Here is a 57,671-nt window from a genome sequence, read left to right as displayed (position 1 = left end):
CGCGACATCGAAGCCGGCCTGCGGATCGGCGCTTGCGCCGGCCGCGTCGACGCTGCCCCAGCGCAATTGCGCGAGCGGCTTTTTCAGGCGCCGTGCCAGCTGCTCGTCGAGCGACGCGGGACCGGCGCGCTTGGCCACCAGCCACGCGGCGAACGCCGGATGCGCATGTGCGACCGGCTCGACCTGCTCGCGCCAGAAATCGGCGGCGAGTTCGAAACGCAGCGCCGCGTCGTCGGCTTCCATCTCGAACGCGAATGGCATCGCGGCCGCGAACGGCGCTTCCTGCAAGGCGCGCTGACAGAACGCGTGGATCGTGTGGATCGCGGCCTGATCGAACGTGCGCAGCGCGCGGCGCACGACCTTCAACGCGGCCTCGCGCTCGATACCGCGCTCCGGCGCGAGCGTCGTTTCGAACAGCCGGCGGATGAACGGATCGTCGCCGTCGTCGTCCATCTCGATCGCGCGATGCAGTTCCGCGAGACGGCCGCGTATGCGCTCGTGCAGCTCCGCGGTCGCGGCCTTCGTGAACGTGACGACGAGAATCTGATCCGCGTTCAGGTTCTTTTCGAGCAGCAGCCGCACGTACAGCGCGCAGATGTTCCACGTCTTGCCGGTGCCCGCCGACGCTTCGATCTGGTTCACGCCGTCGAGCGGACATGCGAACACGTCGAGTTCGTCGGCGGCGAGGCTTTGATGGCGCAGCGCGTCGCTCATGAGGCGCTCCGCAAATGCTGGATCAGTGGCTTGAAGACGATCGCGGCGAGGCTGCCGAACGGTTCGTCGAGCGTGAGCGGTGTGCCGCGCAGCGCGATGCGCAACGCGGGGTCGTCGGATTCGCCGCGCACGCGGTCGTTGACCCATACGCCTTGCGCCGCCGATTCGCTTTCGCTGAGCCGCGCCCATGCGCTTTTCGGGAAGAAGCGCAGCGGCAGCCGGCGGCCGGCATTGAAGAGCGCAGCCAACGGCGCGAGTTCGTCGAGCGGAGCCGCGACGGGCGCGAGCTCGAAGCTCTCGCCGCTGCCGTGCCATACGGTGCGGCGCGGCCCGTCCGGCTGCGCCGCGCAATAGACCAGATGCGCGAGCCACGCGGACAGATAGTCGCGCGCGCTGGCTTTGGCATAACGAAAGATCACTTGTCCCGTTCCGGTCAGCAGGTTCAACGTGCCGCGCAAATGCAGCGGCGTTTCGGCGGACTCGAGCAACAGCGCGTCGTAGTCGCCAAACAGGGAGACGGCGCTGTCGGTGCCAGCGCCGCCTTGCGGCCAACGCGGCGAGACGTCGAGCACGAACGGCAAGCGCTCGACGCCCTCGGCCACTTCGCGCCGCACGCTTTGCGCCAACTGCCGCAGCGCGGACAGCTCGCGCGCGCGCCAGACCGCGCCGGTCGCGCCGCCGGGCAACTCGGGGCTCGCCTCGGCGACGCGCTGCACGCGGCTATAGATCACCTCGTCGTCGGTGCCGGCGTCTAGCAGGACCGGCAGCAGGCGCTCGGCGAGTGCGTCGCGGCCCGCATAGTCGAGATCGAACGGCTCGGTGTCGAGCAACTCGCCCTGCGCATCCGACAACGCGATACCGAGCCGGTCGCGCAGCAGTGCGCGCGCCGGATGACGCCAGAAGCGCACGAAGTCGTCGAACTCCACCTCGTGCATGTCTTCCGGCGGCAGCGGTTGATCGAAGAACGGCGTGGCGGCGGCATGCCGCGGTTCGGCAAGCAGCGTGGCCAGCTCGGCGCGATTGGCGTCGTAGGTGAACAGGTCGGGCTTCGCCGCGAAGTAGTCCGACGCGAACGCCTGCAACGGATGCTCGACGATGAACTCGCGCCGCGCGCTGTCGACCTCGGCCGGACTCGCGTCCTCGCCCGCCGACACCTGCGCGAGATGATCGAGCAGTTCATCGACGAGCGCGGCCGGCGGCAGCGGCGCGTTATCGCGAATGCTGCGGCCCGTGTAGGCGATGAAGAGCCGCTCGCGCGCGGCGAGCAGCAGATCGAGGAACAGATTGCGCTCGTCGTCGCGGCGCTGACGGTCGCCGGCCTTGCCGAACGCGGCCATCAGATCGAACTCGTCGGCACGCGCGAGCGACGGCAGCACGCCGTCGTCCATGCCGAGCAGGCAGACCACGCGGAACGGCAAACCGCGCAAGCTCGTCAGCGAAGAAAACGTCACGCTGCCCCACGGCACGCCGCCCCGTGCGGGGTCATCGAGCGCTTCGGTGAGCGCGGTGCGCACCACCGAGGCCGGCAGCAACACATCATGCGCGCCGGCCTGCATCGCGGCGCTCATCGCATCGAGCGCGTCGCGCACGGCCGCGAGCGAATCGGCGAACTCGACGCCGCCGTCGAAGCACTGCCCGAGCGTTTCGAGCAGCAGTTGCGACCAGTCGGACGGCGTGCGCTCGATCGCGCAGCTCGCCGCGAAGCTGTCGATGTCGTCGACGAAACGCGACAGACGGCCGAGCAGTTCAGCATCCGAACCGCCCGCGCCTTCGACCGGCAGCCACGCATCGACCGGCTCGCCGCCTGCCGGCATCGCGTAGCCGAGGTACAGGCGCGTCAGCGCATCGGCGAACGTATGACGCGCGACCGGCACGTGTTCACCCAACGGTTCGAGCGGCGCGAGCCCGCGCCGCGCGCCGGCGGCCGCGAGCCATTCCTGCGCGGCTTCGAGCGAATTCGCATCGATGCCGTAGCGCACCGCGACCGCGTCGACGCGCAGCCATTCGATCAGATCCGGCGCGCCGACGCTGCGCTCGGGCAGCGCGAGCCAGTCGAGCAACAGACGCGCGACCGGATTGGCCTGCGACGGCGGCAGGCCGGTAATGCGGTACGGAATGCGGCGCGTGTCGCCGGCGGGCGTGGTGCCGAACACCGCATCGATCAGCGGACCGGCTGCCGCGAGATCTGACACCGCGACCAGCACGTCGGACGGCTGCAGATCGTCGAATTCGTCGAACCAGCCGAGCAGGCGATCGTGCAGCACTTCGAGCTGCCGGGACAGGCTATGACAGACGTGCACCTCGATACCGCGCTCGATAGGCAACTCGTCGGCATCGGCCTCATTGCGCAAAGCGAGGATGCCGTTCTGCACGGCGGCGAGCCAGCTCGGCTCCGGGTTTTCGGTGAAGTCGCCGGTCTCGGCCGATGCGGCGCTTTCGGTCAGCTCGTGCAGCATATGCAGCTGCGCCTGAGTCTGGCGGCCCCATTCGGCGAGCAGCGGATGACCGACTTCCTGATAGTCGAGCTGCCCCGCCGCGTCGAGTGCCTGCACGCGCCCTTCGCTGACCACGTCGAACCAGAACTCGCGGCACGGGTTCATCACGTACAGACGCACGTCGATCCAGCGCGACAGCGCACGCAGCAACGCGATATGCAGCGGCGGCATGGTCGGCAGCGCGAACACGCTGACCGCCTCGGGCCATTGCGCGTTCGAGATCGCCTCGAGATCGAGCGCCGCGATTTCATCGAGGAACCGATACGCGGGCGGCAGCGCGGCCGCGGATGTTTGCGCATGACCGCCGGCTTGCGCGAGCTCGGCGAGCACCGCGCGCCACAGCGCCGCCTGCCAGCGCTCGTCCTCGCGCGCCGCGTCGCTCGCGCCGGTCAGACGCGGACCGGTGTCGTCAGCCGCGCCGCTCGCGAAGATCGAGCCGCCCTTGTGCCATTGCAGCAGCCATTCGGGACGATAGGTCAGATAGTGATCGAGCACGGTCGCGACGCGCCGCGCGAGTTCGTAGCGCATCGACGCGTCGGCCGCATCGAGATAGGCGCGCAGACGCGGCGACGCGTTCCACGGCAGCGCTTCGTCTGAGTCGTCGAGCAGCCGGTAGCAGCGCCACACGAGCCGGTCCGGCGCGAACGGCGAATGCTTCGGCACCTCGATCACGCCGCCGATCTGCGCCCACAGCCATTGCGCGAGATAACCAAAGTTAACGTTCGCGCAGATGCCCTGGCGCGCGGCGATATCGAGCTCGAGCCGCCGGCGCACGGCCGCGCTCGGCACGATCACGGGCCGCGCGGTCCACGGATCGGACGGCGCTTGCGCGAGGTCGCCGAGCAGCGCGCCCACCAGCGTTTCGTAGCGGTTCGAGTAGAAGAGCTGAAGCATGGATTCCAGATCACATTTGGCACGCTGATGGCCCGCGAGCGATGCGCGCGAGCCACGGCGGACATTGAAGCGACAGCATAACAAACCCATCCCCAGGGCATAACCTGGCCGAATGGACGAGGTCAGAACGCGCGCAAAATCAGTTAGACTCGACGGCAGTTTCGCGCTGTCTTTCCAACTGCGGTTTTCTCGGTGAATGGATTCAGGTAGTCGATGCGCTATTCGGTCGAAATAAGAAAATTCCTTTATAGCCAGTACTTTTATGGCGGCCTGCGCATCGCGGTCGGGGTGTCGTTACCGGCCATCCTGTGCCTGATCGTGTTTCACAATCGTGACCTCGGCTTCACGATCGCGACCGGCGCGCTCGGCGCCTGCGTCGTCGACATGCCGGGCCCGCTCAAGTACAAGCACAACGAGATGCTGGCCTGCTCGGTGATCGGCTTTCTGTCCGCGCTCGCCACCGGCCTCGCCACCGTCAATCCGCTCGCGCTGTGGTGCACGGTCGTGCCGCTCACGTTCGTGCTGTCGCTAATCGTCGTGTACGGCAATCGCTGGCCGCAGATCAGCTTCGCGACGCTGTTCATGATGATCATGACGCTGGAGGAGCACTTCACGCCCTTGCAGGCGCTCGTCAACGCGTCGTGGATCCTGCTCGGCGGTCTCTGGTACACGTACTGGTCGACCTTCGTGAGCCGCTGGATGATGCATCGGATCGAGCAGCAGGCGCTCGCCGAAAGCGTGTTCGCGTGCGCGGGACTATCTGCTCGCGCGCGCCGCCTTCTACGATCTCGACAACGATCTCGACGAGTGCTATCGCAACCTCGTCGACAAGCAGATCGCCGCGGTCGATCGCCAGGACGCCGCGCGCGACATGGTGCTGCGCAATCTGCCCAGGTTGAAGCGCGGCAAGCTCGAACCACGCCGCGCGATGCTCTACAACCTGTTCATCAATAGCGTCGATCTGCATGAGCTGTTCGTCGGCGCGCAAACCGATTACACGCTCGTGCGCAGCACGTTCGGCGGCTCCGATCTGCTGGTGTTCTATCGCGATCTGATCCGCAAGGCGGCCGAAGATCTCGAGGAGATCGGCCTCGCGGTGCTGCAGAACCAGGCGCCGCGCATGCGCGTGAACGTGAAGGCGGAATTGCGCGCGATCGAGTATGAAATCGAACTGATGCGCAAGCAGGAGCTGCCGACGCAGAACCCGGAGGCGTATTCGGCCGTGTCGTCGAATTTCCGCCGCATCTGGAGCGCCACGCGGCTGATCGACAAGATGCGCCGAAGCCTTGCCAGCGAGCCGAGCCCGACCGAAACCGAACTGCGCATCGATTAGGCGCTGAGCCGTTTCGTGTCGAGCCGGCGCGTGCCGTTCGGGCAGATCCTGTCGAATCTGACGATGGCCTCGCCGAGCTTTCGACACGCGTTGCGCGTGACGATCGCGGTCGCCGTGGGCTTCTGGCTCGGCCGCCTGCTGCCGCTCACGAACGCGTACTGGATCGTGATGACCACCGTGATCATTCTGAAGCCCGGCTACTCGCTGACCAAGCAGCGCAACGGGCAGCGGATCATCGGCACGCTGATCGGCTGCGCGGCGAGCATTGCGCTGACCATCTTCGTGAAGGAGCCGCACATCCTGATGGTCGTGATGTTCGCGTCGATGGTGATGAGCTACAGCCTGCTGCTGTTCAACTACACGGCGAGCGTCGTGTTCACTTCATCGTATGTGCTGCTGCTGTTCCATCTGCTCGCGCCGGGCAGCATGCGCATCATCGGCGAGCGCGCGATCGACACCGTAGTCGGCTGCGCGATCGCGATCGCGGCGAGCCACCTGTTCCCGTACTGGGAGTACCGCTTGATGGGCAAGCTCGTCAACAACATGATCAGCGCGACGCGGCAGTATCTCGAAGCGAGCTGGTGGTGGAGCGGTAAACCGGCCGCGGCGGTGGTCGCGGCCGTGACCGAAGCGGGCGCGCGCGCGCCGGCGGCGGCGATGGCGGATCCGGCGATCGGCTTTGGCGGCCCGGCGCTCGCCGTCGCCGGCTCCGGCGCCGGAGCCGGAGCCGGTGCCGGTGCCGGAGCCGAAGTGGCGGGTGGCGTCGGTGCGCGCGGCGCTGGGCGCGCCGGCGTGGCACAGCCGGTCGCCGACGCCAATGCCGAGGCGAACGCGGGCGAGGCCAGCCATGACACCGCCACGATCCGCAACGCGACCGCGCGCCCGGCAAGCGGTGCATCGGTCGCCGCTGCCGCCGCGGCGACCGCGCTCGACCGCGATTACCGTTATCGGCTCGCGCGCAAGAACGTTCACGTTGCGTTCGCGAATCTCGGTCAGGCGTTCCAGCGGATGATGCTCGAACCGAAGTCCGCGCAGAAGTTCGTGCCGGAGTTGAACGGTCTGCTGGTGCGCAGCCATGTGCTCGCGTCGCAGATCACGGCCGCCGCGCCACTGTTGCGCACTTCCGCGCAACAGCAGCACCAGGTCGAGGATATCTCGCTACAGCCGCTGCAGCGCGCTTTGAGCCTCGTGCGCGACAACCTGAGCGCCGCCGAAGCCGGCACCGCGTTGCCCGCCGAGCAGGGCGAGCAGATCAAACTGATGAGTCGCGAGCTCGATGCAATGGTCGTCGAAACGGAGAAATCGCCGGACTATACGGCCGATGCCGTGCATGACACGAAGCTGCTCGCGCATCAATGCAAGCAGATGCTCGCGGCGTCCGCGCAGATTCGCAAAGACGCGAGCATGATCCGGCTACCGGAGGAGTGAAGCAGGAAGCGCGCGGGCGTTATTGCGCGGCGCCGCTCGCCGGTTTCATCGCGGTGGCCGCCGCGGCTGCCTGCGAAGCCACTGGCGGCACCTGCGTGGGCTGGCTGTCGAACTCGTGCTTTTCGCGGATCGCGTTATAGAACAGCGTGGCAATCACCAGCAGGATCGCCACCACGATAAAGACGGAGATGCCAAAGGTCGGATTCTTCTTGCGCGGCGGTCTGGTCATGAAGCGGGCTCGATTCGCGAAGCAGTCGCGGATGGGTCGGAGAAGGCGGCATTCTACGCCCAGTGGGCTTGCACGCGGCTTGCAGCCGGGGGAGCAGTATGGATGCGCTGTGGCGCGTTTACTGTCGAGGCAGCAAGCGGCGCTCCTGACCTTAAATGCATCGACCACGTCGCCATCGTAGCGAACCCGTGTTCCGTTCGTTCGTCACCGCCCCATCGCATGTCGCGCGTTAGCCGTTATTTGTGACAGTCACAACCGGCCGCACTGGCAACGCCGTCGAATACTTGATCTGCTCCATCGCAAAGCTCGAACTCACGTCGTACAGCGGCACGGCCGTGATCAACTGTTTGTAGATCCGGTCGTAGTCGTCGATATCGGAGACCACCACGCGCAGCAGATAGTCGGTCTCGCCGCTCATCCGGTAGACCTCGACCACTTCGGGAATATCGCGCACCGCCTGCGTAAATGCGGCGGCCCATGTCTCCGTGTGCTGATTCGTCCGCACCGCCACGAACACCGTGGTTCCGACCCCGAGCTTGCGCGCGTCGCACAGCGCCACCTGCGCGCGAATCACGCCCGCCTCCTTCAGGCGCTGCAGCCGCTTCCAGCAAGGCGTCTGTGACAGGTTCACGCGCTGCGCGAGTTCGGCGATCGGCATCGTCGCGTCTGCCTGCAGCAATTCGAGCAGCTTCCGATCGATGATATCCATACTCATACCACCACCCCTCATAGGAAATTATTCTACTTTTCTGACGGTCGAGGGAATTATATGGAAACTCTTTCTCCGGGCAAACCGGTATAAATATCGATACCGAAAATTGCCGAACTGCAGCGCCCGCGCTGCAATAAAACCATGAGCGACGACCTTCGCGCCACCGCTTTCGAGCACCTTCCCGACTACCTGAAGTCGCTGCCGGACCCGGCCCGACTTGAAGCGGCCGCGTTACCGACACAAACGCTGGGCGAGATCGGGCGCACACCGCTCGAGCGCCTGTGCGACACGCTCGACGCGATGTTCGGAGCCTGCGCGAAATTTCCGGAACCGTCGCATTCGACGTTCTTCGCGCGCACCATGCGGCTCGCGCTCGCCGAGGCGGCCGCCGACCCGGCGCTGCTCGCACCGATGCAACGCGAAGGTTCCGCCGACACCTATCGGCGCCATCTGCTCATCGCCGATCCGCAAGGCCGCTATGCGATCGCCGCGCTGGTCTGGCAGCCCGGCCAGGCGAGCCCCGTGCACGCGCATCACACCTGGTGCGGTTACGCGGTGGTCGAGGGCAAGCTGAGCGAAACGGTCTTCGAATGGGACGACGCGCATCAATGCGCGAGCGCGCTGCGCGCTCAGACGCGCAAACACGGCGCAGTGTCGTTCGTGCGCGGCGGCCGTGCTGCGATTCATCGGCTTGGCAACAGCAGTGATGCGCCGGCGGTGTCGCTGCATATCTATGGCGTCGAAGGCGCGCGGATCGGCTCGCACGTGAACGACATCGTGCGCATGGCCGACGCGGCGGAGATGGTTTGACGGTTGCACGGCCCCCAAACACACCCCCGCCTCAATTCTTCCCACCCACATCACCCGCCGTCGGAATCTGCGGCGGAATCGGCGCGGTCTGTCCGGTCGTCGGCGGCGCCGGACGCGGTTCGTGCGACACGTCACGGGCGGGCGCAAGCGGCACCTGTGTCGACGCGCGCGCCGACGGGCCAACGACGCCCACCTCATACTCAGCTTCGCGCGGATACTCGTGCGGCCCTTCGCGGTCTCTTTCGCGAGTGGGTTCATGCGCCCTTTGATGGGTTTTGCCGCGCGCGCCGTCCCGCGCCCGCTGCTGCGCCTCGCCATGCGCATGCCGGCTGTCATCGGCACCGGCATTCACAGGCGCGACGAACCCGGTCATCTCATCGTCGCGCAGCGGCTCGCCCTCGCTATCTTTCGACGATGTGTACAGCCGCATCTGCGCGACCGGAATCTCGATGCCGGCCTCGTCCATCTTGCGCTTGAGCCGCAAATTGAACGCGCGCGCGACGCTCCATTGCTGCAGCGGCCGCGTCTTGATCTGCCCTTTGACGACCATCCAGTTCGGATCGAAGCGATCGAGGCCCCACACCTCGATCGGCCCGAGCATCTCGCGCCGGTAGCGGAAGTCGGCCATCAGCTCCGCGCCGACTTCGCGAATCAGCTGCGTGATCTCGTCGACATCGGTCGAGAACGACATGCGCACCTCGAACACCGCGTACGCGAAATCGCGCGACAGGTTCTTCACGATCTTGATCTGCGAGAACGGAATCGCGTGGATCGCGCCCTGCCCGTCGCGCAGCCGCACGGTGCGGATCGACAGATGCTCGACCGTGCCCGCATGCCCGCCATCGACGTCGATCCAGTCGCCGACCGAGATCGTGTCCTCGATGATGATGAAGAGCCCGGTGATCAGGTCGGTCACCAGCGACTGCGCGCCGAAACCGATCGCCAGACCGATCACGCCCGCGCCCGCGAGCAGCGGCGTCACGTTGATGCCGAGGTTCGCGGCGGTGACGATCCCACCGATCGTCATGATCGTGACGAGCAACACGTTGCGCACCAGCGGCAACATCGTGCGGGCGCGCATGCTCGGGCTGCGCGCCTTGTTGCGCGGGCTGCCCGGATTGAGCGTCTCGGTGATCGCGGTGTCGACCAGAATCCACAGCAGCCACGCGATGAACACGGTGGCGACGATCGCCGTCATCGCATGCGCGACGCCGCGCGCCGCCACGTTCCTCTCGATCACCGCGGCCAGCGACACGCCCCACAGACGCGCCGCGGATTCGAAGAAAAACAGCCAGATGAACAATGTCAGCAAGGTGCCGCAAAAGCGCAGCAGCCGCGTCAGATACGGCGAGCGGCGCCGCGCGCGGGCACTGCGCGGCTGCGTCATGCGCAGCACGATCGCCGACAGGAAGAACGCCAGCACCAGCAGCAGCGCGGTGACGATCGAGATCTGCAGCACGTTTTCGCTGGAGCCGGAGCCGCCGAGCGTCGCGACCACCGACGCGGTCGCGAGCACCAGCACCGGCACGTGCCACAGCGCGGCGAGCACCTCGAACGCTTCGGTCGCGGCCTTGTGGTCGTTGCGCTGTTCGTACGGCCGGTTGCGGATCAGATGCGCGACCGGCCGGCGAAACGCGAGCGCGAAATAGCCGGTCAGCACGGCGGCCGTCATGTTGGCCGCGGTCGAAATCAGCGCGGCGAGGTTGGTGCCGAGCTGATGCTCGACGTCGTAATTGACGGCTGCGTCGCCGAGCGCGCCGCACACGCCGATCACGAACAGCACGCGGCGCGCGTGATCGATCAGCAGACGCACCGCGACGCGGCGGTGGCCCGAGCCGAACAGCGAAAACATGATCAGACAGATCGCGGAAAACACCGCGCCCGCGACGATCGCATACGCGACCACCATGCCCAGCGTGCGGCCGAGCGAATCGGGCATCGCGCGCATGAACAGCAGCGCCGCGATGAACGCGATGATCCACGGACCGACGCGGCGCAACGCGAAGATCAGCAGCTCGCGCGTGGTGGGATTGGGCCGCAGCACCAGCTCGACACCGAAGCGCCGGTGCAGCCGTTGCTGCAGATAGATCAGCGCGCCGGCACAGGCGCCCCAGCCGGCCAGCATCCCCAGCATCGCCAACAGGATCGTGCCGACACCCTCGTGTCCCTGGCCCGAGACGATCGTGTACAGCTCGTTGCCGGCCGCGGTCACGCGCCCGCTCCAGTAGCGCACCGGCGTGCGGCCCTGATGCACGTCGGATTCGAACGACGCGATACCCGAGGCGATCGCGCCGAGCAGGCCCGGGCTAGGTTGCGCGGACGCGGGCGCAGGTGGCCCGACGGTTTGCGCGGCGCTTTGCGATACGTCGCGCAGCTTTTTCAGCTGGGCAACGAGCGCGCTGCGCTGGCGGTCGTTGTCGAGCGTGGCGATCACGCTGTCGAGCGAGCGCGCCAGCTCCGCCTGGCTCGCGGGCGACGGCGCCGACGCCGCCTCGGGCGCCGACGCCCCCGATGCCGCGGACGCCGGCGTCGCGTTCACCGTCGCGCTGTTGATCAGGCTCTGCAATGCCGGGATCACCGGCGTGCCGCCGCCGACCGCGGGGCCCGCGGCTTGCGCCATGCGCGGCAGCGCGCCGAGGCACAGAATCAGCGCGGCGCACAGCAGCGCGGCAAACCAACCGACGGCATCTGTGCGCGCGCGCGGGCGGGCGTCGCCGCTGGCAGTGTCGCAAGCGGTGTGAGCGGAGGAGAGATGGGGGGCGCTGAGAATCGCCGGCTGCTGGCCGCCGCCAGACGGCGCAGCCTCGGACTCACGCTGCGACGGGCATGACTGCATGGCAATCCGTGAGAAAACGGCAGACGCCAGTGTAGCCGCAGTTTCGCCCGGCGCGGCCGAACATGCGTAACCGAATGTTAGTACGCTTGCGCGGCCGGCGAATTCGAACCGCCGCTCGTCAGTACGCGACCGTCGCGATCTGGCGGATGAAGCGGCCCTGCTCCAGTTCGTCGACGAACGCGATCGCGTAGTCTTCGGCCGAAATGCGGCTGTTGCCGTCCGCGTCCGCAATCAGCGTGTTCGCGCCCGTGCGGAACTTGCCGGTGCGCTCGCCCGGCGCGATCAGCGCGGCTGGCGCGAAGAACGTCCAGTCGAGATCGGTCACGCCGCGGTAGTACTCGAAGGCGTCGCGGTGCGCGAGTGCAATACCCTTGTACGCGTCCGGAAAGCCGTCGGTATCGACCAGTTGTTTGCCCGCTGCGACTTCGAGCGAGCCCGCGCCGCCTACCACGACGACGCGCTTCAGCCCCGCCGCGCGCACCCCCTCGACCAGCGCGCGTGTCGCTTGCGTCAGGGTGGCGAGATCGCCCTGCGGCGGCGCATACGCGCTTGCGACCACGTCCTGACCGCGCACCGCCGCGCCGACGCTCGCGGCGTCGAGCAGATCGGCCTGCGCCGCATGCAGATTCGCGACGCCGGCCGGCACGCGCGCCGGATCGCGCACCAGCGCCGTCACCTGATGCCCGCGACGCGCGGCTTCCGCGGCAATCCGCGAACCGATCATGCCAGTCGCGCCAAACAGGGCGATCTTCAGTTGCTTGCTCATATCAGCGTACTCCTCAGGTTGTCTTATATGTAACTTTTATAGTTACATATAACGAGAAAAAAAGCGGGGCGCTCACCCCGTTCCTTTGTTTGGGCACGCGTGCCGGAATAGTTCGAGCCGCGCCCTACGACACTGCGCTTCTATCGTTCACCGCCGACGCGTCTTGTGCGCGAAGACACGCTCAAGCACGGCGCTTGCGCTCGCGCTCGCGCTGCTTCTCCGAGCGGACCACGTCGGCGGTCGCGTCGGCGAGCGTGCGCGCGGCCAGCGTCGCTTCCATTGCCTGCTGCGCTTCGTCGATGATCCCGCTCAACACGCTCTGGATATTGCGCCCCACCATGCACGCTGGATTTGGCTCCTCGCGATGCAACGCGAACAACTGCGCGTCTTCCACCGCGCGATAGACCTCGAGCAACGTGATCCGTTCCGGCCGCCGCGCAAGCAACGCGCCGCCACCGGCGCCCATCTGCGAGGTGGTGAGGCCGGCGTCGGAGAGCATGCTCAGAAGCCGGCGAATGAGCGCGGGATTGGTGTTCACGCTGCCCGCGATCATCTCCGACGACAACGGCACGCCGCCCTGTAGCGACAACAGCGCGAGCACATGCACGGCAAAGGCAAACCGGCTACTCGTGTTCACGGCAGATCCGTCCCGAAACGACAATGTGTAACCATCGTAATTACATATAACGCTAATGTCAAACGGCGAAACCGGATCGAACGGCGCGAGTCATTTATCCATCTGCTTCTGCGCGTCGGCGGAATCGGTCGATGCAGTCGACGAAGCCGACGCGCCCGCATTCTGCGCCGACCACGCCTGCAGCTTGCGCCCCGCCGTTTCGAGGCCCTGGCCCGTGATCGACGCGGCCTTGCCGAGCTGCGCGTTGGCCGCGCTCGCCGCGTTCTGCAGGTTGGCCTGCGCGCTCGACGCGAGCGCGGCGGGGTCGATCTTGAGCGACGGCGCGGAGGCCGAGTCGAGGTTCTGTTGCGCGGCATCCTTGGTCGCGTCCACCTGTTGGCCGACGTAGCTCGCGGCCTGATCGAGCTTCTGACCGGCAAGCTGCGCGGCGTCGTTCAGCTTGCCCGCGACCTGGCCGGCCGACGCGTCGTTCTTCTGGCACGCGGCCAGCGCGCCGAACACGAGGACCACGACCGCCGCGCGGTGCAATAACGATGAGGAAAGAGATGAAATCATGATCTGGAAGGAGCCGCGTCGGGCGGCTCGCACATGCGAAGACGTGCCCATGATACCGCCGTTGCGCGGCGCGCCCGCTTCGGATCGCCCCGGCGAGTTGGTCGCGGTTCTGTCGAACCTGATGGAGCTGACGTCCGCGCGATTCAAGAGGCGCCCCTTCCCTCAACGATCGTCTTCGGCGCGCGCCTGTTGCCGCGGCAGTATTGCGAAGCCGACGCGCGCTGTATTGCCGACCATGCGCGCGAACCGCTCGGGCCACGTGATCAATGTTTCATCGATTGGCGGCTATCGTGCCGCGGCGGGCTTTGGCGTGTATTCGTCGACGAAGTTCGCCGTCGAAGGCATCACGGAAGCGTTGCATGCCGAGTTGAGACCGCTGGGCATTCACGCGACAGTCGGCAAGCGGATCGCCCACCGGGTCCCGAGACCACGTGCAGCAACGAGCGTCGACTTGCAGCGGCGCTCGCCTCGACATCGCTCAACAGCGCCCCACAATTCAGAATCTTCCGACAGTTGCAGGCGAAACACCTCCGTATAGTGTCGCGGCTGCTTTTGGGGAGTGCTGTTTCGATGAAACTGATCGACTGGATCGTCACCCTCGTCATCATGCTGATGGCGATCGTTTTTTTCTGCGCGCGCCGGCTGCCCACCTGGTCGCACGACACCCGCGCTCGGCATATGAAAGGGACCCGTTTGCTGATGCAGGCCGCGTGTGCACTGTGGGCAGCGCTGCTCGGTGTCACGCACGGCCTGTTTGCCGTCGAGGGTCTTGCCGGCATTCGGCCAACACCGGCCGAAACGTTCGCCGGCATCGCCGTGCTGCTGGCATGCGGTTGCTACTGGTCGGTGCGCGGCAGAAGACTGCTGAAGCCGCGGCGGATTTTCGCCGGTTGACGCGCGGGCGAGCGCCATCCGCGCCGCACGATCGAGCGCCCCCTACCGCGTGCTGATTCCTCGCACCGCGTGGACCGAACGTGCGGACGACCCGCTGCCTGCACCCAAGCCTGGTCCCGCAGCGCCCGGCACACTCTGACGCGCATCGCGCGCCGCCGGAGCCGGACCCGCCGCGGCGAGCGCAGCCGCGCCAGCCGCGGCCGGTTTCGCGCTCGCAGCACCCGCCTCTGGCAGCGACAGATAGAACGTCGTGCCCACCCCCTCCTTCGATTCCGCCCACACGCGGCCGCCATGTCGCTCGACCATCCGCCGCACGAGCGCGAGGCCGATGCCCTCGCCGGCCGCGGCATTGCCGTGCAGGCGCTGGAACGCGGTAAACAGGCGCGGCAGCGCGATCGCCGGGATACCGAGGCCGTTGTCGCGCACGTAGAAGATCCGCAGCGAATGCACGCCCGGCGGCGCAGGCGTCGTGCCGATTTCGACGCTGCCCTCGCGCGCCGGGTCCAGATAGTTGATCGCGTTGCCAATCAGGTTTGCGAAGATCTGTTCGAGCGCGGTCGGATCGCCCCATACCGCGGGCAGTTCGCCGACCGTCACGCGCGCGCGCCGCGCACGGATCGAGCCCTGCATCGCATCGACGACACGTTGCACGATGTCGCGTACATCGACATTCTGGCGCCGGTACTCGACCCGCCCGACCCGCGACAGCCGCAGCAGCGCGTCGATGATGTGCGACGCGCGCAGCACCGCGGTCTGCAGATAGTGCAGCGCCTCGCCGATGTCCTCGTCGACGAGGCGCTCGATCCGCTCGCGCGTGCTGATCGCGAGCGACGAACCGCGCACCGCGTCGCGCAACTCGTCGCTTGCGCGAATCAGCTCCCGGGAAAATCCCTGCAGGTTCACGAGCGGCGCGCGCAGGTCGTGCGACACGCTGTAGATGAACATTTCGTTTTCCTGGGTCTGCTGGCGCAGCGTCTCGTTGCTGCGCGCGAGCTCGGCGGCGCGCCGCTCGAGGTCCGCGTGAAAGCGAGCTTCGATGCGCTCGGCTTCGAGCAGTCGGCGGCTCGTCTCGTGCAAGGTCAGATCGAGCCGCGCGATTTCATCGCTACCGGCGCCGAGCGGCGCGAGCGGCTCGTTGCCGGCGAGCCGGCCCGCGTTGTCGGACAGTAGCGCGAGCCGGCCGCGCACGCCGCGCGTGAACATCCAGACGGCGAGCGCGACGAACAGCAGCGAGCCCAACGCGGCCGCGACGATCAGCGTCTGTTCCCGTTCGCGCACGGCGGCGACGGCATTCGAGCGCGAGCTGTCGAGACGGCGCTCCTCGGCCTGGAACGCGCTCACCTCCACACGGAAATGATCGAGCACGTCGGCCTGGGCGAGATCGTGGAAGCGCGCGAGAATCTCGCCGGTCCGCCCGGCGTGCAGCATGTCCTGGATCCGGTCGGACCACTGGCGGTACGCCTGCACCGCCTGGCGCACCTCGGCCACGCGCTCGACCTGCGCCGGATCGTCCGCGACGAGTTCGGCGAGCTCGTCGATGCGCCGGTCGACGTCCATCCATACCGCGATCGGGGTGGTGAAATGCGCGTCGTTGGCGAGCACCGCGCCCCGCAGCGCGACCGATTCGGCCAGCACCGGATCGAGAATCTCCGTGCTCTGGCGCAACACCTCCTCGCTATGCATCGTCCAGCGCTCGGCCATCGTCGCATCGGTCTGGGCCTTCACGACACCGGTGAGCAGCGCGAGTTCGAAAACGGCCGGGATCGCGATCAGAAGCAGGCCTTTAGTGGTCAGTCTCATGCGTGCCCATGGGAGGGGTTGGCCGGCGGATCGTGCACGGAGTCGGCACATTATGTCGGCGTTTGCGCGGGAAAAGAAAGAGGGGCACGAACGAGTCGACGGTAGCTTCTGCCGTTCGCGCACAGTGCGCCAGAAATGGGCATCGACGCGCCCGACCAGCATCTTGCTGCGTCAGGATTTCGAATCAAAATGTAATTTACATCGAATATTTCGCCCTCCTCTGGGTCAATCTGCGCAAGGGCGTCGATTTATGCACTTTTCTTGTGCCATTCCTCTCTGTTCAGGTGCATGACGCGCTCGGGCGGCGCATGGCTCAAAACCCACCGGATGCCCATCCCGGTGCCCGATTGCACCGTGTCGACGCGACCAGCACAGCTTTGGCCCGCTTCTTGCTGACATAGCGCACTTTTTTGGCATAAGCGGGACATATCGATGGAAAGTCTGAAATACGGCGCCGATACCGAGTTTCTTTTGATGGGCGCTGCCATGGTGCTGGCGATGCACGCGGGATTCGCCTTCCTGGAGCTTGGCACCGTGCGCAAGAAGAATCAGGTGAATGCGCTGGTCAAAATTCTGGTGGACTTCGCGGTCTCGACGATCGCGTACTTCTTCATCGGCTACACGATCGCATACGGCGTGCAGTTTTTCGACAGCGCGGCGACGCTCGCCCAGCACAACGGCTATGCGCTCGTGCGCTTTTTCTTCCTGCTGACGTTCGCCGCCGCGATCCCCGCGATCGTGTCGGGTGGCATCGCCGAGCGCTCCAAGTTCAATCCGCAGCTGTTCGCGACGTTCGTGCTGGTCGGTTTCATCTATCCGTTCTTCGAAGGCATCGCGTGGAATGGCCGCTTCGGCATCCAGGACTGGCTCACGCAGGCTTTCGGCGCGCCGTTCCATGACTTCGCGGGCTCGGTGGTGGTGCACGCGTTCGGCGGCTGGGTCGCGCTGCCGGCCGTGCTGCTGCTCGGCGCGCGCCACGGTCGCTATCACCGCGACGGCGGCATCGCCGCGCATCCGCCGTCGAACATTCCGTTTCTCGCGCTCGGCGCATGGGTGCTGACGGTCGGCTGGTTCGGCTTCAACGTGATGAGCTCGCAGACGCTCGACAAGATCAGCGGCCTCGTCGCGGTCAATTCGCTGATGGCGATGGTCGGCGGCACGCTGAGCGCGTGGTTCGCGGGCCGCAACGACCCGGGCTTCACGTACAACGGCCCGCTCGCCGGGCTCGTCGCGGTGTGCGCGGGCTCGGACATCATGCATCCGCTCGGCGCGCTGGTCACGGGCGGTATCGCTGGCGTGCTGTTCGTCTACATGTTCACCTGCGTGCAGAACCGCTGGCGCATCGACGACGTGCTCGGCGTGTGGCCGCTGCACGGGCTGTGCGGCGCATGGGGCGGCATCGCGGCCGGGATCTTCGGCATCCATTCGCTCGGCGGGCTGGGTGGTGTGTCGTTCGCCTCGCAGGTCATCGGCACGCTCGGCGGAATCGTCGTGTCGGGGCTCGGCGGCACGGTCGTGTACGGCGTGATCCGCATGACGGTCGGTCTGCGCCTCGACCAGGAAGAGGAATACAACGGCGCCGATCTGTCGATTCACAAGATTTCGGCAACGCCGGAGTGAACGAAGGCGGCGCTCGCGGGAAACGGGAGAGGCGCGAATCACGCGCCTGTCCCCAAATGCGCGCGCCGATGTTAGACTTCGCGGCTGGAGATGGCATTCTCCATTAACCGCCCTTGGGGCTGATGATGCCTGCTACGCCCGGTTATGCGGACGCGGCATCGACTCGCCCGCATCGACCGGTCTGTCGACATTCCGGTTTCGATCCTCTTCCATGTATTGGTCTTTTCTCGCTGTCGCGATTGGCGGCGCACTCGGCTCGCTGTTTCGCTGGTTCCTCGGCTTTCGACTTAACCCGGTCTTTAGCGATCTGCCGCTCGGCACGCTCGCCGCCAACGTGATCGCCGGCTACCTCATCGGCGTGGCGGTCGCGGGCTTCGCGCGTGTGCCCCAGCTCACGCCGGAATGGCGGCTGTTCGTCATCACCGGTCTGATGGGCGGGCTGTCGACGTTCTCGACGTTCTCCGCGGAGGTCGTGCAGCGTCTGCAGGACGGCCGGTTCGGCTGGGCGGCGGGCGAAGTGGCGATTCACCTGAGCACTTCGCTGATCATGACGATTCTCGGCATCGCGACGGTTTCGTTGCTGGCGCGCTGAGGCGAACACGTTGACGAGGATCACGGACGCGGGCCCGAGCCGTCGGCAATTGGGCTAGCGCCCGTTTGCATCTGAGCTCGGTGCGAGCCAGCTCGACGATCTCGTCGCCGCGTCCGTTCAATATCGCACGCAGCATATAAAGGCTGAATCCCTTCGCATGGGCACGTTCCACCTTCGGAGGCATGGCAAGCTCATGCTTCGATGTGATCACATCGACGAGTGCGGGACCGGGATGCGCAAACGCCTGCACCTGGCCGGCAGCGCGTCTCACTGTGTCTTCGGCACCGACGTCGCTGGCAGCGGCGCGGGCCACGCTGCGTCCCAGCGACTCTTCAGCACGCGACGCAGCCTGGTCCTGAGCGGCACCACGACCCGCTCCTGAAACAGCACCGACGCCACCAGCACCAGGACCAGATAGACCGGATAGGCGGAAAAATGCACGGGCACCTGGCTTGCCGCCTCCCGGCAAACATGCGGTCGATGCACGCATGACAACAGCGAATACGGAATGCCAAGCAGCTTCTGCACTTTGAGAAAGCCGATAAATAGCGGGTATTGCAGCGCGAAGATCGACAACGAAGCGTTGCCGAGCCGTCTCGTCCAGGCGGCCACGCGCGGCGACGCGTTTTGCAGTGCGCTCGCGCAAACAAAAATCACTGCGACTTGCGCGGGCAAGAGTGCGCCGTTGTGAAGAAGTACTTCCCACGAACGCATTCCCGCCGTAAACAGAAAAGTGGCGCCGATGAAAAGTGCCCCTGTAGCAGCGAATATGATCCACCGGCAACTCGCGATCATGCCGGTAATGCTTTCGACGTTCGCCTCGAATATCCCGTAAGCGAGAATGCCCGCCAGAAACTCCGGAAGCCGCACCAGCGGATTGGTATGCAACACACCGATCGGCCACACCTGATACCAGCCGCCTGCAACGACGATCACGGCCGGCAACAGGCTGGCGCCCCACATCGCCATCAGCATCGTGGACTTCCAGCGCATCGACAGCAGGCGTGGCGCGAGCGCCGGAAACGATAAATAGAAAAAAAACAGCGTCGACAACGACCACGACGGAATGTTGAATGACAGATAAAAGGGATTCCAGGCCTGCAATAACAGGATCTGTAAAACCGCATTGACCGCCACTTCCACACCGCTCATGGTGTGCACAATCGGCGTTGCTGAATCGAGGTTGCTCAGTTCGGTGTCGAAGGGATGGGAATTCACAGCCATTAATGCAATGCTCAGCGCTAACGTAACGATGTGAATGGGATAAATATTGCTAAAACGGTTGATAAAAAACTTCGATGCCGAAACCTTCATCGCTTCGCCAGTTTTCTTTTCCACCGAAACGTGCGATAGAATGAATCCTGACAGAATAAAGAAGATACTCGTCGCGCAGCCGCCGAATTTGAAGAAGTCGGCCATTGGCATCGCCCTCGCCTCGGGGTAAATGACGAGCGTGTGGAAGACGACCAGATAGCAGGCCAGCAGGAACCGCAGGATGTCCAGCCCCGGGAGCATCGCCTTCATTTTGTTTTCCTTTTTCTTACGTGGAAATATCGCTTCATTGCGTTTCCTTTCATTTTTATCTTCTTTAATTTTTAAATTGAAAGCATTTACGCGACTCGATATGCGGAGCATGATTCATGGAGGCGCGGCAACCGGTATGTGCGCTTCCGCACCAATTGCAGCTGCAAAAAAACCACTGTGTGCGAAGATCGCCGGAAACCAGCGTGCGCGTCTCTCCGCCCGCCATCCCGTTAATGAGAAAACAGTGACAAAATAAATGCGCAGAGCTGCGATGTAAAAAAACGCCACCAATAGGCGTGTCTCAGAACACGGTGGACGGAGCTTGGGCAATGCCGGTGAAGAGACGCCACGCTTCAAATCGCGCGGCGAGCTGTTTGCGATAGAGCGAGGCGCTCAGCAGATGACTGCGTGCGTTCGGGCAAGCGAAACCCTCGCATCCGGCGCTCGCGTTCACGCGTGGGTTGATGGCTGTTTTCAGCGCGGTTGTTCGCGCGCGCAGGCCTTGACGAACACGTGCTTCACATTCGCCAGCTCAGGGATCTCTGTTTTCGCGGGCCATGTGCTGCCCGGCTTGCGACGGGCAGTCCTGACCTGATGCGCAAAACTGGCGCCGAACTTGTCCGTCCACCGCCGGATCGATTCATGGCTGACAACCACGCCGCGCTCGAACAGTAGCTCCTCGATGTCGCGAAGGCTGAGTTGAAAGCGGAAATACCTCCGAACCGCGTGGCTGATGACTGACTAGCTGACCAGCGCGCGAACGTGACAACGCCCGGCGAACCAATCCTCACGCCCCGTTCGGAATCCCATCAATCGGACACTCCGGCGTCCCTGGCGTCGGGCGCGTGAGTGCTTCGACGCGGCGGCGCGTGCCGTCGGGGTCTTCGATCCAGTCGCGATAGAACCCAAACGGACAGGCCGCCACGCCGTTCGCGCCGTCGCCCGAATTGATCGTGCCCGTGTACCCGCGGTGCAGAAGTTTGTATAGATGGTTCTGCGACTGCATCGTGCGCCGCGCGTCGCGGATCATGCTCAGCGAGAGCTCCGCGTACTGCACGCCCATCTCCTCCTCGCCGCACTCGCCGAGCGTGCGCCCGTCGAAACCCACGATCGCCGAGTGACCAAAGTACGAATACACGCCGTCCCAGCCCGTGGCATTCGCCACGGCGACGTAAGTGTTATTCATCCACGCCATTGCCTTAGCCACCATCACCTGCTGCTCCTTGGCCGGATACATGTAGCCCTGGCAGCGCACGATCAATTCCGCGCCGTTCATCGCGCAGTCGCGCCAGATCTCGGGATAGTTGCCGTCATCGCAGATGATCAGGCTGATCTTTAAACCCTTCGGCCCATCCGTCACGTAGGTACGATCGCCCGGATACCAGCCTTCGATCGGCGTCCAAGGCATGATCTTGCGATACTTCTGCACGATCTCGCCGCGATTGTCGATCAGCACAAGCGTGTTGTACGGCACCTTACGCGGATGTTCTTCGTGACGCTCTCCCGTGATCGAGAACACCCCCCAGACGTTGGCCTGGCGGCACGCCACCGCAAATATTTCCGTCTCCTCGCCCGGCACCGTCGACGCCGTGTCGAACATCTCCTGCCGGTCGTACATGATGCCGTGCGTCGAATACTCGGGAAACACGACGAGATCCATGCCAGGCAATCCCTGCTTCATGCCGATCACCATGCCGGCGATGCGGCGCGCGTTGTCGAGCACCTCCGCCTTCGTATGCAGACGCGGCATCTTGTAGTTGACCACCGCGACGCCCACGCAATCGTTGCTGCTCGAAATATCGCCATGTCGCATGACATATCCTCCTTAAGTCCCTCAGATCGCAGGCGGACTTCGGGCCGCCCGCTCCGCTTCAGCACACACTCACTAGTGGCTGATCATCCATGGTCGTCCTGCCGGCCGTTTGAGTCCGTCCGAAGCCGATCCCGCGAGCTTCGCGCTGCCACCCGAGCAGCAACTGCATCCCGCCCGATGACGCAACGGCGCCCCGTCACCGGACTGGCGCGGCGCGTGCTGCGCGCGCTCGTTCGTTGCGTGCGCGGAGCGCCGTGTATTCGCCATCAAGGCTAGCGACGGCGCGCTGATCACCCGGCCACTCTCCCCTCCGCACTCGGGACAGCGGCAAGGCTTTTCGCGGTCCGCCATGCACCGCATGACGGAAAAGGGACCGCAACTCGCACATTCGAAGTCGTAGATCGGCATGACAGGCTCTCCTGGTAGCGTTGGCTCAGACGTTCGCGAGATCCGGCGAGCATGGCAAATCCACACCGCCCTTGATGTGCTGGATGGGCCCATCGGCATTCGGGCGAATGTCGAAGTCGAAAATCTGTGTCGGCAGCCACAAGGTCGCGCACGCATTGGGAATATCGACCACGCCGCTGATGTGCCCCTGCACCGGCGCACAACCGAGCAACGAATACGCCTGCGCGCCCGAATAGCCGAACTTCTTCAGATACTCGATCGCATTCAGGCACGCTTGCCGATACGCGACCGTCACGTCGAGATAATGCTGAGCGCCCTGCTCGTCGACCGAAATGCCTTCGAAAATGAGGTAATCGTTGTAATTCGGCGTGATAGGACTCGGCTGGAATACCGGATTGCGAATTCCGTATTTCGCCATGCCGCCCTTGATCAGATTCACGCGCATGTGTACCCAGCCCGCCATTTCGATCGCGCCGCAAAACGTGATCTCGCCGTCGCCCTGGCTGAAGTGCAGATCGCCGACGGAAAGTCCTGCGCCATCCACGTAGACGGGGAAGAACACCTTCGAGCCGCGCGACAGATCCTTGATGTCGCAATTACCGCCGTGCTCACGCGGCGGCACGGTGCGCGCCCCTTGCGCCGCCGCCTTGTCACGCGCGTCGCCCGTGAGTTGCCCCATATGCGCGGTCGCGGCGAACGGCGGATTCGCCAGCGGCGGCACGCGCTCCGGCGCGGTCGCGATCAGGCCGGTTTCGCGTGCGTTCCAGGTTTCCAGCAGTTTCGGATCAGGCAGGCATCCGATCAGGCCGGGGTGAATCAGACCCGCGAAATTCACGCCTGGAATGTGGCGCGAGTTCGTGTAGACGCCGTGAAAATCCCAGATCGACTTCTGCGCGGCAGGAAAATGGTCGGTGAGAAAACCGCCGCCATTGGTCTTCGAGAAAAATCCGTTGAAGCCCCACTGGCTCTCGGACTTCGCACCGATGTCGAGCAGGTCCACGACCAGCAGATCGCCGGGTTCCGCGCCATGCACGCCGACCGGGCCGGACAGAAAATGGACGATCGACAGATCGATGTCGCGCACGTCGTCGGCGCTGTCATCGTTCTTGATGAAGCCGCCGGTCCAGTCGTAGGTTTCGAGGATGAAGTCGTCGCCGGGCTTGACCCAGCAAGCCATCGGAATATCCGGGTGCCAGCGGTTGTGCACCTGCGTGTTTTCGTAGGCCGGCTGGTTCAGATCCACCTTGATGAGAGTTTCGGGCATTGCGTTCGCTCCGTGGTTCGAGGGTCAGTAAATGCGGTTCGGTGCGCCGCACTCATACCGAGAGGTATTCGCGGATGCGGTCGGTGTCGCCTGCATCGCGGGTGCTTTGATGTACGAAGCGGCCGCCTTCGATCACGAAGAGCCGGTCGGCGACGTCGAGCGCGAAGCTCAACACCTGCTCGGACACCACGATGGCGATGTTGCGGGTCGTGCGAATCTGATTGAGCGCCTTCGCGATGTCCTTGATGACGGACGGCTGAATGCCCTCGGTAGGCTCGTCGAGCAGCAACACCTTCGGATCGGTCGCGAGCGCGCGCGCAATCGCGAGCTGCTGTTGCTGGCCGCCCGAGAGGTTGCCGCCCTTGCGCCGTCGCATGTCGAACAGCACGGGAAAGAGCGCGTAGAGATCGTCGGGCACGAGCTGGCTGCGCGCCTTTTCGAGGCCCGTCTGGATGTTCTCCTCGACGCTCAGCGACGCGAAGATCTGCCGGCCTTGCGGCACGTAGCCGATGCCTTTCGCCACGCGCCGGTAGCTCTCGTCTTTGGACACGTCGGCGCCGCCCACCCGCACCGTGCCGCGATTGGCGGGCAGCATGCCGATTAGCGCCTTGAAAAGCGTCGTCTTGCCCATGCCGTTGCGGCCCATCACCGCGACGCTTTCGCCGCTCGCCACGGAAAATCCGATGCCGTGCAGCACCTCGCTCTGGCCGTAGCTGACCACGAGATCGTCGACTTCCAGCATGATGTGTTCTCCGTGTAAATTCAGTGGCCGAGATAGACATCGATCACGCGAGGATCGGCTTGCACCTGCGCCATCGGCCCTTCCGCGAGGATCTTGCCTTGATGCATGACCGTGACCTTGTGCGCGATCCGCTCGACGAAGGCCATGTCGTGCTCGATCACGATCATCGAGCGATTGCGGCAAATGTGATCGAGCAGTTCCGCTGTGACTTCCCGTTCGCGCGCGCTCATGCCTGCAATCGGTTCGTCCAGCATCAGGAGTTCGGGGTCCTGCATCAGTAACATGCCGATTTCCAGCCACTGCTTCTGGCCGTGCGACAGCAGCCCGGCTTCGAGATCGAGCGAAGCGGCAAGACCGATCTCATCGGCTACCGCACGCACCCGGTCGGCCACTTCGGCATCCTCGCGATAGGCGAGCGCGCCGAACACGCTGCGTCCGCGCGGAAACGACACTTCGAGGTTTTGCGCGACGCTCAGGTTTTCGTAGATCGACGGCGTCTGGAACTTGCGGCCGATGCCCTTGCGCACCCGCCGGAACTCGGCGAGATTTGTGATTTCCTCGTTGCGGAACTTGATGCTGCCGGCGGTTTCCCTGGTCTTGCCGCAAATCAGATCGAGCAGCGTCGTTTTGCCCGCACCGTTCGGGCCGATCACGACGCGCAATTCGCCGCGCTCGAGATAGAGGTTCAACGAATCGATCGCCTTGAAACCGTCGAACGACACGCTCAGATCTTCGATCGCAAGCAGAAAGTCAGTGTTGCTCATGCGTCAGATCTCCTTGTTCGCTGCGCCGAGCCACCGGCGGATACGCGGCCGGGCATGCTCTTCGTAGAGACCCGCGAGCCCGTTCGGAAAGGCCATCACCACGCCGATGAACATCGCCGCCATCAGATAGAGCCAGAGATTAGGCAGGCTCTCCGAGAACCAGCTTTTGCCGAGGTTGACGAGAATCGCGCCATACACCGCGCCCACCAGTGACATGCGCCCGCCGACTGCGGCATAGATCACCATCTCGATCGACGGCACGATGCCGACGAACGACGGTGACATGAAACCCACCTGCAACGTGAACATTGCGCCACCGACAGCCGCGAGCAGCGCCGCGAGGCAGAACGCGAACACCTTGAACATCGCGACGTCGTAACCGGAGAAGCGCACGCGGTCCTCCTTGTCGCGCATCGCGAGCAGCAGCGTGCCGAGCTTGCTGCGCTGGACCCAGCGACAGGCGAGCAGCGCGCCGATCAGCAGCACCGCATTGACGAAATAAAGAACCAGCTTCGCGTGGTCGGTGCGGATGTCCCAGCCGAGCAGCGTGCGCAGATCGGTGATCCCGTTCACGCCACCCGTATATCCTTGCTGGCCGATGATCAGCACCGAAAGAATCAAGGCGACCGCCTGCGTGATGATCGCGAAGTACACGCCGCCCACCCGTCGCTTGAACATCGCATAACCGACGACGAACGCGAGAGCCGTAGGCACCACGAGCACGGCGAGGATCGAGAACGGTAGAGAATGAAACGGCCTCCACCACGTAGGCAGCGCGGTGAGCTGATTCCAGTCCATGAAGTCGGGAATGCCGGGCGTGGTCTGCGTGTGGGTGGCGGCCGGGTCGGACGCCTCAAGCTTGAGGAACATCGCCATCGCGTAACCGCCGAGGCCGAAGAACACGCCTTGTCCGAGGCTGAGCACGCCGCCGTAGCCCCACGCGATCACGAGGCCAATCGCCACGAAAGCGTAGGTGAGGTACTTGCCCATCAGGTTCAAGCGAAACGTATCCAGCACAAGCGGAAACACGACAACGATCAGCACCGCGAGTATCGCGATGCCCACGTAACCCGACGCGTCGAGCCGCATCGCGAGCGCGCGCCAGCCTCCCGGCGCGCTGGGACCGGATCGCGGGGAAACGCTCCCCGCCACGGCTTGGATGGGTTCCATGTCCATCTCCATACGAATTAATCAGTGAATGAGCCGTGCACGGCGCCCCGCACTCACACGCGCCGCACCTTCGACGCAAAGAGTCCCTGCGGACGCAGCATCAGGATCACGACGACCGTCAGCAGCGTAAGAACACGTGCAATCGAACCCGACAGGAAAAACTCGCTGATCGACTGCATCTGCGCGATGCCGAACGCCGAGGCCACGGTGCCGAGCAGGCTCGCCGCGCCGCCAAAGGTGACGACAAGAAACGAATCGACGATATAAAGAGAACCGCTGGTGGGTCCGGTCGAGCCGATCGCCGTGAACGCCGCGCCCGCCACCCCCGCAATACCGCAGCCGATCGCGAAGGTCATCCGGTCAGTGCGCCGCGTGTTGATGCCGGCAGCGTTGGCCATGGGCCGGTTGGCAACCGTGGCACGCACGCGCAGGCCCCAGCGCGAGCGGTAGAGCGCGAGCAGCAGTCCACCTGTCATGACCAGCGCGAGTCCCATCACGAACATGCCGCTGACTGGAATATCCAGGCCTGGCGCTGGCTCCCAGGAGCCCATCAGCCAGTCGGGCAGCGCAGGACTCACTTCCTTCGGCCCGAACGTCGAGCGAAACACTTGCTGCATGCCGAGACTCAGACCCCAGGTAGCGAGCAGCGTGTCGAGCGGACGGCGGTATAGATGGCGGATCAATGCCCATTCGGCGAGCCAGCCCGCCGCGAACGCGAGGCCGAACGCCGCGACGATCGCGAAGAAAAAGTACACCGGCGTGAACGCGTGCCAGACGTTCTGCGAGAACCACGAAAACATGTAGACGGTATAAGCGCCGATCGTCATGAATTCACCGTGCGCCATGTTGATCACGCCCATCTGGCCGAAGATCACGGCGAGCCCAAGCCCCATCAGGAGCAGAACGCTGAACAGGCTCAGACCGGCGAAGCCCTGCATCAGCGTGATGTTGAAAATGTCGGTGGCGGACATCGAGCGCTCCTCGCGCGGCGGCGCGTTGCGTCGCCGCGCAGCTGCGGTTGACGGATTACATGTAGCCCTTCGGGAACGGATTCGGCTGGATCGGCTGGTCGGACTGCGCGACGACCTTGAATTGGCCGTCTGCCTGGCCCTGGCCGATCAGCGAGCGGCTCCACAGGTGGTGATTCGCATCGACCTTCGCATAGCCCTGCGGCGCATTGGCCACATCGATGCCCGCCGACGATGCCACCACCTTGTCCACGTCGAAGCTGCCCGCGCGCTCGCAGGCGGCCTTCCAGATCCATGGGCCGAGATACGCGGCCTGGGTCACGTCGCCGATCACGGACTTCTGGCCGTAGCGCGCCTTGAACGCAGCGACGAACTTCTTGTTGTTCTCGTTATCGAGTGCCTCGAAGTATTTCATCGACGAATAGAAGCCCGCGAAGTTGTCGCCGCCGATGCCGAGCACTTCGTCCTCGGTTACCGACAGCGTCAGCAGGAACTGCTTCTGCGGAGTGATACCGGCCGCCTTGAGCTGCTTGTAGAACGCAACGTTCGAGCCGCCCACCACGCTCGCGAAAATGCAGTCCGGCCGCGCGAGCTTGATCTTGTTCATCAGCGACGCAAATTCGGTCGTGCCGAGCGGGTAATACTCCTCGCCGACGACCTTCGCGTGCAGATGCTGCTCGATATGACGGCGCGCGATCTTGTTCGACGTACGCGGCCAGATATAGTCGGAACCAATCAGGAAAAACGTCTTGGCCTTCTTCGTGTTCGACGCCCAGTCGAGCGCCCAGAGAATCTGCTGGGTCGCTTCCTGGCCCGTGTAGAACACGTTCTTCGACTGTTCGAGGCCTTCGTAGAAGGTCGGGTAATAGAGCAGCCCATTGTCCTTCTCGAACACCGGCAGCACTGCCTTGCGCGAGGCCGAGGTCCAGCAGCCGAACACGGCCGCGACGTGGTCGTTCTCGAGCAGCTTCTTCGACTTCTCCGCGAAGGTCGGCCAGTCGGAGGCACCATCTTCCTGAATGATCTGGATCTTGCGCCCGAGCACGCCGCCCATTGCGTTGATCTGCTCGATCGCAAGGCGTTCGGCCTGGATCGAACCGGTTTCGGAGATCGCCATCGTGCCGGTCGCCGAATGCAACTGGCCGACTGTCACCGTGGTATCGGTCACCGCGAGTCCGGTGGTGTTCACCTTGGCGGTGGGCGGCGTTTGAGCAAATGAAGTACGTGGCAGCCCCAGCGCCATCAACGGCGCGGCGGCGAGGCCGCCGATCAGTTTCCGGCGCAACGGCGACGGCGTGCGAGCATCATCATCGATTCGATCGTCTGCGGACATCACATTCTCCTTATCGGTCGCCCTGCGCTTCTTGCGAGAGCTGGTTCGAGGTTGGACGCAATGTAGAAAGCCAAATTGGCAACCGGAATACGTCGATTGACGTATTCCCCGCAGTCGCACTGGAATGTAATTTGCATCAGACACCGATCCGATCGTTTCCGCACCAATCCAGATCATCTCCATGCCCCAGAGTCACCCGTCAGTGGGCACGCCCAGTACCCAACGCATCGTCAAGGTGCGGCGCGACTACAATGCGTGGGTCGGCGACGAAACGCTCGAGGATTACGCGTTGCGCTTCACGCCGCGTTCGTTTCGACGCTGGTCGGAACTGCGCGTCGCCAACACGGCAATCGGCGCCGTGTCTTTTCTGGTGCTCGAAGCGATCGGCGGCAGTCTCGTTGTCAACTATGGCTTTACGAACGCGGTCTGGGCGATCGCGGTCGTATCGGTGCTCATCTGGCTCACCAGTCTGCCGATCAGCTTTTACGCCGCGCGCCATGGCGTCGACATGGATCTGCTTACGCGCGGCGCGGGCTTCGGCTATATCGGCTCGACGCTCACGTCGCTGCTCTATGCCGTCTTCACGTTTATTTTCTTCGCGCTCGAAGCGGCCATCATGTCGCTCGCGTTGCAACTCTATTTTCATATCTCGCTGGCGATCGCCTATGTACTGAGCTCGCTCGTCGTGATTCCGATCGTGATGTTCGGCATCACGCTGATCAATCGGCTGCAAAGCTGGACTCAGCCGCTGTGGCTGGTACTGTTCGCGCTGCCCTATGCGGCTGTGCTGTGGCACCATCCGGGTCTGGTGCACGAATGGACGACCTTTGCCGGCTTCGCTGCGCAAGGCCGCGCGTTCAGCGTGATCGCATTCGGGCAGGCCTCGACCGTGGTGTTTGCATTGATCGTGCAGGTCGGCGAGCAGGTGGATTACTTGCGCTTCCTGCCGCCGCTGACTGCAAAGAACCACACGCGCTGGTGGCTCGCGCTGCTGTCGGCGGGACCAGGCTGGATCGTGCCCGGCGCGCTCAAGATGCTCGGCGGCGCATTCCTCGCCTTCGTCGCGATCCAGTACGAAGTCAGTCCGGCGGAGGCCACGCAGCCCACCCAGATGTACCTCGTCGCCTATCACTTGCTGCTCGATCCGTTTGGGCTCGCGAGCTGGGCGCTGCCCGCGATGACGCTGTTCGTGATCGTTTCGCAGTTGAAGATCAACGTGACGAATGCGTACGCGGGCTCGCTCGCGTGGTCGAATTTTTTTGCCCGTCTGACGCATAGCCATCCGGGGCGGGTGGTGTGGCTCGTGTTCAATGTGATGATCGCGCTGCTGCTCGTGGAAATGGGTGTATTCGAGGCGATCGCCAGGGTGCTGTCGCTCTACGCAAACATCGCGATCGCGTGGATCGGCGCACTGTTCGCCGATCTCGTCATCAACAAGCCGCTTGGGCTTAGCCCGCGTCATATCGAATTCAAACGCGCACACCTGTACGACGTGAATCCCGTCGGCGTAGGCGCGATGCTGATCGCCGCCGCCGCCGCGATGCTCGCGCAGAGCGGCATGTTCGGCTTGCTGGCACAAGCCATGTCGTCGTTCATCGCGTTCGGCGTGGCGGTCGCCTGTGCTCCGGTGCTCGCGATCGTCACGCGCGGACGCTACTACATCGCGCGCGCCGCCCAACCCACGGGCAACGCCACTTCGCTTCGCTGCGCGATCTGCGAGAACGCGTTCGAACCGGAAGACACAGCCTTCTGCCCTGCCTACGGCGGCACGATCTGCTCGCTGTGCTGTTCGCTCGATTCGCGCTGCCACGATCGCTGCAAGCCGCACGCACGCTTCGCGTCGCAAGCCGATCGCGCGCTACATCGCGTGTTTCCCCGCGTGCGGCTCGGCCCAGCCGCGCTGCGTCTCATGCACTATGCCAGCCTCATGTGCGCGATACTCGCGGTGCTCGCGAGCGTGCTCTATCTGACCTGGTCGCAGAGTGTGACCTCGCTCGCCGTCGACGGATCGTCGATCGACAGCGCGATCGGCCACAGTTTTCTGAAGATATTCTTCGCGCTTTCTCTCGTCGGCTGCATAGCGGCGTGGTGGTTCGTGCTGGAGCGCGAAAGCCGCCGCGTCACGCAGGAAGAATCGCAACGGCAAAACGAATTGCTGATGCAGGAAATCGACGCGCACCAGAAAACCGACGCCGCGCTCAAGCGCGCGACGGCCGCCGCCGAATCGGCGAATCAGGCGAAAAGCCGCTACGTGTCCGGTTTGAGCCACGAGTTGCGCACACCGCTGAACAGCATTCTCGGCTATGCACAGTTGCTTTTGCAGGCGAAAGAGGAGTTTTCGCCGACGCGCTACAGCGCCGTGCGAACGATTCACCGCAGCGGCGAACATCTGCTTGCGCTCGTCGATGGGCTGCTCGACGTCGCGCGTATCGAGGCGGGCAAGCTGGAACTGAACATCGCACGCGTGTCACTGGTGGATTTCGTCGCGCACGTCACCTCAATGCTGCGCCCGCAGGCGCTCGAGAAAGCGCTCGCTTTCGACGTGCAGACCGTAGGCCGCCTGCCCGCCACCGTGCGTACCGACCAGAAATGCATGGGTCAGATTTTGACCAACCTGATCGGCAACGCGATTCGCTTCACGTCCGCGGGTACTGTGACGCTGCGTGTGAGTCACGTGCTCGACACGTTGAAGTTCGAAGTAGTCGACACCGGCCCCGGAATTCCTCCGGCCGAGATGGAGCGCCTGTTCCTGCCGTTCGAGCGAGGCGAAGCGGCGCACGCGCACGATCACGGCGCGGGACTGGGGCTCACGATCTGCCGGCTTCTCACGCAGGCACTCGGTGGCAGTCTGGAAGTGGACAGCGAGGTCGGGCGCGGCACGCGCTTCATCGTGCGACTGTTCGCGCCAGCAGTGAACAGCGCAGCCGACGCGCGCACTGAACTCGCGGCGATCCGCGGCTATACCGGGCCGAAGCGCGCGATTCTCGTCGTCGACGATCTCGCGGATCAGCGCGGCATCGTCGTGCAACTGCTGACGCCGCTCGGCTTCGACGTCGCCGAGGCGGAGAGCGGCCCCGACGCGTTGCGCTGGCTGGCGACACACAGCGTCGACGTGATCATCATGGACATCTCAATGCCGCTGATGGACGGCTACGAAGCCAGCCGGCTGATCCGCGAAAACCAGTTGTCGAACGCCCCGATCGTGCTGCTTTCGGCTAATGCATTTGCCGACGATCGGGAACGCGCGAGCGCGACCGGATGCGCCGGATATCTCGTGAAGCCGCTCCAGATCAATTTGTTGCTCGACAAGCTCGCGCAGTTACTCGTGCTCGACTGGATCGCATCCGAGCCGTCCGCGTCCGCGCAAGCCACGCCGCCCGTCAGGCACGCGTCACTGGACCTCGCGTGGCCGAAAGCGGTGCTCGAGCGGCTGCGCGCACACCTCGAAGTCGGCTACCTGCAAGGCGTGATCGAACAACTCGACTCGGCGCGCGCGACCTGGCCCGCGCTACAGGAGCAGATCGACGTGTTGCGCGCTTTGGCGGAACGCTTTCAGCTAAGGGAGCTTGAGCATGAACTCGACCGACTGTCTCGCGCCGCGGACGTCTGACGCGCGCGCGATGAACTCCACCGATGCGTCGCCCGAGTGGCTGCGCGAGCGTCCCGTCGTGTTGATTGTCGACGACACGCCGGACAACCTCGCATTTCTCTCCGATACGCTTCAGGCACATGGTTACGCGGTGCTGGTCGCGCTCTCGGGCGAAGATGCGCTCAAGCGCCTCGCACGCGTGACGCCCGACGTCGTGTTGCTCGACGCGATGATGCCTGGCATGGATGGCTTCGAGACCTGCAGCCACCTGAAGCAGGACGTTCGCCACGAACATCTGCCCGTGATCTTCATGACGGCATTGACGGAAAGCGAGCATGTGGTGCGCGCGTTTCGCGTCGGCGGCATCGACTATGTGACGAAACCCGTGCGTCCCGAGGAGGTTTGCGCGCGCATTGGCGCACACGTGCAGCGCTCACGTGCGCAACTCTATGCGCACGCGGCACTGTCGCTCGATGCGCGGGCGGCGCTGATCGTCGGCGCCGATGGCGCGATCCGCTGGCAGAGTCCGCAAGCGGCACGGCAAATTTCTGCCTACCGGGCCAGCCACCCCGATGACCTCGTGCAAGCGGTTGCGCACCCCATGTTGCCGCCGCTGTTGCGCGACTGGTTTGCGGACTGGCTCGGGCGCGGGAGTCCGGCCGGCGCCGTCCTCGAATTCACCGCGGGACACGTGCGGCGTTCTGCGAGCGCAACCTCCGCTCCCGATCCTGGAGAGTGGATCCTCACCCTCAAGGAGACCGATGACACTGTGCACAGCAGCGCACTCGCGGCGCGCTTCAATTTGACGGCGCGCGAGGCCGAAGTGCTGCTCTGGGTCTCTCGCGGCAAGACGAATCGCGATATCGGCGACATTCTCGGCATGGCGCCGCGCACGGTGAACAAGCACCTCGAACATCTGTTCCGTAAGCTGCACGTCGAGACGCGCGCGGCTGGCGCTGCGCTTGCGATCAAGGCGCTGGACAGGGCCTGAAATAGCTGAACGGTCGCGCAACCGATGACGGAAACTACCCTGCCTCGTTGTTTTACCCGAGCAGCGGCGGCACGCTCGACGCTTTGTCGGGAGCCACACGAGTTGCGGGAGTTGCAGCGCAAGAGACCCCGATGAACGCTGTAGCCACGGCGTTGCGCGCGGTGTACACGGAAAGCAGAGGAAGCGGCTTGAATGTCACTGTCGAGCGTCCAACAGGTGACGCTTTAGTTTGAGGTTGCAACGAGCATGTAGCCGAGGCCCCACACCGTGCGGATATGTCGGGGCGAGCTTGCCTCTGTCTCAATCACCTGTCGTAAGCGAAGAACTTGCACGTCAACGCTGCGGGCGCTCGCCTCATATTGCGACCCGCGCGCGCGCTCTATCAGATTTGCACGGCTTACGGGACGGTTTGGCGTCTCCGCAAGCGCACACAGGAGACGCATTTCAGCTGCGCCGAGTTCGACGATGCCCGCTTCGTCCGACATCAATTCTCTACGCCGAACGTCCAGCCTGAAGGCGCCGAACCGCAAGCATTGCGACTCGCCTGCGAGCAGCATCTCACCCCGCACGTTTTGCAGGCGCACCTGAAACTGCTGCCGACGTAACATCGCCCGAACCCGCGCTATCAGCTCGCTCGGCAGAAACGGTTTCGCGAGATAGTCGTCGGCGCCAATCTCCAAACCTACGACCTTGTCCGCGGGATCGCCACGCGCTGTTAGCATGAGGATGGGGATTGTCTCTCTCCGAGCACGCAACCGACGGCAGATGGACAGGCCGTCTTCGCCTGGCATCATGATATCGAGAATCAACAGGTCGAACGGGTAGCGCTCGATCAAGACGTCCAACTCAATGCCTGTCTTCACCGCGCGCACCGAGAAACCTTGTGCCGTCAGAAAGCGTTGCAGCATATTGCGGATTTCAACATCATCGTCAAGCACGATGATGCGACCGGTTGGCAGATCATCTGACATATGATTAAGCAGACACCTCTAATAACGCCTGTCTTTTAGTTCCTGTTTCCGATGCTAGGCGGCGAACCGCTTAGCTTTGCTACAGCCGTCACGTGCCTCGGTGGGCGGCGACAATCTCGTCGAAGCGGGCTGCGCCGGGCGGCCTGCCGGCCTGCAGTTGCGCCTGCACTGCTTACCAATCCGCTTGATGTCTGCGGCGATACGTTGCACCTCGGACAGTGCCAGTGCGGCATGCAGCTCCGTAGCGACATCCAATGCCTCCTTTGGCAAGAAAACGGACTTGCAACCCGCTAACACCTTCGCATGCATCTGCATGCCACAGGAAGTTCCGCATGGTTCGACGAACGGAATATACAAGGATCTCCGCACTGGATGTGTTGGAAAGGTATGTCAAAAGATGTCATCGATTGTGCTGGCCACAACACTGACTGGCGAAAGCCCACGACCGCCCGGCGCTACCCGTATGTGCCGGGCATGCCATCCTGACTGCTCATATTACAGCTGTCGCTCGTGGTCAGCGAGAAAGCGAGTGCACCCGTGCATTTGCGGACAGAAAAACAGGCCCCGTCGATGACATTTCCTGACATGATTTGCTAACACCTGGCGTTATGAAATTCGCCTACATTTCTTCGATCGATCGTGTGCTGCAGCTTCTGCGGTGCGCTCGCATTGCGGTTAGTCGCGGCCCCGGTCATCACTCGTTTGTGAGCGTTATTCTCTTCCTATGTCAGCTCAGATTCTTCTAATCGACGACGACGCCGAATTGTGTGATGCGACTCGCCGCTACCTGGTAAGGTGGGGTTTCGACGTGTCAGTGCTACATGATGCGCGTTCGCTCGAACACCGGCTCAAACACGAACGCCCGGACCTGATAGTGCTCGATCTTATGATGCCGGGCGTCGACGGCTTGACGGCACTACGTAGGTTGCGCGCATCAGGCGACGACATTCCAGTCTTGATGCTCACCGCCCGCGCCAACGAAGAGGACCGCATCGCTGGCCTTGAATTGGGTGCCGATGACTATCTCCGCAAACCGTTTAACCCGCGTGAGCTGGTAGCACGGATTCAGTCAGTGCTGCGGCGCCAGCGCGCCGTACCCGATGCGGGCATTCCCCAACGACGGCAACCTTACACATTCGGCGCGTTCACGCTGGACTTTCAGTCGCGCACTCTGAATAGCGGAGAGACGTCTCTTACCTTATCTGCCAGTGAGTTTGCGCTGCTGCAGATTTTCGTTAATTCTCCCATGTGCACACTCACCCGCCGGCGTCTGCTCAAGTCACTTCATGGCGCGGAATCCGAGTCCGCCGATCGCGGCATCGACGTTCAGGTCTATCGTCTGCGCCGCATCGTGGAAACTGACCCGTCGACACCACGATTCATCCAGACCGTTCGCGGGTGCGGATACGTCTTCGTGCCGGACCTCGAAGAGCATGCTGCCGGCACATCGACTCACCATTCGCATAACTGAGGTCTCTGGTTGCCCTCATACTGCTGTATATGCGCTTATTGCTTCGAGCGCGACCAGTCGCCAAACAACTATACGGTAGCAGCGGCCAAGTGGTGACCGCCGCGAACGCCATGGCAAGGGTAATCGAAGATAAGTCGAGCGCCGGCTCACTGACTCACTCGGATATACACGATTTTTGAGCGGCCGTTATATCCTGGTCGCTATCCGTGAACTGGACGCAGTTGCGCATCGTCCCTGCGGCGAGCTTCGGACAGGATGCAAAGCGGCCGCTATGCATCCCGCCCGCCCACGGGGCGGACACGAATAGACTCAGGTCAATAGTACGCGGGAGCGACGATCAGTGGCGGTCGAGGGACTACAACCAGTGGCCGGGCCATTATTGGACGACCCACCGGAACGACTACACAGCCGCTAAGCACCGCGGCACTCATGCAAAAACCGGCAGCAAGCGCAAAGCGACAAAGAACACGCGCATTAAGCATTAATTCAACTCCTTTCGATTGAGGCTCAGCGACTGGCATTAGGGATGCGTTCAGGCGTTACCGCTGGGGACGCCGCGCCGCTCGTGTCCCAGACCGTAATCCGCATTTGGGGGGCCAAGATTCGCGGTGTTGGTCTCCCTGTCCAGGTCGCCCTCCACTGGAGCGCCGGGCGCGACGAGCACGCTCGGATTGATTTCGGTGCGCCAGGCCCGCAGGACTTCCAGCTATCGACTTGCCCATGGCGGGTTGCTAGCGTCGGGTAACCGGAGCGCGCAGCAGCCCCATCATTCGACGTGATGAGGCGACCCGATGGGACATATTCAATACACGGTTAAACCACCCGAGGGTATTGAAGCTTGCCTTGCAAGCGCTTACTGCCGATGCTGCGCAGCGAACTGCTCGATCTGCTCAAGCGTCACGTACCCTTGATGCGTAGTATCGATCTCATCGAAATGGGCTGCGACGCGCGGCATACCTGCCTCCGCCTGTTCTTTCGTGAGCTTGCCGTCATGAGTTGCATTCGCGGCAGTAAAGCGCGCTTCCAACATCTGCTGCATGCTGCTCTGCGCGAACGCAGACGACACAGCGAACGTTGCAGCCAGAATAATGAATAAACGTTTCATCAAAGACTCCGTTAAGAAATGAATGACGTGCACGGAATAGCCAGGGGACAAAGCTCGACCCAGGATTTCCAGCCGGCAGAATTCCAGGTCAAGCCATGACACGACCATACGAGCGAAATCAGTACGGCGCGTAGTAGTAAGGTGGGGGCGCGCCATAGATTACGGCGCGGGGCGGCACGGGGCGTACGGGCACGACGATCGCTGCCGAACGAGGTGTTTCGATCGTATCTCCCTTTGCCGTGATGCATTGCGCGTACGCGTTGTCGTATTGCTGCTGCAACGACGCTTCGGTCTGATTGTGCTGCGCCGAGCCCGTCATGCTGCCGAGCAGCAGTCCGGCACCCGCACCGATTGCGGCGCCGGCACCGGCGTTGCCCGCCCCGGCGCCGATCAGAGCCCCGGCCGCAGCGCCTCCAGCTGTGCCGACGGCGGTAGCAGCAAGTCCGGAGGTTGCCGGCTGATGCGAGGCCGCCGCCGGATTCATGACCTGCGTCGCGTACGTGCGGCAGCTATAGTCGTCCTGCTGGAACTGGTTGAGCGTCTTGCCGTTCGCTGGGACCGCCATGACGGTAGGCGCACTCGGCGGCGTGACCGCACACCCCGCCATGCCCAACCCAACAGCGAGGCAGACAAGCAGTGGCGCAATACGAGTCGATGTCAGATTCTGGTTCATTGATAGTGCTCTCACGATGATGCAGCGCGAAGTAAGCGCTCAGAAGTGCTAAGCAGCGCCCACCGATCCAAATAGTGCCAGCGCGCGAACGCACCGAAGTCGAAGGACGTTGCGATATCTCCGATGCCGTTGAGCACCGCCGCATCGTCCTGGTTGCGGCCCAGTTGAACGCCGATCAGCGGGCCCACCGCAACACTCGGCCCCAACGGGTAGGCGACGCCGCCCGTGAGCCCCTGCACGAAGATTGCCCCGTTCGACAGCGACAGCAGGGGCAACGGCAGCACACGATAGGACTTGCTGCCTTCATAGTGGGGCAATGCGGTCACGTCGATGCCCACGGTGTTGTCCGGCGACGACTGCGCCAACGCCGGTGAGTAAGGCAGGCACGCGCTGGCGATGACAGCGAGCGCGCCCAGCCACCGTCGTGCGCGGCCTCGCTTGAAAACTGCGGTGACAAAGCGATAGTCATGCATGTTCAAGCCCATCCATCGATGGTTGTCGGGCGAACCGCAACGCCCACGCTGATATCAATCGCCAGGGACCCAGCAGGCGCCTTGCCGACAGCCATAGAAATTGCCGCACTGGCAGCAGACACGAGAACGATTTTAAATTTCACTGCACACTCTCCATGTGATGGATTCACCCCACTGGCGAACCCCGCATGACACAGCCGCCAATGTAGGGAACCTGTGCGCTACATGTTGTTGGAAATGTGTTGCATGTCATGTCAAGCCACGTCGCGGGGAAGCGATACCGCACGAGTGGACGCAACGGGGCCTTGCACGCAGTTCGAGACGCGGACCTGGAAAAACGGTCGTGGGCGCTATCGGACTCTGGACCGCGCAGATCGGCAGACGACGTCACAACGGCGCGCCCGCCATCATGGGATCGGGGCCTGGCTCTTCGACGACATCCAGCCGCCGCCCAGGTTCTTCACCAGCCCAACGCCGCTTTTCGCCAGTGCCCCCTGCGTATCGTTCAGGTTCTGTCTGGCCGTGAGTAGCGTCACTTGCTGAGTCAAATCGGACTGCTCGCTCGCGGTTCCGGCCGTCAGTTGCGCGGCGACGCTCTCCAGCAACTGCCGGTTGCGCTGGTAAATGTCGGCAAACGCGTGCTCCTGCTGGCGCAGATGGTTCAATGACGACAGGCTGTCTTCCACGTTCTGGAACGCCGTGAGCACGGCTTCGCGATAAGATGCGACGTCTTCGTCATAGGTCGCCTGCGCCTTGTGCACGGCGGCCACGCGGGCACCACCGTCAAACAGCGTGGCGGCAAGTGAGGGACCGAGCGACCACATCCGGGTCGGCAATGAGAACAGCGTCGCGAAGGTGTTGTGCTGCACGAGACCCTGTGCCGATAAATCGAGGTCCGGAAAGAATGCGGCCTTCTCTACCCCGATAAGCGCGTTCGCAGCAGCAGCGGTGCGTTCCGCGCTGACCACGTCAGGCCGTCTTTCCAGCAACGCAGACGGCAGCACGGATGGCACCTCGGGCTCGCGAAACACATAGTCGAGCCGCGGTGCAATCGACAACGAAGCCGGCGGCACACCCGTGAGCGCCGCGATTGCGTGCTCGTCCTGCTCGCGCGAGGTCTGTGAAATTTGCAGGTTCGCGACAACCGCCTCCTGCGTGTCCTGCGCATACAGCAGATCGACTTGCGACGCGGTCCCCTGTGCCAGCGCTGCGCGCGTGATCGCGAGAATCCGCCCGTTGACCGCCTCCTGCCGCCGCAACAGGTCGATGTCGATATCGAGCTGGCGGATGTCGAAATAGTCGGTCGCCAGCGTCGCGGCAATCGACAAGCGCTCGCCGGCAAGCGTCGCATCCGCGCTCTGCGCGTTCGCCTTGCCTGACTCGATCTGCCGGCGCACGCCGCCCCACAGATCGACTTCCCAACTCGCGTAGGCCTTCGCGTATTCCGCCGTCGTGCTCGAGCTGTGCGAGGCCGACGCGTCGACACCGAGCGTCGGAAACAGGCTCGCCCGGTCTGCAGCGACGGTGGCCTGCGCGAGCCGATAGGCGGCCGCCGCGCCTGCAATCGACTGATTCGACTGCAGCGCTGCGTCGACGAGCCGGGACAGCTCGGGATCGTCGTACGCGTCCCACCACCGGGTTGAGAGCGAAGCCTGCGGATTGGGCGCCGCAAGTCGCCACTGTGTGCCCGCTTCCTTGAACTGCGTTGGAATCGCTACGGCCGGCTGGTGATAGTCCGGGCCGACCGCGCAGCCCGAAAGCCAAAGCGTGGCGCCGAGCGCACAGGCGCAGCAACGCATGCCGACCGACACGGCCGACAGCAATCCGATGGGCGATGTCATGCGTGTTTCCTTCGGCGCCGCAACCGCTGCGACGCCCGATCGAGCCAGAGATAGATGACAGGGGTGGTATAGAGCGTGATGACCTGGCTGAACACCAGACCGCCGATGATCGAGATACCGAGCGGCTTGCGGAATTCGGATCCGTAGCCTGACCCCAGCACGAGCGGCAGCGCGCCGAAAATTGCGGCGACCGTCGTCATCATGATCGGACGGAAACGGATCAGGCCCGCGCGCACGATCGCCTCCTCCGGCGGCAGCGCATGCTGACGCCCTTCGGCAATCGCGAAGTCGATCATCATGATCGCGTTCTTCTTCACGATGCCGATCAGCATCAGCACGCCGATCAACGCGATGATCGACAGCTCCGTGTGAGTGAGCAGCAGCGCGATCAAAGCGCCGACACCCGCAGAAGGCAGCGTCGAGAGAATCGTCAAAGGATGAACCAGGTTCTCGTACAGCATGCCGAGCACGACGTACACCGACAACAGCGCGGCGAGGATCAGCAGCGGCTCGCTCGCCATCGACTCACGAAACGCTGCTGCCGTGCCCGCGAACGCGCCGGAGATACTCGCCGGCATTCTGAGCGCAGCGACGGCCTGGCTGATCTGCTGCGTCACGGGTCCGATCGATGCACCGGGGCGCAGGTTGAACGATACGGTAATGGCGGGGAACGTAGCCTGGTGATTGATCGAAATGGCGCTGGGGTCGGTCGAGAACCGGGCCATCGCGGCGAGCGACACCAGCGCTGAACCGTTCGCCTGGGCCGCGGCCGACGGCGTAGCGGCGCTTGCACCGGTTGCCCCCCCGGCGGCGGTCGTCGACGCGCCGCTCGTGGCGAGCGCCGGGCTCGCCGGAACATGAATGTCCTTCAGTACCGAAGGACTTGTCCAGTACTCGGGTGCCACCTCCATCACGACGTGATATTGATTCGCGCTCCCGTAGATGGCCGAGACCTGCCGCTCGCCGAACGCGTCATAAAGCGCCTCGTCGATATCTTTGAAGCTCACGCCCATTCGCGCGGCGGAGTCGCGGTCGACATCGATGCCGACCTGCATGCTCTGGTCCTGCTGGTCGGTGTTGATGTCGGCCAGCGCCGGCATCTTGTGCATCTGCGCGACTAACTTCGGCACCCATTGATCGAGTGTCGCCTGGTCGTCCGCGGTAAGGGTGTACTGGTACTGCGCGGCGCTCTGTCGGCCACCGGCCGCAAGGTCCTGCAACGACTGCAGATAGAGCTGTGTCCCCGGCATATCGGCAAGCCGTCGGCGCACCTGAGCGATCACCTGATCGGCCGTCGCGCGACGCTCACCCAGGGGCTTGAGCGTGACGAACAGCAGTGCGTTGTTGAGCGCGTTCGCTCCCCCCACGAAGCCACCCACGAACGCGACGTTCGGATTCTCCTGCACCGCCTTGTTGACCATCTGGAACTGATGCTGCATCTCGTGCCAGGAGATGCTTTGCGACGCCTGCAGCGTGCCAAGCAGCAGCCCCGTGTCTTCCTCCGGGAAGAAGCCTTTCGGAACCACGGTGAACAGCCAGAGGTTCAGCACGAACACCAGCACCGTCACGCCACCCATCAATAGCGGATGCCGGATGACCCAGCGCAACGACGTGCCGTACAGGCGAGAAAATCCGCTCTCGTGATGCTCGTCGCCGTTCCCGGCTTGCGGTCCTGCGCGCAGGAAAATGCTCGTCAGCATCGGCGTGACCGTGAGCGAAATCAGCATCGACATCACGATCGCAACGGAAAGCGACACCGAGAACTCACGCAGCAGCCGGCCCATCAGTCCCCCCATGAACAGCAGCGGGACGAATACCGCGATCAGCGAAACGCTGATCGAAAACACCGTGAAGCCCACTTCCTGCGCCCCTGCGAGTGCCGCCTCGATGGGCTTCTTGCCGCGCGCCAGATGCCGCATGATGTTTTCGACGACGACGATTGCATCGTCGACCACGAAACCGGTCGAAATGGTCAAGGCCATCAGCGAGAGGTTGTTCAAGCTGTAGCCAAGGACGTACATGACCCCGAACGTACCCAGCAGCGACAGCGGTACGACGATCGCCGGAATGAGCGTCGCGCGCCAGCTGCGAAAGAACGCGAACGTGACGGCCGTCACGAGCACGATGGATACAAGCAGCGTCATTTCGACGTCGAGCAGCGAGCCGCGAATCGTCTTCGTGCGGTCCACCGAAATCGCCAGCTTGATGGTCGACGGGATCGCCGCCTCGAGCGCCGGCAGTTCGGCCTTCACGTTGTCGACGGCGTCGATCACGTTCGCGCCCGGTTCCTTATAGAGGACCAGCAACACGGCCGGCTTGTCGTTCGACAGGCCGTAGTTCTCAAGCTGCTCGACATCCTGACGTACATAGCCGAGGTCCGACACACGCACGATGTTGCCGTTGTTCTGCCTGACGATCAGCCGTCCGTAGTCGGCGGGCGAATACAGCATGTCGTTCGCGCCGATCGAATAGTTCTGCCCGCTCGCCGACATCGATCCCTTGGGCAAATCGACATTCGCATTCCCGATCGTGCTGCGGATCTGCTCCAGACTGATGCCGTAGTGGCTCACCCGGTCTGGATTCAGTTCAACCCGCACCGCCGGCAGCGCGGCGCCGCCCACCACCACGTTGCCCACGCCGGTTGTCTGCATCAGCTTCTGTTGCAGCACCGTCGACGCCGCGTCGTAAAGCTGGGCTGGCGTGGCCGTGTCGGAGGTCAGACTGATCACGAGGATGGGCGAATCCGCGGGATTGACCTTGCGATACGTCGGGCTGCCGTCCATGTTGGGCGACAGGTTGGTTTTCGCCGCGTTGATCGCGGCCTGCACGTCGCGTGCCGCGCCGTCGATATTCCGGCTCAGGTCGAACTGCAACGTGATCTGCGTTTGCCCGCGCGAGCTGACCGACGTCATCTGAGCGAGGCCCGCAATATGGCCGAACTGCCGCTCGAGCGGCGTTGTGACCGAGGTGGCCACGGTCGTCGGATCGGCGCCGGGCAGTTGCCCCTGCACCAGGATCGTAGGAAAGTCGATTTCGGGCAGCGGCGCAACCGGCAGCAGCCTGAATGCCAGGATACCGAACAGAGCAAGGGCGACAGCCAGCAACGTCGTCGCGATGGGCCGCCTGACGAATGGGCCAGACAGGTTCATTGCACATACTCCGTTACGATCGGCTCGTCCGCGGCAAAGCGTCTTTCCAGACGATGCATCGCCAGATAGATCACCGGCGTCGAGAACAAGGTCAGCAACTGGCTGACGCACAGGCCGCCGATAATCGCGATGCCAAGTGGATGCCTCAACTCGGAGCCCATGCCGGAGCCGAACGCGAGCGGCAGTGCGCCGAACAGCGACGCCATCGTCGTCATCAGGATCGGACGGAAGCGCTGTTCAGCCGCACGCCGGATCGCAGCGTGTGCGGACAGGCCGTGGTTGCGCTGCCCGTCCAGCGCGAAGTCGATCATCATGATCGCGTTTTTCATCACGATGCCGATCAGCAGCACGATGCCGATCAGGCCCATGATGTCGAACTGGGTTCCGGTCATCAGCAGCGCCAGCAGCGCGCCAAGCGCCGCCGAGGGGAGCGTGGACAGGATCGTGACGGGATGAATGAAGCTCTCGTACAGGATGCCGAGCATCAGATAGACCACGATCACGGCAGCGGCGACCAGGTACCCTTCGCTCGCCAGCGACGACTGAAAGGTCGCGGCCGATCCTTCCAGCGACACCTGGACGGACTGCGGCAACCCTATCTGCTCCTTGACCCGCTCAAGACGGGCGATCGCCGTGCCGAGGCTGTATCCGGGAGCGAGATTGAACGACACGTCCGCATACGGGAACTGGCCCTTGCGATCAATCCGCAACGGCGCGGGCATCACCTTCATCGTCGCCATCGACGCGAGCGGCGCGAGGCTGCCCGACGACGTATTTACATAGAGTCCTGAAAGCAGATGCGCAAGGTCGTCGGCGTTGTTTCTCGCGACCAGCACCACGTGATACTGGTTCAGCTGCGTGTAGATCGTCGACACCTGCCGCTGACCAAACGCGTCGTACAGCACATCGTCGATCGCCTGCGGGGTGATGCCAAGGCGCGACGCGGTATCGCGGTCGAACGTGAGTTGCACCTGATTGCCTGACTGCATCGCCTCGCTCTGCACGTCGGCAAACGCCGGATCGCCGCGCAACGCGCCAACCAGCTCGCCAGTCCAGCGAGTGAGCAGCGCCGGATCGGTCGACTGCACGCCGAGCCGGTAGCTCGTCGTCGAGATGGTGTCGTCGAGCGTCAGATCCTGCACCGGATGCAGAAACAGGCGCACGCCCGCGAGGCCTGCGGTGTCATCGGTCAGTCGGCGAATCACCTCGTCGATGCGCGCTCGCTCGCCCTTGTCCTTCAGATTGATCAACAGGGTGCCCTGATTGATCGTCGGTCTCGTCTGGTCGATGCCGACAAACGACGAGAGACTTGCGACTGCCGGATCGCGTGCGACCCGGTCGACGACCTGCTGCTGTTGGCCGATCATGCGCTGGAACGAAATGGTCGGCGCGGCCTGCACGACACCTTCGATCAGACCTGTGTCCTGCTCGGGAAAGAAGCCCTTCGGCATCAGCATCAGCACGACGAACGTCAGCGTGGCCGTCAACACCACCGATGCGATCGTCAGGCGCCGATGCGACAATACCCAGTCGAGACCGCGTATGTACCTGCTGTTGAGCCGGTCGAAGAAATCGACCCGATGCGAGTGTGGCTGCGCTTTTAACATGCGCGAGCACATCATCGGCGTAAGCGTCAGCGACACCAACGCCGACAGGACGATCGCGACCGACAGCGTCAGCGCGAACTCGCGGAACAGGCGCCCGACCACGTCGCCCATGAACAGCAACGGGATCATGACCGCAATCAGCGACACGGACAACGAGACGATCGTAAAGCCGATCTCCTTCGCACCCTTGATCGCGGCCCTCAGGGGCGTTTCCCCAGCCTCGATGTAGCGTGTAATGTTCTCGATCATTACGATCGCGTCGTCGACGACAAAGCCTGTCGCGACAGTCAGCGACATCAACGTGAGGTTATTCAGCGAAAAGCCGAGCCCGTACGCGACCGCGAGCGTGCCAACGAGCGAAAGCGGCACGGTGACTGCGGGAATCACGGTAGCGGGCACATTGCGCAGGAATACGAAGATCACCATCACGACGAGCGCCACGGCGATTGCCAGCTCCGTTTCGACGTCGGCAACCGACGCGCGGATCGTCTTCGTGCGATCCGTCAGCACGGCGACCTTCACCGATGCGGGCAAGCTCGCCCGCAGTTGCGGCAACAGCTTCTGCACGCTATCGACCACATCGATCACGTTGGCGCCCGGCTGCCGCTGGATGTTCAGCACGATAGACGGCGTGCTGTTGGTCCACGCCGCCTGTTGCAAATTCTCGGCGCTGTCGATCGACCTGGCGATCTGCGCCAGCCGAACCGGTGCGCCTTGCCGGTACGCGATGATCAGGTCGCGATAGTCCGCCGCCGATTGCAGCTGGTCGTTCGCACCGATCGAATACGACTGGTATTTTCCGTCGAGACTGCCCTTCGCCTGGTCAACGTTGGCACTGCCGAGCGCGGTGCGCACGTCGTCGATCGACATGCCGAGTGCGTTGAGCGCGCCGGTATCGGTCTGCACCCGCACGGCCGGCCGCTGACCGCCGCTGATCGTGACGAGACCCACGCCTGAAATCTGCGAGATCTTCTGCGCAAGCCGGGTATCGGCCAGGTCCTCGATCTTCGTCAGCGGCAGCACGTCGGATGTCAGCGACAGCGTGAGCACCGGGGGGTCGGCAGGGTTGACCTTGCTGTAGACAGGCGGATACGGCAGATTAGCCGGCAGAAAGCTCGACGACGCATTGATCGCGGCCTGCACTTCCTGCTCGGCGACGTCGAGCGAGAACGACAGATCGAACTGCAACGTGATCACCGATGTGCCGTTCGAACTCGTCGAGTTCATCGCCTTCAGCCCCGACATCTGGCCGAGCTGTCTTTCGAGCGGCGAGGTAATCGACGAACTGACCACATCCGGGCTTGCGCCGGGATACTGCGTGTAGACCTGGATCGTCGGATAGTCGATTTCCGGTAGCGCCGAAACAGGCAGCAGGATGTATCCCAGCACCCCGGCCAGAAACAACGCGATCATCAACAGCGCGGTCGCAATGGGTCGCTCGATAAAGATTCGTGAAGCGTTCATCGTCGGCTCCGCTCAGTGCGCCACGACTTTCACGAGCGAGCCGGTATCGAGCCTGTCTGCACCGTCGGTCGCGACCCGCTCTCCTTCCTTCACCCCGCCATCGAGAATCGCCGTGTCGTCGCCTTTTACCGGTCCGGTCTTCACGTTGCGCAATGCCACTGCGCCTGCGCCGCCGATCACGAAAACGAAATCGCCGTTCGCGCCATGCTGGATCGCCGTAGTCGGCACGACCGGAATCCGCTGCAGCGTGTCGACCTGCATCCGGACATTCACGAATTCGTTCGGGAACAGCGCGTTGCCGGAATCGGGGAAGACTGCCTTGACGTTGATCGTGCCGGCGCTCGTATTGACGAGGTTGTCGACCGCAAGCAGCGAGCCCTTCGCGAGCAACGATTTGCCGTCACGGTCATAGGCCAGCACCTGAACCTCCCCCTGCGACATCGCCCGCCGGATCCGTCCCAGGTCGTCTTCTGGCACCGAGTAGGTCACGGTCGCCGGCTGCAGTTGCGTAACGACCGCGATACCGGTCGTGCTGGTGCTGCTCACGTAGTTGCCGGGGTCAACCAGGCGCAGGCCCACGACGCCGTCCACGGGAGACGTGATGGTGCAATAGCCGACCTGAACCTGCAGATTGTTCACGTTGCCCGTGTCCGCCAGCACGGTGCCTTCGTCCTCCTGGACGGTAGCAACTTGCGTATCGAGCGTCTGCTGCGTAATCGAGCCCGCTTTGATCAGCTGCTGATAACGTTGCAGGTCCAGTTTCGCGTTTGCGAGTACAGCCTGGTCATGACGCAGCGTACCCTGTGCCTGCAGCAGCTGCGCTTCGAGCGCCCGCGAATCGATGCGTGCAATCACCTGTCCTTTCCTGATCGTCTGCCCCTCGCTGAAATCGACGGAACGCAGTATCCCGTTGACCTGCGTGATGACCGTGACGGTACGTGTCGGTGTCACGGTGCCGAGCGAGTCGATATAGACAGGAACATCGGTAACCGAAGCCGCAACCGCGCTCACGGGGATCGGATCGGGTGCGACAGCCGTCTGACGGTGACCGTGAGCCAGGTGGAACCACCCGACGGCCACGACGCCGGCCATGAATATACTAAGTACCGCAAAGTATCTTGTAAGGTTTTTCATTACACAACCATGAAAAATGGCCATCTCATCAAATGCTCACGCTGCCCTGCCAGACCCTTTGGGCGGGGCTCGAGCGTCACATTAAGTCGTAGTCCCTGCCACACCACGTCGACGGCGCAATCATCGCGCCGACAAGTGCCCGTTAAGGAATGGGAATTTGCACCACGGCCTTGAGTCCGGACGGCGCATTCTGGAAGAGATCGAGCGTGCCGCCATGCTGCTGTGCGACGTGCTCCGCTATCGCGAGGCCGAGGCCGCTCCCGCCCTTTCGATCCGCCTCTGAGCCGCGCCGGAATGGTTGCTTGATCAACGACAGAAGCTCTTGAGGCAGGCCCGGCCCTTGATCCTCAACCGCAATCGTGACACTTCGCGCGTCCACGGTAGTCCGGACTGCGAGCCCGACCTGACCGTACACGACCGCGTTCTGCATCAGGTTCATCAATAGGCGCTGCATGCCGACCGGTCGGAAAGCAACAGGTGGCAATTCCGCGAGCGACAGTTCGAACGTGCGACCGAGACCTGCATAGTCGGCGGCGAGCTGTTCGATCAGCGCGTTCAGATCGCCGTGCGTCGCCGGTTCGCTATCCCACCCACGGGCGAAATCGATAAACTGCTGGACGATGGTGTCGATCTCCTCGACAAAGCGTTCCGCACTGGCGGCCGGGGCCTCGAATGACTCCGGTGCGAAGATGGCCATGCGCAGCTTGGTCAGCGGCGTGCGGATATCATGCGATATGCCCGCAAGCATTTCGGTGCGCGTCGCTTCGAGATCTTCGAGCGTCGACGCCATCCGGTTGAACGCCTCCGCTACTGTTGCCAGCTCGCGCGGGCCGCTCACGGGAACCGCTTCGGGCCAAACGCCACGCTCGATGGTGCCGGCAGCGCGCGCCAGCCGGCGCAGCGCCTGTTCGACCGGCCGGTGGATCAGATAGGCCCCAAGAGCAGGAAGGGTGGCCGCACTTAACAACAGGCCGATCAGCGCCCAAGGCAGCGTACTGCTCATGGCCGATGTTCCACGCAGCGCCACCCAGTACCGGACGTCCTGCACATGTAGACGCACCCAGATCCGGTGCCCGTCGCGCTCCCCAGCGAAGCTGGTCGTCCGGGGCAAGTTCCGATGCCAGTCGACCGAAAAAGCGGTGCGCCATGTAGTCGGGAGGCAACCCGTCGCGAGCCTGTGGCGGCGGCAGTTCACCTTGGGGCGCTCCGTTCATTTCGAGCAGTTGCCGGTTTCGCTCGTCGTCCGGCAGGACTGACAACAGCCGGTCCAGGATCCGGATCTGCGATGCCACGAGCGCTGCGCCATCGTCAACTCTTGGCTTCTGGATAAAGTTCAGATAGACGGCAAAGACCAGGATCTGACTTGTCAGCATCAGTACAATCAACAGCAATACGTTGCGCGCGAAAAGGGAACCCCGCCATACCGACATACCGCTTCCTTTCATCTCGCTCTCTCGATGACCTGCTACGCAGGTATACATAAAACAGTCAGATGCCTTTTGCATTCGATTGACCGGTCCCGGGATCGCAGTGGGTCCTCTGCATCCTTGCCCGGGAAAGGCACTCATCCACTTGCGCGGTCATGCCGTACAGCGCGTCCAAAAGGATGGCGGACGAATTGCCATAGCGTCGCGCGAGCTCCGCAAGGTTCATTAGCGCCGCATACGGCACTGCGCACTGCGATGCGGAGCTGTTAAACGATGGTGAATTATCGCTGCGGGGGACAATCGTTTGGGTGCACGTCCATTCAGCCTCATGCGCCCTCCAACCGTAAGTGCACCGAGGACGCCCAGCAGCACAAAGTCGGCAACCAGCAGACCGCGGCGAGCAGCGTTGGCGCCGAAGCGATGTGCAACATGGCTTTGCTGCTTCGATGGACCGGGGTGATGTATCGCACGAGACGGGTTCGGCGCAGAGATTTCACAACCAGTGACCGGCCACCCAAACCCCACCTACCCAGTGACCAGGCATCCAGACGCGACGCGGCACCGTAACTACGTGCATCACAGGACGACGCGGCATGACGACGACCGCCATGGGAGGTGGGGGCACTGGCGAAACCGTCACAACCGGTGCGACTGCCGCTGGCACGGCTGCTGCGTAACCGTTTTGCACGACCACGGTCGGCGGCGCATAGACAGGTGCCGCCGGAACGACCGCGACGGGAGCCGGCACGGCGACACCGACGACGACGCCGGCGAACGCGGAAGCAGTCATGGATGTGAGCAAAGCCCCACCCACCAGCATGGCAAACGTTCGAGTTTTCATGAGCATCCTCCTTTACATAGAGGGCGCACGAAGCGGATCGCGCGCCGAGAAGAGAATGTACAGAGATCGCGACCTCAAATCTGTTGGAAAGGTGTGTCAAAAGATGTCACTTTGGCACTAGTGTCCTGAGTTGTAAGTTCGTTGCATTAACGTCCTGTAGAGTCAGCGATGACGAAATGCTGCTTAAAGAGCCGCTCGGACTCACGTAATCCTTCTTCCGTGAAGATGACAGACTTCGTTTTATTAACCGGGTCGCCGATGAGGCCTCGTTCGTAGAGCCGATTCAACACATCCCAGTCGAAGCCCTTCCATGCCCGGTTGTGATCGTGCAGGGTCAGATAGAGAAGTGCGAGGACGGCTTCGTCGATCGAATCGGTATTGATATTCATCGCGCGCGTCCTTCGGCCTTCTGGACCCGCATACAAAACCGTTCAAGGCTGGTCAGGATCTCGTCGGCTGACTTGCTCCAGGCGAAGGGATGAGGATCTGCGTTGTAGCCTTCAAGGTAATGGCGGATGGCGTCTTCGAGTTGGCGGGTCGAACGATGCGTGCCGCGTCGAAGGTACTTCTCTGTAAGCGTGGCGAACCATCGTTCAACCTGATTGAGCCACGACGCCGAGGTCGGCGTGAAATGAACATGGAAGCGAAGATGGCGAGCAAACCATGCCTTGATCGAAGGCGTCTTATGCGTGCCGTAATTGTCCATCACCAGATGCACGTCCAGCGACTGCGGAACGTTGGCTTCGATCGTGCGTAGGAACTGCAGAAATTCGCTGCTGCGATGGCGCCGGTGCAACTCCCCGATCACTTCACCGGTGGCGATGTCTAATGCAGCGAACAGCGTGGTCGTGCCGTGGCGCATGTAATCGTGGGTGCGCCGCTCGGGAATACCCGGTGCCAACGGCAGGATTGGCTGCGTGCGATCCAGCGCCTGAATCTGGCTCTTTTCGTCCACGCACAACACCATGGCCTTGAGCGGCGGATCGAGGTAAAGCCCGACGATATCGTGCACCTTGTCGACAAACAGCGGATCGCTGGAAAGTTTGAAGGTCTCCTGCCGATGCGGCTGCAACCCGAAAGCACGCCAGATTCGGCTCACCGCCGTTTGCGAGAGATTCATCTCGCGCGCCATCGTACGCGTGCTCCAGTGCGTGGCCCCCGCAGGCACAGACTCGAGCGTCTTCGCGATCACTGCGTCGACGCGCGAATCACCGATCGTTCGGGGCGCGCCCGGCCGCGGCGCGTCGAGCAATCCATCCAGACGATCTGCAACGAAGCGCGCCCGCCACTTGCAAACGGTCTGCTGACTCACACGGTGTCTCGTTGCAACTATCCGGTTGTCCATGCCATCGGCACAGGCCAGCACGATGCGTGCTCGCAAAGCCAACGCCTGCGCCGTCTTGCGTCGCATCGTCAACGCTTTAAGCTGTTCGCGCTCCGATTCGCTCAGTACGAGCTCCGCCTTAGGTCTTCCGCTCATCGCCACGTCCTCATACCAGTGCTACACAAGACACTTTAGTACGCAGCGAACATATTTCAATGAATTTTTAACTCACGACACTAGGGTCTGTTTACATATGGAACGCACGTGCGTTGCCTGGATTTCATTCCAGGGGAATGCCCGCTATCGGCCGCATGGCGGCGTCGCGCGTCGCTTACGTGGCGCGGCCACGCAGCGCTCCTTACTCCTTGCCCTGCGCCCCGAAGGGAGTCCCCTTGGGGGACGCCCCGAAGGAAGTCCCCTTGGGGGACGGCCGATAGCGGGCATTCGCACGTGCGTTCCATATGTAAACAGACCCTAGAAGTGGCGCCGAGAATTCGGAGAGGTCGGTAAGTGGAAAAGCCGGGACGTGAGTCGGTCACAATGGCCGGCAACAAGGAACCAGAAGATGACGAAACGCAACCGACGGACACACTCACCGGCGTTCAAGGCAAAGGTGGCACTCGCGGCGCTCAAGGGCGACAAGACGCTGGCCGAGCTGGCCGAGCTGGCCCAGCAGTTTGATGTGCATCCGAACCGGATCACGGACTGGAAGAAGCAACTGCAAGAGCGTGTTGCCGAAGTGTTCGAGACGGGCCAGACATCGGCCGAGCCCCCGGTCGATGGAGGGTGTAAAAAGTTTTGTGTAAACGGTCATTTGGCAGGAGACTGCCAGCAACAGGAGCATAGATGACCGTAGCGAAACGCAATAAAAGAGAGAAACCCGATGCTGAACTCGTCAAGCTGGCAGACAGCCTGCTGGCGAATTACCAGAAGCCGGAAGACCTGATAGGCGAGAACGGCCTGCTCAAGCAGCTTACCAAGATGCTGGTGGAGCGTGCGTTAGAGACGGAGATGTCCGAACACCTGGGCCATGGCAAAAGCGAAACGGTGACCAATGCCACGGGCAACACCCGTAATGGCCATAGCGCCAAGACGCTGCAGGGGGAGTTTGGCGAGTTGCCGCTCAATATCCCGCGCGACCGTCAGGGGGCGTTCGAGCCGAAGCTGGTGGAGCGCCATCAGACGCGCTGGACGGGCTTCGACGACAAGATCATTTCGCTGTATGCGCGTGGCCTGAGCGTGCGCGAGATCCAGGGGCACCTGGAAGAAATGTACGGCACGGAGGTCTCGCCGACGCTGATCTCGGCGGTCACCGACGCCGTCAGTGATGAGGTGAAGGTCTGGCAGGCCCGTGCGCTCGACGCGCTTTATCCGATTGTCTATCTCGACTGCATTCACGTCAAAGTGCGCGACAGCGGCGCGGTGCGGACCAAGGCGGTGTACCTGGCCATCGGCGTGAACATGGCCGGCCACAAGGAAGTCCTGGGACTGTGGATCGCCCAGACCGAGGGGGCCAGGTTCTGGCTGCAGGTGGTCACTGAGCTGAAGACGCGCGGCGTGCAGGACATCTTTATCGCCTGCGTCGACGGGCTTAAAGGCTTTCCTGAAGCCATTGAAGCGGTCTACCCAAAAGCGGCCGTGCAACTGTGCATCGTGCATATGGTGCGCAACAGCCTGAACTTCGTGCCGTGGAAAATGCAGCAGGAAGTCGCCGCCGACCTGAAGACGATTTACACTTCATCGACCGTCGAGATGGCCGAACAGATGCTGGGCACCTTCGAGGCCAGGTGGGACAAGGACTATCCGTCCATCGGACAGAGCTGGCGACGCAACTGGGCACGTGTGATTCCGTTCTTCGATTACCCACCGGAGATCAGGAAGGTGATCTACACCACGAATGCCATAGAATCGATCAACATGAGCCTGCGCAAGGTGATCAAGACCCGCAGCTCGTTCCCGACCGATGAGGCCGTCACCAAGCTGTTTTACCTGGCCCTGAACAACATCAGCAAGAAGTGGACGATGCCGATCCGCGACTGGAAGGCCGCACTGAACCGCTTCACGATCCAGTTCGAAGAGCGGCTGGTGCCGGGTTAAACCTCAACCCGTTTACACAAAATTCCGGACACCCCCGGTCGATGTGAAGGTGTTGCACGCGAAGATCGGGCAATTGACTCGTAAGCGGCTCGGCTGGGCCGTTCGTCCCGTTCGTCCATTCGCGCGCGTGTGAGGCATGATGGCGAACTGGAGCTGGCGGTCAACACGCAGATCAGCCTGAACTCGTTGACAACCTCGTGCCCTTGCGCCTGCCGGACAGCCAGTTGCTCGCGCACGACGAAAGCTCGGTCGACGTCGACGCGATCAGAACGCGTTGCTTCGATCCGGATGCCTGATCAATATCTCTGAGGCTCGGAAACCGCGCATTCGGCGCTCGCGCTCGCGCGTCGGCTGATGACTGCTTTGCGCGGTTGTTGACACGAGCGCGCGCCTTGACGAACACATGCCTGAGGTTCGCCAGTTCGGGGATATTGGCCTTCGCCGCCGGATAGCTGCTGTGAACACGGCTAGCGGAATTTACGAACATCAACACCGGCCGATGGGAAAGGCCGGCTCACCGGCCCCTCGGCGTTATGCGGTTTTCGATTGCCCCCGGCCTTGCCTCTGCGCTCAGCCGTGCTGCTGAGCCACCGTCGCTTGCCAGCCAGTGCGCGCTTCCACCCACTCCGCCAACATCAGCAAATCCAGGTCGCCGTGAGCGGCGCCCACCAGTTGTGCGCCAAGCGGCAAGCCCGCCGGCCCGAATCCCACCGGAACGGTCACGGCCGGTACACCGAGGAACGTCCACGGTGCGCAGAACGATGCGTCGCCCGTATAGTCGAGTCCGCGCGGCGGCTCGCCCGTGGCCGGCGCGACCAGCAGCGCATCGAGCGCCAGCGTGCGCGTCAGCCAGTCGTGAAAGCGATGCGCCATCGGCATCTGCGCCGCCTTGATCCTGGCGTAGGCGGTGACGGGCAGCTTGCGTCCCTCGTCGACGAGACCGCGCATTGCCTGGCTCACGAGCTCGGGCGTGCGATCGACCAGTTCGCCGTGCGTGATGGCCGCTTCCACGGACATCAGTTTCAACGCATGCGCGGGCGTTTCGAAGATCTCGACAGGCAGATCGACTGAGACTATCTCGGCACCGTCTCGCGCGAGCTGGGCCGCGAGCCTGTCCAGCGCGGCCTGCTGCGCCGGCTCGACTTCGCCGCCGACCTGTTTCGACAGCACGCCGATGCGCCGCGTCCCAGTGCCGCGCGTCGTCGCGGCAGTGTGCGGAACGTGCGAGACGTGCGGATCGGCTGCATCGGCCCCAGTGACGAGCGCCAGTGTGTAAGCTACATCGGCGACGCGCGTCGCGAACATGCCGACGTGATCGAGCGACCACGCCAGCGGCAACACGCCCGTGCGCGCGATCGCGCCATAAGTCGGCTTGAACCCGACGATGCCGCAGTACGCCGCAGGCCGGATCACCGAGCCCTGGGTCTGCGTGCCGAGCGCGAGCGGCACGATGCCCGCCGCCACCGCCGCCGCGGAGCCACTCGACGAACCACCCGGTGTGAACCCGCCATTCCACGGGTTGACGGTCGCGCCCGGCTGACGCCAGGCGAATTCGGTGGTCACGGTCTTGCCGATAATCGACGCGCCCGCCGCACGCAGACGCGCCACCACCCACGCATCGTGCTCTGGGCGTCGGCCCTTGTAGGCGGGTGAGTTGAATTCGGTCGGCATGTCGGCGGTATCCAGAACGTCCTTCACCGCGACAGGCACGCCGGCCAACGGCGCCGTCGCATCGACGGCATTGACCGGCGCGATCTCCGGCAAATAGCAGAACGCATGCAATGACGCCTGCGATTCGCACGCGGCATCGTAGGCGCGCACGACGTACTGCGCGACGTCTGCATTGCCCGAGGCGACCCCGGCGCGAATCCGGGCGATAGTGGGAATCGGGGCGACGGTGGAAGAAGCAGGGAACATAGTCATGGAAGCGTCGGCAAACGGTGTCATTTCGCGGCAAGCGCCGGCTGAATGTAACTCTGAACGACGAACCTATCGTAGCTGGGTTGCTGCTTCAGGTTGCCGAGCGCGATCTGCGTGTCCATCGCGACGGTCAGCGCTTTCGGCGTGATGCCGACGTTCTTCGGATACACGCCTTCGTCCAGCATGCGCTTGACGGCTGCATCGACCACCACGGGATCGAGCGTCGGGAATTCCTTGCGAGCGATCGCCGCGGTTTCCGCAGGATGGCCCTGCATGAAAACCAGCGCGTTTTGCAGCCCCTTCACGAACCTCGCGGCCGCATCAGGATCGACGCTGCGTTTGGCGGAGATCGACGAGAACGCGTATTCGCCATAGAGCTTCGGAAAGCCGAGCACGACTTTCATGCCCTTCGCGACGGCCTGATCGAGACCCGGCTCATACATCACCGCGATCTTCGACTGACCGGCGACCAGCGGTCCGATCTCCGAGCCGAGCGGCACCTGAACCAGCTTGATGTCACTCTGGGACATGCCGTTCTCCTTCAACAGCTTGAAGAACAGCGACGTGCTCGTAGTCGGCATCTGTCCCGACACGACAACCTGATCCTTCACATCCTTGATGCCGCTGAACTTCACGTCCGGCGCAACCGCGATCCACACCGCCGCACCGTTCACGACGTTGGCGATCACGTCGACATCCGCGCCCTTCTCGGCGGCCACGGCCGTCCACTCCGGCCCGTGCAGCGAGAAATCGGCGCTGCCCGACAGCACGGCGGAGAGCGCCGCGCTCGGGCTACCCGCCGTCTGCTTGCTAACGTCGAGTCCCTGCTTCTCGAAGAAGCCACCGTCGATCGCTACATAGAGCGGCAAATACAGCATCGACTGGAACGCCTGCGAAATAGTCACTTTCTTGCCTGCGGCAAGCGCCGGCGTCGAAACAGCTGCAACGCTCACTGTTAAAGCGATGCTCAGCGCGCTCAGCGCCTTTCTTGCGGTTAGTGCCATCGTCTGTCCTGAGATGAAGTGGTTGGACTGCCGGAAATGGGTTAAACCTTGAGCGTGGTGGTATTCGATGCCTGCCGCCACGGCAGCAGCTTGCGCTCGAGCAGGTCGATCAAAAAGTACAGAACGAAGCCGATCGCCATCAGTACGAACAGGCCCGCCCACACGGTGTTGAGGTCATACAGGCTCGACGCTGTGAAGATCATGTGCCCGAGGCCCTTCTCTGACGAGATGAATTCGCCCACCACCGCGCCAACCAGACCGAAGCCGACGTTGATGCGAAAGGTGGAGATCACATAGGGTAGAGTGAACGGCACCACCACTTTCATGAAGACATCGTTTTTGTTCGCGCCGAGCGTGACAAGCAGCGCCTGCAAATCGGGATCGGCGTCTTTGGCCGCTTCATACGCGGCGATCAGCGCGACGATCGCGGTCAGCGAAATGGCCAGCGCGACCTTCGAGATCAACCCGGTGCCGAACCACAAGATCACGATCGGTGCGAAAGCGATCTTCGGCACACTGTTGATCGCGACGATGAACGGCTCGATCAGCCGCGCGACGAACGGCGAATACCACAGCGCGAGCCCGCACACCGATCCGACCGCCGTGCCGAACACGAAACCGAGAATGGCTTCGAAAAGCGTATAGCCGGTGTCGATAAAAAGCTGATGCGATTGCGTGTCGCGCACGAGCGCCGCGAGGATTTTCGACGGCGAGCCGACGAGGAAATTCGATACCCAGCCCAGGCGCGCCGCCCCTTCCCAGATGGCGAAGAACGCAATCACGGCCGCCAGTTGCAGCAGCGAGCGGCCCCAGCCGCTGTCAAGTGCGTACCGCACGCGAGCCTTCGGTGCACGCCGTGCCGGTGCCGATTTATGGATGGAAATGGACTGCGTCATGCTGCCTTTACCTCCGTCTGAATATCGAGCTCGCCGCACAATGCATGAAAGTAACCCGCGAAGTTGGGGTCGCTGCGCGCACCGATCGGCGAGCGCGCGGCAATGTCGATGTCATAGATCTTCTTCACCTGCGAAGGCCGGCCGCCGAGCACGACCACGCGCCTGGACAACGCGACCGCTTCGTCGATGTCGTGTGTGACGAGCACCACTGTCTTATGGAACGTTTCGACAGCTTCCATCAACACGCCTTCCAGGTACAGGCGCGTCTGGTAGTCGAGCGCCGAGAACGGCTCGTCCAGCAAGATGATGTCGGGATCGTTGATCAGCGTGCGGATGAGCGCGACGCGCTGACGCATGCCGCCCGACAGCATGCGGGGATAGGCATGTTCGAAGCCCGCGAGGCCATACGTGTTGAGGTATTCCATCGCCATGTCGTGCGCCTGAGCGGCCGGCATATTCGACAGTTCCGGTCCGATCAGCACGTTTTGCAGCACGGTACGCCACGGCAGCAGCAGGTCGCGCTGCATCATGTAGCCGACCTTGCCGCGTAAGCCGTCGACGCTTTGCCCGCGATAGACGATATCGCCGCTATCCGCCTCGAGCAGGCCGGCGATCACGTTGAACACGGTCGTTTTCCCGCAGCCCGAAGGCCCGATGATGCTGACGAAATCGCGTTCGTGAATATCGAAGGTCAGACCGCCGAGGACGTCGACCGAGCCGAGTTTGTTCGAAAACGATTTGCGGATATTGCGTAAGGCAAGCTGAACGGGCATGTTTGTTCCTCGACGACGGTTCGGTGTGCATTGCGGCAGACGGCGGGCGGAGTCAAACGCCCCGCTGTGCGGCGAGAAAGCGGCGGCGCATCGGCTTAAGCACGGCAATGGCCAGCAGTGCGGTGGCGATATCGAGCGTGATCGCGGTGGAGAACACCGGCTCCCAACTGCCCGCGTGCTGATGCAGCAATGCCGCGAGCGGGCCGCCGAAGATCGAGCCGATCCCTTGCGAGATGTAGAGCCAGCCGTAGTTCTCGGTGGCGTGACGCGTGCCGAAGGTGTCCGTCAGCGTCGCCGGGAACAATGAGAAGATTTCGCCCCAGCCGAAGAACACCACGCCCGACAGCAGTACGAATAGCACGGCGTTATCGCGCGTGAGCAGCCACAGCGCCATTGCTACGCCTTCGAGCGCGAACGCGAAGAACATCGTGTTCTCGCGCCCCACCTTGTCCGACACCCAGCCGAACAGCGGCCGCGTGAGTCCGTTCGTGAAGCGGTCGATTGTCAACGCCAGCGGTAGCGCAGCCATGCCGAACACGAGCACCTTGGTCACGCCGAAGTCGGCGGCGAAGGTGGCCATCTGCGAGGTGACCATCAGACCCGACGTGGACATCATGGTC

At 63.3% G+C, this 57,671-nt stretch carries 45 protein-coding genes, 7 pseudogenes and 1 riboswitch (2 of these 53 only partly in view); of the genes and pseudogenes, 12 read left to right on the top strand and 40 right to left on the bottom strand.

Translation table 11 applies throughout. From position 1 onward, the window contains the following. On the bottom strand, window positions 1–714 hold the start of the coding sequence (gene recB, locus OKW40_RS23580) for an exodeoxyribonuclease V subunit beta (RefSeq protein ID WP_429491762.1). It extends 3,012 nt beyond the left edge of the window; 714 of the gene's 3,726 nt are visible here — the first part of the coding sequence; the start codon lies at window positions 712–714; its stop codon lies off the left edge, out of view. Then, complete coding sequence (gene recC / locus OKW40_RS23575) at window positions 711–4,103, bottom strand: exodeoxyribonuclease V subunit gamma (RefSeq protein WP_429491760.1); 3,393 nt, start codon at window positions 4,101–4,103, stop codon at window positions 711–713. The genes recB and recC overlap by 4 nt, the downstream gene beginning before the upstream one ends. 213 nt (window positions 4,104–4,316) lie before the next feature. Here recC and OKW40_RS23570 point away from each other — a divergent pair. Then, window positions 4,317–6,864 (top strand): annotated as a pseudogene (locus OKW40_RS23570) (FUSC family protein). Window positions 6,865–6,883: 19 nt separating this feature from the next. Here the strand turns inward: OKW40_RS23570 and OKW40_RS23565 are convergent. Together OKW40_RS23565 and OKW40_RS23560 are read right to left on the bottom strand one after the other, a co-directional pair. Further along, window positions 6,884–7,093 carry a hypothetical protein gene (locus OKW40_RS23565; RefSeq protein WP_090804099.1) on the bottom strand — a complete coding sequence of 70 codons (210 nt, stop codon included), beginning with the start codon at window positions 7,091–7,093 and terminating at the stop codon, window positions 6,884–6,886. A gap of 229 nt (window positions 7,094–7,322) precedes the next feature. Next, window positions 7,323–7,808 carry an Lrp/AsnC family transcriptional regulator gene (locus OKW40_RS23560; RefSeq protein ID WP_184044147.1) on the bottom strand — a complete coding sequence of 162 codons (486 nt, stop codon included), beginning with the start codon at window positions 7,806–7,808 and terminating at the stop codon, window positions 7,323–7,325. A gap of 138 nt (window positions 7,809–7,946) precedes the next feature. On the opposite strand from OKW40_RS23560, the gene OKW40_RS23555 reads away from it, so the two are divergent. Further along, entirely contained in the window at window positions 7,947–8,615 is a 669-nt protein-coding gene (locus OKW40_RS23555; RefSeq protein ID WP_429491758.1) for a cysteine dioxygenase, read from the top strand. 31 nt (window positions 8,616–8,646) lie between these two features. Here OKW40_RS23555 and OKW40_RS23550 read toward each other — a convergent pair whose 3' ends face one another. The 4 genes from OKW40_RS23550 to OKW40_RS23535 all read right to left on the bottom strand — a co-directional run bounded on the left by OKW40_RS23550 (window position 8,647) and on the right by OKW40_RS23535 (window position 13,409). Next, a complete protein-coding gene (locus tag OKW40_RS23550; RefSeq protein ID WP_429491756.1) occupies window positions 8,647–11,451 on the bottom strand; it encodes a mechanosensitive ion channel family protein in 2,805 nt (934 codons plus the stop codon). Window positions 11,452–11,569: 118 nt separating this feature from the next. After that, the gene (locus tag OKW40_RS23545; RefSeq protein ID WP_184066739.1) at window positions 11,570–12,217 is read right to left on the bottom strand and encodes an NAD(P)-dependent oxidoreductase; all 648 of its coding nucleotides are present in this window, start codon (window positions 12,215–12,217) and stop codon (window positions 11,570–11,572) included. Window positions 12,218–12,398: 181 nt separating this feature from the next. Then, window positions 12,399–12,854, bottom strand: coding sequence for an Rrf2 family transcriptional regulator (locus tag OKW40_RS23540; RefSeq protein WP_429357021.1), 456 nt, complete (start codon window positions 12,852–12,854; stop codon window positions 12,399–12,401). A gap of 90 nt (window positions 12,855–12,944) precedes the next feature. Then, window positions 12,945–13,409, bottom strand: coding sequence for a hypothetical protein (locus OKW40_RS23535; protein ID WP_429492045.1), 465 nt, complete (start codon window positions 13,407–13,409; stop codon window positions 12,945–12,947). Window positions 13,410–13,623: 214 nt separating this feature from the next. Between OKW40_RS23535 and OKW40_RS23530 the strand changes: the two are divergent. Then, window positions 13,624–13,806, top strand: a pseudogene (locus OKW40_RS23530) (SDR family NAD(P)-dependent oxidoreductase); the annotation flags it as partial. 173 nt (window positions 13,807–13,979) lie between these two features. Continuing rightward, on the top strand, window positions 13,980–14,303 hold the full coding sequence (locus OKW40_RS23525) for a hypothetical protein (RefSeq protein WP_090804088.1): 324 nt from the start codon (window positions 13,980–13,982) through the stop codon (window positions 14,301–14,303). A 42-nt stretch (window positions 14,304–14,345) separates the two neighbouring features. Here the strand turns inward: OKW40_RS23525 and OKW40_RS23520 are convergent, their stop codons facing one another. After that, the gene (locus tag OKW40_RS23520) at window positions 14,346–16,103 is read right to left on the bottom strand and encodes a sensor histidine kinase (protein WP_429491754.1); all 1,758 of its coding nucleotides are present in this window, start codon (window positions 16,101–16,103) and stop codon (window positions 14,346–14,348) included. 432 nt (window positions 16,104–16,535) lie between these two features. Between OKW40_RS23520 and OKW40_RS23515 the strand changes: the two genes are divergently transcribed. Further along, complete coding sequence (locus OKW40_RS23515; protein WP_184066730.1) at window positions 16,536–17,723, top strand: ammonium transporter; 1,188 nt, start codon at window positions 16,536–16,538, stop codon at window positions 17,721–17,723. Window positions 17,724–17,800: 77 nt separating this feature from the next. Next, window positions 17,801–17,862: riboswitch (Fluoride riboswitch) on the top strand. A 72-nt stretch (window positions 17,863–17,934) separates the two neighbouring features. Next, the gene (gene crcB / locus OKW40_RS23510; RefSeq protein WP_090804083.1) at window positions 17,935–18,315 is read left to right on the top strand and encodes a fluoride efflux transporter CrcB; all 381 of its coding nucleotides are present in this window, start codon (window positions 17,935–17,937) and stop codon (window positions 18,313–18,315) included. A gap of 70 nt (window positions 18,316–18,385) precedes the next feature. Here crcB and OKW40_RS23505 read toward each other — a convergent pair. Together OKW40_RS23505 and OKW40_RS23500 are read right to left on the bottom strand one after the other, a co-directional pair. Further along, window positions 18,386–18,559: pseudogene (locus OKW40_RS23505) on the bottom strand (ubiquinone-dependent pyruvate dehydrogenase); the annotation flags it as partial. A 23-nt stretch (window positions 18,560–18,582) separates the two neighbouring features. Then, a complete protein-coding gene (locus tag OKW40_RS23500; RefSeq protein ID WP_429491752.1) occupies window positions 18,583–19,839 on the bottom strand; it encodes an acyltransferase family protein in 1,257 nt (418 codons plus the stop codon). Here OKW40_RS23500 and OKW40_RS23495 point away from each other — a divergent pair. After that, window positions 19,811–20,095, top strand: coding sequence for a hypothetical protein (locus OKW40_RS23495; RefSeq protein WP_429491750.1), 285 nt, complete (start codon window positions 19,811–19,813; stop codon window positions 20,093–20,095). The genes OKW40_RS23500 and OKW40_RS23495 overlap by 29 nt on opposite strands. A gap of 148 nt (window positions 20,096–20,243) precedes the next feature. On the opposite strand, the pseudogene OKW40_RS23490 reads toward OKW40_RS23495, so the two are convergent. From OKW40_RS23490 to urtA, 10 genes and pseudogenes are all read right to left on the bottom strand, one after another. Next, window positions 20,244–20,391 (bottom strand): annotated as a pseudogene (locus OKW40_RS23490) (IS6 family transposase); the annotation flags it as partial. A 44-nt stretch (window positions 20,392–20,435) separates the two neighbouring features. Continuing rightward, window positions 20,436–20,574, bottom strand: a pseudogene (locus OKW40_RS23485) (IS6 family transposase); the annotation flags it as partial. Window positions 20,575–20,626: 52 nt separating this feature from the next. Continuing rightward, window positions 20,627–21,652 carry an aliphatic amidase gene (locus OKW40_RS23480; protein ID WP_429491748.1) on the bottom strand — a complete coding sequence of 342 codons (1,026 nt, stop codon included), beginning with the start codon at window positions 21,650–21,652 and terminating at the stop codon, window positions 20,627–20,629. A 72-nt stretch (window positions 21,653–21,724) separates the two neighbouring features. After that, the gene (locus OKW40_RS23475) at window positions 21,725–22,060 is read right to left on the bottom strand and encodes an FmdB family zinc ribbon protein (RefSeq protein WP_184062016.1); all 336 of its coding nucleotides are present in this window, start codon (window positions 22,058–22,060) and stop codon (window positions 21,725–21,727) included. A 25-nt stretch (window positions 22,061–22,085) separates the two neighbouring features. Then, the gene (gene fmdA / locus OKW40_RS23470) at window positions 22,086–23,324 is read right to left on the bottom strand and encodes a formamidase (RefSeq protein ID WP_429491746.1); all 1,239 of its coding nucleotides are present in this window, start codon (window positions 23,322–23,324) and stop codon (window positions 22,086–22,088) included. 52 nt (window positions 23,325–23,376) lie between these two features. Next, window positions 23,377–24,066, bottom strand: coding sequence for an urea ABC transporter ATP-binding subunit UrtE (gene urtE / locus OKW40_RS23465; protein WP_184062017.1), 690 nt, complete (start codon window positions 24,064–24,066; stop codon window positions 23,377–23,379). Between the two features lie 20 nt (window positions 24,067–24,086). Next, window positions 24,087–24,830: an urea ABC transporter ATP-binding protein UrtD gene (gene urtD, locus OKW40_RS23460; protein WP_429491743.1), complete on the bottom strand. Its 744-nt coding sequence runs from the start codon at window positions 24,828–24,830 to the stop codon at window positions 24,087–24,089. Window positions 24,831–24,833: 3 nt separating this feature from the next. Further along, on the bottom strand, window positions 24,834–26,000 hold the full coding sequence (urtC, locus tag OKW40_RS23455) for an urea ABC transporter permease subunit UrtC (RefSeq protein ID WP_184039859.1): 1,167 nt from the start codon (window positions 25,998–26,000) through the stop codon (window positions 24,834–24,836). Window positions 26,001–26,053: 53 nt separating this feature from the next. Continuing rightward, entirely contained in the window at window positions 26,054–26,971 is a 918-nt protein-coding gene (urtB, locus tag OKW40_RS23450) for an urea ABC transporter permease subunit UrtB (protein ID WP_090804070.1), read from the bottom strand. Window positions 26,972–27,026: 55 nt separating this feature from the next. Then, a complete protein-coding gene (urtA, locus tag OKW40_RS23445) occupies window positions 27,027–28,301 on the bottom strand; it encodes an urea ABC transporter substrate-binding protein (protein ID WP_090804068.1) in 1,275 nt (424 codons plus the stop codon). 181 nt (window positions 28,302–28,482) lie between these two features. Between urtA and OKW40_RS23440 the strand changes: the two genes are divergently transcribed. Then, window positions 28,483–31,911 carry a hybrid sensor histidine kinase/response regulator gene (locus OKW40_RS23440; RefSeq protein ID WP_429491741.1) on the top strand — a complete coding sequence of 1,143 codons (3,429 nt, stop codon included), beginning with the start codon at window positions 28,483–28,485 and terminating at the stop codon, window positions 31,909–31,911. Between the two features lie 10 nt (window positions 31,912–31,921). Continuing rightward, a complete protein-coding gene (locus OKW40_RS23435; RefSeq protein ID WP_429492043.1) occupies window positions 31,922–32,881 on the top strand; it encodes a response regulator in 960 nt (319 codons plus the stop codon). Window positions 32,882–33,105: 224 nt separating this feature from the next. On the opposite strand, the gene OKW40_RS23430 is transcribed toward OKW40_RS23435, so the two are convergent. Beyond that, on the bottom strand, window positions 33,106–33,852 hold the full coding sequence (locus OKW40_RS23430) for a response regulator (RefSeq protein ID WP_429336224.1): 747 nt from the start codon (window positions 33,850–33,852) through the stop codon (window positions 33,106–33,108). A gap of 724 nt (window positions 33,853–34,576) precedes the next feature. Between OKW40_RS23430 and OKW40_RS23425 the strand changes: the two genes are divergently transcribed. Further along, complete coding sequence (locus OKW40_RS23425) at window positions 34,577–35,323, top strand: response regulator (protein WP_187619078.1); 747 nt, start codon at window positions 34,577–34,579, stop codon at window positions 35,321–35,323. A gap of 853 nt (window positions 35,324–36,176) precedes the next feature. On the opposite strand, the gene OKW40_RS23420 is transcribed toward OKW40_RS23425, so the two are convergent. From OKW40_RS23420 to OKW40_RS23365, 12 genes are all read right to left on the bottom strand, one after another. After that, window positions 36,177–36,428 (bottom strand): EF-hand domain-containing protein, encoded by a 252-nt coding sequence (locus OKW40_RS23420; protein WP_184062163.1) that lies wholly within the window; start codon window positions 36,426–36,428, stop codon window positions 36,177–36,179. A 118-nt stretch (window positions 36,429–36,546) separates the two neighbouring features. After that, a complete protein-coding gene (locus OKW40_RS23415) occupies window positions 36,547–36,993 on the bottom strand; it encodes a glycine zipper domain-containing protein (protein ID WP_184062022.1) in 447 nt (148 codons plus the stop codon). A gap of 119 nt (window positions 36,994–37,112) precedes the next feature. Continuing rightward, complete coding sequence (locus OKW40_RS23410) at window positions 37,113–37,574, bottom strand: MipA/OmpV family protein (protein WP_429491739.1); 462 nt, start codon at window positions 37,572–37,574, stop codon at window positions 37,113–37,115. 2 nt (window positions 37,575–37,576) lie between these two features. Next, window positions 37,577–37,717 carry a hypothetical protein gene (locus tag OKW40_RS23405; RefSeq protein WP_429491737.1) on the bottom strand — a complete coding sequence of 47 codons (141 nt, stop codon included), beginning with the start codon at window positions 37,715–37,717 and terminating at the stop codon, window positions 37,577–37,579. A gap of 264 nt (window positions 37,718–37,981) precedes the next feature. Continuing rightward, on the bottom strand, window positions 37,982–39,415 hold the full coding sequence (locus OKW40_RS23400; protein WP_429491735.1) for an efflux transporter outer membrane subunit: 1,434 nt from the start codon (window positions 39,413–39,415) through the stop codon (window positions 37,982–37,984). After that, a complete protein-coding gene (locus tag OKW40_RS23395; RefSeq protein WP_429491733.1) occupies window positions 39,412–42,564 on the bottom strand; it encodes an efflux RND transporter permease subunit in 3,153 nt (1,050 codons plus the stop codon). The genes OKW40_RS23400 and OKW40_RS23395 overlap by 4 nt, the downstream gene beginning before the upstream one ends. Continuing rightward, on the bottom strand, window positions 42,561–45,635 hold the full coding sequence (locus OKW40_RS23390; RefSeq protein ID WP_429491731.1) for an efflux RND transporter permease subunit: 3,075 nt from the start codon (window positions 45,633–45,635) through the stop codon (window positions 42,561–42,563). Before OKW40_RS23390 ends, OKW40_RS23395 begins: the two co-directional genes overlap by 4 nt. Window positions 45,636–45,647: 12 nt before the next feature. Beyond that, on the bottom strand, window positions 45,648–46,646 hold the full coding sequence (locus OKW40_RS23385) for an efflux RND transporter periplasmic adaptor subunit (RefSeq protein WP_429406558.1): 999 nt from the start codon (window positions 46,644–46,646) through the stop codon (window positions 45,648–45,650). A 265-nt stretch (window positions 46,647–46,911) separates the two neighbouring features. Further along, window positions 46,912–47,772 (bottom strand): ATP-binding protein, encoded by an 861-nt coding sequence (locus OKW40_RS23380; RefSeq protein ID WP_429491729.1) that lies wholly within the window; start codon window positions 47,770–47,772, stop codon window positions 46,912–46,914. Window positions 47,773–48,689: 917 nt separating this feature from the next. Beyond that, window positions 48,690–49,037, bottom strand: coding sequence for a hypothetical protein (locus OKW40_RS23375; RefSeq protein ID WP_429491727.1), 348 nt, complete (start codon window positions 49,035–49,037; stop codon window positions 48,690–48,692). Between the two features lie 146 nt (window positions 49,038–49,183). Then, a complete protein-coding gene (locus OKW40_RS23370) occupies window positions 49,184–49,426 on the bottom strand; it encodes a DUF6429 family protein (RefSeq protein ID WP_429451353.1) in 243 nt (80 codons plus the stop codon). After that, a complete protein-coding gene (locus OKW40_RS23365; protein WP_429491725.1) occupies window positions 49,423–50,517 on the bottom strand; it encodes an IS630 family transposase in 1,095 nt (364 codons plus the stop codon). Before OKW40_RS23365 ends, OKW40_RS23370 begins: the two co-directional genes overlap by 4 nt. Before the next feature lie 409 nt (window positions 50,518–50,926). Here OKW40_RS23365 and OKW40_RS23360 point away from each other — a divergent pair. Together OKW40_RS23360 and OKW40_RS23355 are read left to right on the top strand one after the other, a co-directional pair. Continuing rightward, window positions 50,927–51,142 (top strand): annotated as a pseudogene (locus OKW40_RS23360) (transposase); the annotation flags it as partial. A gap of 65 nt (window positions 51,143–51,207) precedes the next feature. Continuing rightward, a complete protein-coding gene (locus OKW40_RS23355) occupies window positions 51,208–52,458 on the top strand; it encodes an IS256 family transposase (RefSeq protein ID WP_429489209.1) in 1,251 nt (416 codons plus the stop codon). 312 nt (window positions 52,459–52,770) lie between these two features. On the opposite strand, the pseudogene OKW40_RS23350 reads toward OKW40_RS23355, so the two are convergent. The 6 genes and pseudogenes from OKW40_RS23350 to oxlT all read right to left on the bottom strand — a co-directional run. Continuing rightward, window positions 52,771–52,912 (bottom strand): annotated as a pseudogene (locus tag OKW40_RS23350) (IS6 family transposase); the annotation flags it as partial. 116 nt (window positions 52,913–53,028) lie between these two features. Then, a complete protein-coding gene (locus tag OKW40_RS23345; protein WP_429491723.1) occupies window positions 53,029–54,381 on the bottom strand; it encodes an amidase in 1,353 nt (450 codons plus the stop codon). A gap of 20 nt (window positions 54,382–54,401) precedes the next feature. Beyond that, the gene (locus tag OKW40_RS23340; RefSeq protein WP_184062030.1) at window positions 54,402–55,382 is read right to left on the bottom strand and encodes an ABC transporter substrate-binding protein; all 981 of its coding nucleotides are present in this window, start codon (window positions 55,380–55,382) and stop codon (window positions 54,402–54,404) included. A 41-nt stretch (window positions 55,383–55,423) separates the two neighbouring features. Beyond that, the gene (locus OKW40_RS23335) at window positions 55,424–56,278 is read right to left on the bottom strand and encodes an ABC transporter permease (protein ID WP_429406568.1); all 855 of its coding nucleotides are present in this window, start codon (window positions 56,276–56,278) and stop codon (window positions 55,424–55,426) included. Beyond that, complete coding sequence (locus OKW40_RS23330) at window positions 56,275–57,051, bottom strand: ABC transporter ATP-binding protein (RefSeq protein ID WP_184044181.1); 777 nt, start codon at window positions 57,049–57,051, stop codon at window positions 56,275–56,277. The genes OKW40_RS23335 and OKW40_RS23330 overlap by 4 nt, the downstream gene beginning before the upstream one ends. A 52-nt stretch (window positions 57,052–57,103) precedes the next feature. Then, window positions 57,104–57,671: the final stretch of an oxalate/formate MFS antiporter gene (gene oxlT, locus OKW40_RS23325; protein ID WP_429491722.1), read on the bottom strand. 734 nt of this gene lie beyond the right edge of the window; the window shows 568 of its 1,302 coding nt (coding positions 735–1,302); the start codon falls outside the window, past its right edge; it ends in the stop codon at window positions 57,104–57,106.

Origin of the sequence: Paraburkholderia sp. RAU6.4a (genome assembly GCF_050435625.1) — a bacterium.
Taxonomy (GTDB): Bacteria; Pseudomonadota; Gammaproteobacteria; order Burkholderiales; family Burkholderiaceae; genus Paraburkholderia; species Paraburkholderia tuberum.
This window is presented reverse-complemented; position numbering and strand designations above follow the sequence as displayed.

Excerpts from the sequence above, each read along its gene's own strand:
- fmdA (WP_429491746.1), bottom strand. The coding sequence starts at position 23,324 with ATGCCCGAAACTCTCATCAAGGTGGATCTGAACCAGCCGGCCTACGAA.
- OKW40_RS23375 (WP_429491727.1), bottom strand. The coding sequence starts at position 49,037 with ATGAAAACTCGAACGTTTGCCATGCTGGTGGGTGGGGCTTTGCTCACA.
- OKW40_RS23535 (WP_429492045.1), bottom strand. The coding sequence starts at position 13,409 with ATGATTTCATCTCTTTCCTCATCGTTATTGCACCGCGCGGCGGTCGTG.
- OKW40_RS23380 (WP_429491729.1), bottom strand. The coding sequence starts at position 47,772 with ATGAGCAGTACGCTGCCTTGGGCGCTGATCGGCCTGTTGTTAAGTGCG.
- OKW40_RS23410 (WP_429491739.1), bottom strand. The coding sequence starts at position 37,574 with ATGCATGACTATCGCTTTGTCACCGCAGTTTTCAAGCGAGGCCGCGCA.
- OKW40_RS23440 (WP_429491741.1), top strand. The coding sequence starts at position 28,483 with ATGCCCCAGAGTCACCCGTCAGTGGGCACGCCCAGTACCCAACGCATC.
- OKW40_RS23495 (WP_429491750.1), top strand. The coding sequence starts at position 19,811 with ATGTCCAGCCCCGGGAGCATCGCCTTCATTTTGTTTTCCTTTTTCTTA.
- urtC (WP_184039859.1), bottom strand. The coding sequence starts at position 26,000 with ATGGAACCCATCCAAGCCGTGGCGGGGAGCGTTTCCCCGCGATCCGGT.
- urtB (WP_090804070.1), bottom strand. The coding sequence starts at position 26,971 with ATGTCCGCCACCGACATTTTCAACATCACGCTGATGCAGGGCTTCGCC.
- crcB (WP_090804083.1), top strand. The coding sequence starts at position 17,935 with ATGTATTGGTCTTTTCTCGCTGTCGCGATTGGCGGCGCACTCGGCTCG.
- OKW40_RS23435 (WP_429492043.1), top strand. The coding sequence starts at position 31,922 with ATGAACTCCACCGATGCGTCGCCCGAGTGGCTGCGCGAGCGTCCCGTC.
- OKW40_RS23345 (WP_429491723.1), bottom strand. The coding sequence starts at position 54,381 with ATGACTATGTTCCCTGCTTCTTCCACCGTCGCCCCGATTCCCACTATC.
- OKW40_RS23500 (WP_429491752.1), bottom strand. The coding sequence starts at position 19,839 with ATGAAGGCGATGCTCCCGGGGCTGGACATCCTGCGGTTCCTGCTGGCC.
- OKW40_RS23420 (WP_184062163.1), bottom strand. The coding sequence starts at position 36,428 with ATGAAACGTTTATTCATTATTCTGGCTGCAACGTTCGCTGTGTCGTCT.
- OKW40_RS23395 (WP_429491733.1), bottom strand. The coding sequence starts at position 42,564 with ATGAACCTGTCTGGCCCATTCGTCAGGCGGCCCATCGCGACGACGTTG.
- OKW40_RS23430 (WP_429336224.1), bottom strand. The coding sequence starts at position 33,852 with ATGTCAGATGATCTGCCAACCGGTCGCATCATCGTGCTTGACGATGAT.
- urtE (WP_184062017.1), bottom strand. The coding sequence starts at position 24,066 with ATGCTGGAAGTCGACGATCTCGTGGTCAGCTACGGCCAGAGCGAGGTG.
- OKW40_RS23555 (WP_429491758.1), top strand. The coding sequence starts at position 7,947 with ATGAGCGACGACCTTCGCGCCACCGCTTTCGAGCACCTTCCCGACTAC.
- OKW40_RS23330 (WP_184044181.1), bottom strand. The coding sequence starts at position 57,051 with ATGCCCGTTCAGCTTGCCTTACGCAATATCCGCAAATCGTTTTCGAAC.
- OKW40_RS23475 (WP_184062016.1), bottom strand. The coding sequence starts at position 22,060 with ATGCCGATCTACGACTTCGAATGTGCGAGTTGCGGTCCCTTTTCCGTC.
- OKW40_RS23545 (WP_184066739.1), bottom strand. The coding sequence starts at position 12,217 with ATGAGCAAGCAACTGAAGATCGCCCTGTTTGGCGCGACTGGCATGATC.
- OKW40_RS23425 (WP_187619078.1), top strand. The coding sequence starts at position 34,577 with ATGTCAGCTCAGATTCTTCTAATCGACGACGACGCCGAATTGTGTGAT.
- OKW40_RS23480 (WP_429491748.1), bottom strand. The coding sequence starts at position 21,652 with ATGCGACATGGCGATATTTCGAGCAGCAACGATTGCGTGGGCGTCGCG.
- urtD (WP_429491743.1), bottom strand. The coding sequence starts at position 24,830 with ATGAGCAACACTGACTTTCTGCTTGCGATCGAAGATCTGAGCGTGTCG.
- OKW40_RS23550 (WP_429491756.1), bottom strand. The coding sequence starts at position 11,451 with ATGCAGTCATGCCCGTCGCAGCGTGAGTCCGAGGCTGCGCCGTCTGGC.
- OKW40_RS23525 (WP_090804088.1), top strand. The coding sequence starts at position 13,980 with ATGAAACTGATCGACTGGATCGTCACCCTCGTCATCATGCTGATGGCG.
- OKW40_RS23400 (WP_429491735.1), bottom strand. The coding sequence starts at position 39,415 with ATGACATCGCCCATCGGATTGCTGTCGGCCGTGTCGGTCGGCATGCGT.
- OKW40_RS23340 (WP_184062030.1), bottom strand. The coding sequence starts at position 55,382 with ATGGCACTAACCGCAAGAAAGGCGCTGAGCGCGCTGAGCATCGCTTTA.
- OKW40_RS23355 (WP_429489209.1), top strand. The coding sequence starts at position 51,208 with ATGACCGTAGCGAAACGCAATAAAAGAGAGAAACCCGATGCTGAACTC.
- OKW40_RS23515 (WP_184066730.1), top strand. The coding sequence starts at position 16,536 with ATGGAAAGTCTGAAATACGGCGCCGATACCGAGTTTCTTTTGATGGGC.
- OKW40_RS23335 (WP_429406568.1), bottom strand. The coding sequence starts at position 56,278 with ATGACGCAGTCCATTTCCATCCATAAATCGGCACCGGCACGGCGTGCA.
- OKW40_RS23390 (WP_429491731.1), bottom strand. The coding sequence starts at position 45,635 with ATGAACGCTTCACGAATCTTTATCGAGCGACCCATTGCGACCGCGCTG.
- OKW40_RS23565 (WP_090804099.1), bottom strand. The coding sequence starts at position 7,093 with ATGACCAGACCGCCGCGCAAGAAGAATCCGACCTTTGGCATCTCCGTC.
- recC (WP_429491760.1), bottom strand. The coding sequence starts at position 4,103 with ATGCTTCAGCTCTTCTACTCGAACCGCTACGAAACGCTGGTGGGCGCG.
- OKW40_RS23560 (WP_184044147.1), bottom strand. The coding sequence starts at position 7,808 with ATGAGTATGGATATCATCGATCGGAAGCTGCTCGAATTGCTGCAGGCA.
- OKW40_RS23365 (WP_429491725.1), bottom strand. The coding sequence starts at position 50,517 with ATGAGCGGAAGACCTAAGGCGGAGCTCGTACTGAGCGAATCGGAGCGC.
- OKW40_RS23415 (WP_184062022.1), bottom strand. The coding sequence starts at position 36,993 with ATGGCGGTCCCAGCGAACGGCAAGACGCTCAACCAGTTCCAGCAGGAC.
- OKW40_RS23520 (WP_429491754.1), bottom strand. The coding sequence starts at position 16,103 with ATGAGACTGACCACTAAAGGCCTGCTTCTGATCGCGATCCCGGCCGTT.
- OKW40_RS23370 (WP_429451353.1), bottom strand. The coding sequence starts at position 49,426 with ATGAATATCAATACCGATTCGATCGACGAAGCCGTCCTCGCACTTCTC.
- urtA (WP_090804068.1), bottom strand. The coding sequence starts at position 28,301 with ATGTCCGCAGACGATCGAATCGATGATGATGCTCGCACGCCGTCGCCG.